The organism is Achromobacter sp. RW408 (assembly GCF_003184165.1).
Taxonomy (GTDB): domain Bacteria; phylum Pseudomonadota; class Gammaproteobacteria; order Burkholderiales; family Burkholderiaceae_B; genus Achromobacter; species Achromobacter xylosoxidans.
In genome coordinates this window covers 415,818-473,218 of record NZ_QHHO01000046.1, presented here as the reverse complement: position 1 = coordinate 473,218, position 57,401 = coordinate 415,818, and the positions used below count along the sequence as shown (strand labels likewise).

48 protein-coding genes, 2 tRNA genes, 3 rRNA genes and 2 other RNA genes (1 of these 55 only partly in view) are annotated in these 57,401 nt (G+C 64.4%); 15 read left to right on the top strand and 40 right to left on the bottom strand.

The genetic code is table 11. The features are described from left to right. Positions 1-190, top strand: the final stretch of a protein-coding gene (locus DK459_RS12290; protein ID WP_006388788.1) for a flagellar hook-length control protein FliK. It extends 218 nt beyond the left edge of the window; the window shows 190 of its 408 coding nt (coding positions 219-408); its start codon lies off the left edge, out of view; it ends in the stop codon at positions 188-190. A gap of 199 nt (positions 191-389) precedes the next feature. On the opposite strand, the gene lpxC is transcribed toward DK459_RS12290, so the two are convergent. The 16 genes from lpxC to rnpB all read right to left on the bottom strand — a co-directional run bounded on the left by lpxC (position 390) and on the right by rnpB (position 19,441). Next, positions 390-1,313, bottom strand: coding sequence for a UDP-3-O-acyl-N-acetylglucosamine deacetylase (lpxC, locus tag DK459_RS12285; RefSeq protein ID WP_006388787.1), 924 nt, complete (start codon positions 1,311-1,313; stop codon positions 390-392). Positions 1,314-1,552: 239 nt separating this feature from the next. After that, positions 1,553-2,737, bottom strand: a complete 1,185-nt coding sequence (gene ftsZ, locus DK459_RS12280) for a cell division protein FtsZ (RefSeq protein ID WP_006388786.1) — start codon at positions 2,735-2,737, stop codon at positions 1,553-1,555. Positions 2,738-2,927: 190 nt separating this feature from the next. Then, positions 2,928-4,154, bottom strand: coding sequence for a cell division protein FtsA (gene ftsA / locus DK459_RS12275; protein WP_006217473.1), 1,227 nt, complete (start codon positions 4,152-4,154; stop codon positions 2,928-2,930). A gap of 4 nt (positions 4,155-4,158) precedes the next feature. After that, a complete protein-coding gene (locus DK459_RS12270; RefSeq protein ID WP_047992646.1) occupies positions 4,159-4,983 on the bottom strand; it encodes a cell division protein FtsQ/DivIB in 825 nt (274 codons plus the stop codon). 12 nt (positions 4,984-4,995) lie between these two features. Beyond that, positions 4,996-5,946, bottom strand: a complete 951-nt coding sequence (locus DK459_RS12265; protein ID WP_024067750.1) for a D-alanine--D-alanine ligase — start codon at positions 5,944-5,946, stop codon at positions 4,996-4,998. Beyond that, positions 5,943-7,349: a UDP-N-acetylmuramate--L-alanine ligase gene (gene murC, locus DK459_RS12260; protein WP_054499955.1), complete on the bottom strand. Its 1,407-nt coding sequence runs from the start codon at positions 7,347-7,349 to the stop codon at positions 5,943-5,945. Before murC ends, DK459_RS12265 begins: the two co-directional genes overlap by 4 nt. Beyond that, on the bottom strand, positions 7,346-8,425 hold the full coding sequence (murG, locus tag DK459_RS12255) for an undecaprenyldiphospho-muramoylpentapeptide beta-N-acetylglucosaminyltransferase (protein ID WP_006388782.1): 1,080 nt from the start codon (positions 8,423-8,425) through the stop codon (positions 7,346-7,348). The genes murC and murG overlap by 4 nt, the downstream gene beginning before the upstream one ends. Next, positions 8,422-9,615 (bottom strand): putative lipid II flippase FtsW, encoded by a 1,194-nt coding sequence (ftsW, locus tag DK459_RS12250; RefSeq protein WP_006388781.1) that lies wholly within the window; start codon positions 9,613-9,615, stop codon positions 8,422-8,424. Before ftsW ends, murG begins: the two co-directional genes overlap by 4 nt. After that, entirely contained in the window at positions 9,612-11,147 is a 1,536-nt protein-coding gene (gene murD / locus DK459_RS12245) for a UDP-N-acetylmuramoyl-L-alanine--D-glutamate ligase (protein WP_110134779.1), read from the bottom strand. The genes ftsW and murD overlap by 4 nt, the downstream gene beginning before the upstream one ends. Beyond that, on the bottom strand, positions 11,144-12,313 hold the full coding sequence (gene mraY / locus DK459_RS12240; protein WP_006388779.1) for a phospho-N-acetylmuramoyl-pentapeptide-transferase: 1,170 nt from the start codon (positions 12,311-12,313) through the stop codon (positions 11,144-11,146). Before mraY ends, murD begins: the two co-directional genes overlap by 4 nt. Next, entirely contained in the window at positions 12,303-15,167 is a 2,865-nt protein-coding gene (gene murF, locus DK459_RS12235) for a bifunctional UDP-N-acetylmuramoyl-L-alanyl-D-glutamate--2,6-diaminopimelate ligase MurE/UDP-N-acetylmuramoyl-tripeptide--D-alanyl-D-alanine ligase MurF (RefSeq protein ID WP_006388778.1), read from the bottom strand. The genes mraY and murF overlap by 11 nt, the downstream gene beginning before the upstream one ends. Next, a complete protein-coding gene (locus tag DK459_RS12230; protein WP_006388777.1) occupies positions 15,164-16,891 on the bottom strand; it encodes a penicillin-binding protein 2 in 1,728 nt (575 codons plus the stop codon). Before DK459_RS12230 ends, murF begins: the two co-directional genes overlap by 4 nt. Then, complete coding sequence (gene ftsL / locus DK459_RS12225) at positions 16,888-17,178, bottom strand: cell division protein FtsL (protein ID WP_006388776.1); 291 nt, start codon at positions 17,176-17,178, stop codon at positions 16,888-16,890. Before ftsL ends, DK459_RS12230 begins: the two co-directional genes overlap by 4 nt. Beyond that, positions 17,178-18,275 (bottom strand): 16S rRNA (cytosine(1402)-N(4))-methyltransferase RsmH, encoded by a 1,098-nt coding sequence (gene rsmH / locus DK459_RS12220; protein ID WP_006388775.1) that lies wholly within the window; start codon positions 18,273-18,275, stop codon positions 17,178-17,180. The genes ftsL and rsmH overlap by 1 nt, the downstream gene beginning before the upstream one ends. A gap of 7 nt (positions 18,276-18,282) precedes the next feature. Continuing rightward, positions 18,283-18,711 carry a division/cell wall cluster transcriptional repressor MraZ gene (mraZ, locus tag DK459_RS12215; protein ID WP_006392946.1) on the bottom strand — a complete coding sequence of 143 codons (429 nt, stop codon included), beginning with the start codon at positions 18,709-18,711 and terminating at the stop codon, positions 18,283-18,285. A gap of 324 nt (positions 18,712-19,035) precedes the next feature. Further along, an RNA gene (rnpB, locus tag DK459_RS12210) (RNase P RNA component class A) lies at positions 19,036-19,441 on the bottom strand. Between the two features lie 108 nt (positions 19,442-19,549). On the opposite strand from rnpB, the gene DK459_RS12205 reads away from it, so the two are divergent. Beyond that, positions 19,550-21,385: an ATP-binding cassette domain-containing protein gene (locus tag DK459_RS12205; protein ID WP_070542348.1), complete on the top strand. Its 1,836-nt coding sequence runs from the start codon at positions 19,550-19,552 to the stop codon at positions 21,383-21,385. A gap of 47 nt (positions 21,386-21,432) precedes the next feature. Here DK459_RS12205 and pyrC read toward each other — a convergent pair whose 3' ends face one another. Beyond that, positions 21,433-22,497 carry a dihydroorotase gene (gene pyrC, locus DK459_RS12200; protein ID WP_054499958.1) on the bottom strand — a complete coding sequence of 355 codons (1,065 nt, stop codon included), beginning with the start codon at positions 22,495-22,497 and terminating at the stop codon, positions 21,433-21,435. 11 nt (positions 22,498-22,508) lie between these two features. Further along, complete coding sequence (locus tag DK459_RS12195) at positions 22,509-23,702, bottom strand: M20 aminoacylase family protein (RefSeq protein ID WP_006388770.1); 1,194 nt, start codon at positions 23,700-23,702, stop codon at positions 22,509-22,511. 147 nt (positions 23,703-23,849) lie between these two features. Here DK459_RS12195 and DK459_RS12190 point away from each other — a divergent pair, with 147 nt between their 5' ends. Next, positions 23,850-24,128, top strand: a complete 279-nt coding sequence (locus DK459_RS12190) for an SWIB/MDM2 domain-containing protein (protein WP_006217453.1) — start codon at positions 23,850-23,852, stop codon at positions 24,126-24,128. Between the two features lie 313 nt (positions 24,129-24,441). On the opposite strand, the gene gcvA is transcribed toward DK459_RS12190, so the two are convergent. Then, a complete protein-coding gene (gene gcvA, locus DK459_RS12185) occupies positions 24,442-25,347 on the bottom strand; it encodes a transcriptional regulator GcvA (RefSeq protein WP_006388769.1) in 906 nt (301 codons plus the stop codon). 179 nt (positions 25,348-25,526) lie between these two features. On the opposite strand from gcvA, the gene DK459_RS12180 reads away from it, so the two are divergent. After that, positions 25,527-26,084 (top strand): LysE family translocator, encoded by a 558-nt coding sequence (locus DK459_RS12180; protein WP_232254242.1) that lies wholly within the window; start codon positions 25,527-25,529, stop codon positions 26,082-26,084. A gap of 124 nt (positions 26,085-26,208) precedes the next feature. On the opposite strand, the gene DK459_RS12175 is transcribed toward DK459_RS12180, so the two are convergent. The 7 genes from DK459_RS12175 to DK459_RS12145 form a co-directional block, all read right to left on the bottom strand. Next, a complete protein-coding gene (locus DK459_RS12175; RefSeq protein ID WP_006388767.1) occupies positions 26,209-26,574 on the bottom strand; it encodes a membrane protein in 366 nt (121 codons plus the stop codon). A gap of 341 nt (positions 26,575-26,915) precedes the next feature. Beyond that, positions 26,916-27,028, bottom strand: a 5S ribosomal RNA gene (gene rrf / locus DK459_RS12170). Positions 27,029-27,227: 199 nt separating this feature from the next. Beyond that, positions 27,228-30,108 (bottom strand): 23S ribosomal RNA (locus DK459_RS12165). Between the two features lie 296 nt (positions 30,109-30,404). Beyond that, positions 30,405-30,480, bottom strand: a tRNA-Ala gene (locus DK459_RS12160). A gap of 30 nt (positions 30,481-30,510) precedes the next feature. Continuing rightward, positions 30,511-30,587: transfer RNA gene (locus DK459_RS12155), tRNA-Ile, on the bottom strand. Between the two features lie 130 nt (positions 30,588-30,717). Further along, a 16S ribosomal RNA gene (locus DK459_RS12150) occupies positions 30,718-32,248 on the bottom strand. Together the 16S, 23S and 5S rRNA genes with 2 tRNA genes alongside form the textbook arrangement of a ribosomal RNA operon. A gap of 1,314 nt (positions 32,249-33,562) precedes the next feature. After that, complete coding sequence (locus DK459_RS12145) at positions 33,563-34,039, bottom strand: Lrp/AsnC family transcriptional regulator (protein WP_199234283.1); 477 nt, start codon at positions 34,037-34,039, stop codon at positions 33,563-33,565. A gap of 156 nt (positions 34,040-34,195) precedes the next feature. Between DK459_RS12145 and hppD the strand changes: the two genes are divergently transcribed. Beyond that, positions 34,196-35,308, top strand: a complete 1,113-nt coding sequence (hppD, locus tag DK459_RS12140; protein WP_020925147.1) for a 4-hydroxyphenylpyruvate dioxygenase — start codon at positions 34,196-34,198, stop codon at positions 35,306-35,308. Positions 35,309-35,391: 83 nt separating this feature from the next. Here hppD and msrA read toward each other — a convergent pair whose 3' ends face one another. The 3 genes from msrA to ilvD are packed head-to-tail and all read right to left on the bottom strand — an operon-like array spanning position 35,392 to position 37,989. Further along, complete coding sequence (gene msrA / locus DK459_RS12135) at positions 35,392-35,946, bottom strand: peptide-methionine (S)-S-oxide reductase MsrA (protein ID WP_006388762.1); 555 nt, start codon at positions 35,944-35,946, stop codon at positions 35,392-35,394. Between the two features lie 38 nt (positions 35,947-35,984). Next, positions 35,985-36,320 (bottom strand): c-type cytochrome, encoded by a 336-nt coding sequence (locus DK459_RS12130; protein ID WP_006388761.1) that lies wholly within the window; start codon positions 36,318-36,320, stop codon positions 35,985-35,987. Further along, positions 36,304-37,989, bottom strand: a complete 1,686-nt coding sequence (ilvD, locus tag DK459_RS12125) for a dihydroxy-acid dehydratase (protein WP_006388760.1) — start codon at positions 37,987-37,989, stop codon at positions 36,304-36,306. The genes DK459_RS12130 and ilvD overlap by 17 nt, the downstream gene beginning before the upstream one ends. A gap of 180 nt (positions 37,990-38,169) precedes the next feature. Between ilvD and lgt the strand changes: the two genes are divergently transcribed. Next, the gene (lgt, locus tag DK459_RS12120; RefSeq protein ID WP_026382451.1) at positions 38,170-38,958 is read left to right on the top strand and encodes a prolipoprotein diacylglyceryl transferase; all 789 of its coding nucleotides are present in this window, start codon (positions 38,170-38,172) and stop codon (positions 38,956-38,958) included. Here lgt and DK459_RS12115 read toward each other — a convergent pair. The 4 genes from DK459_RS12115 to DK459_RS12100 form a co-directional block, all read right to left on the bottom strand. After that, positions 38,933-39,703 (bottom strand): SIMPL domain-containing protein, encoded by a 771-nt coding sequence (locus DK459_RS12115; RefSeq protein WP_006388758.1) that lies wholly within the window; start codon positions 39,701-39,703, stop codon positions 38,933-38,935. The genes lgt and DK459_RS12115 overlap by 26 nt on opposite strands. Before the next feature lie 74 nt (positions 39,704-39,777). After that, positions 39,778-39,962, bottom strand: a non-coding RNA gene (gene ssrS, locus DK459_RS12110) — 6S RNA. Positions 39,963-40,005: 43 nt separating this feature from the next. Beyond that, entirely contained in the window at positions 40,006-40,317 is a 312-nt protein-coding gene (locus DK459_RS12105) for a cell division protein ZapA (protein WP_006388757.1), read from the bottom strand. Then, positions 40,317-40,763, bottom strand: coding sequence for a hypothetical protein (locus DK459_RS12100; protein WP_162730778.1), 447 nt, complete (start codon positions 40,761-40,763; stop codon positions 40,317-40,319). The genes DK459_RS12105 and DK459_RS12100 overlap by 1 nt, the downstream gene beginning before the upstream one ends. A 484-nt stretch (positions 40,764-41,247) precedes the next feature. Here DK459_RS12100 and DK459_RS12095 point away from each other — a divergent pair, with 484 nt between their 5' ends. The 4 genes from DK459_RS12095 to DK459_RS12080 all read left to right on the top strand — a co-directional run bounded on the left by DK459_RS12095 (position 41,248) and on the right by DK459_RS12080 (position 46,003). Next, on the top strand, positions 41,248-41,712 hold the full coding sequence (locus tag DK459_RS12095) for a tripartite tricarboxylate transporter TctB family protein (RefSeq protein ID WP_006388755.1): 465 nt from the start codon (positions 41,248-41,250) through the stop codon (positions 41,710-41,712). Positions 41,713-41,725: 13 nt separating this feature from the next. Continuing rightward, entirely contained in the window at positions 41,726-43,231 is a 1,506-nt protein-coding gene (locus DK459_RS12090; protein WP_006388754.1) for a tripartite tricarboxylate transporter permease, read from the top strand. A 209-nt stretch (positions 43,232-43,440) separates the two neighbouring features. Further along, positions 43,441-45,045 carry a gamma-glutamyltransferase family protein gene (locus DK459_RS12085; protein WP_006388753.1) on the top strand — a complete coding sequence of 535 codons (1,605 nt, stop codon included), beginning with the start codon at positions 43,441-43,443 and terminating at the stop codon, positions 45,043-45,045. 52 nt (positions 45,046-45,097) lie between these two features. Then, a complete protein-coding gene (locus DK459_RS12080; protein ID WP_006388752.1) occupies positions 45,098-46,003 on the top strand; it encodes an NAD(P)-dependent oxidoreductase in 906 nt (301 codons plus the stop codon). 52 nt (positions 46,004-46,055) lie between these two features. Here the strand turns inward: DK459_RS12080 and DK459_RS12075 are convergent, their stop codons facing one another. After that, a complete protein-coding gene (locus tag DK459_RS12075) occupies positions 46,056-46,688 on the bottom strand; it encodes an FMN-dependent NADH-azoreductase (protein ID WP_006388751.1) in 633 nt (210 codons plus the stop codon). Positions 46,689-46,812: 124 nt separating this feature from the next. On the opposite strand from DK459_RS12075, the gene DK459_RS12070 reads away from it, so the two are divergent. Continuing rightward, positions 46,813-47,754 carry a LysR family transcriptional regulator gene (locus tag DK459_RS12070; protein WP_006388750.1) on the top strand — a complete coding sequence of 314 codons (942 nt, stop codon included), beginning with the start codon at positions 46,813-46,815 and terminating at the stop codon, positions 47,752-47,754. On the opposite strand, the gene DK459_RS12065 is transcribed toward DK459_RS12070, so the two are convergent. The 6 genes from DK459_RS12065 to DK459_RS12040 all read right to left on the bottom strand — a co-directional run bounded on the left by DK459_RS12065 (position 47,748) and on the right by DK459_RS12040 (position 53,790). Further along, entirely contained in the window at positions 47,748-48,677 is a 930-nt protein-coding gene (locus DK459_RS12065; protein ID WP_110134776.1) for a glyoxylate/hydroxypyruvate reductase A, read from the bottom strand. The two genes, DK459_RS12070 and DK459_RS12065, sit on opposite strands and share 7 nt — an antisense overlap. Positions 48,678-48,788: 111 nt before the next feature. Further along, a complete protein-coding gene (locus DK459_RS12060; protein ID WP_024067742.1) occupies positions 48,789-50,312 on the bottom strand; it encodes a tripartite tricarboxylate transporter permease in 1,524 nt (507 codons plus the stop codon). Positions 50,313-50,318: 6 nt separating this feature from the next. Continuing rightward, entirely contained in the window at positions 50,319-50,798 is a 480-nt protein-coding gene (locus tag DK459_RS12055) for a tripartite tricarboxylate transporter TctB family protein (protein ID WP_006388747.1), read from the bottom strand. Between the two features lie 212 nt (positions 50,799-51,010). Continuing rightward, positions 51,011-52,543, bottom strand: a complete 1,533-nt coding sequence (locus DK459_RS12050; RefSeq protein WP_026382455.1) for a sensor histidine kinase — start codon at positions 52,541-52,543, stop codon at positions 51,011-51,013. A gap of 7 nt (positions 52,544-52,550) precedes the next feature. Beyond that, the gene (locus tag DK459_RS12045; protein WP_020925157.1) at positions 52,551-53,237 is read right to left on the bottom strand and encodes a response regulator; all 687 of its coding nucleotides are present in this window, start codon (positions 53,235-53,237) and stop codon (positions 52,551-52,553) included. Further along, positions 53,218-53,790, bottom strand: a complete 573-nt coding sequence (locus DK459_RS12040; protein ID WP_006217428.1) for an RNA pyrophosphohydrolase — start codon at positions 53,788-53,790, stop codon at positions 53,218-53,220. The genes DK459_RS12045 and DK459_RS12040 overlap by 20 nt, the downstream gene beginning before the upstream one ends. Positions 53,791-53,855: 65 nt before the next feature. Between DK459_RS12040 and DK459_RS12035 the strand changes: the two genes are divergently transcribed. From DK459_RS12035 to DK459_RS12020, 4 genes are read left to right on the top strand one after another with little or no spacing between them, the layout of a single operon-like run. Further along, a complete protein-coding gene (locus DK459_RS12035; protein WP_006388744.1) occupies positions 53,856-55,586 on the top strand; it encodes a proline--tRNA ligase in 1,731 nt (576 codons plus the stop codon). Positions 55,587-55,643: 57 nt separating this feature from the next. After that, entirely contained in the window at positions 55,644-56,066 is a 423-nt protein-coding gene (ybgC, locus tag DK459_RS12030; protein WP_006388743.1) for a tol-pal system-associated acyl-CoA thioesterase, read from the top strand. A 2-nt stretch (positions 56,067-56,068) separates the two neighbouring features. Next, complete coding sequence (gene tolQ / locus DK459_RS12025; protein ID WP_006388742.1) at positions 56,069-56,749, top strand: protein TolQ; 681 nt, start codon at positions 56,069-56,071, stop codon at positions 56,747-56,749. Next, entirely contained in the window at positions 56,749-57,207 is a 459-nt protein-coding gene (locus DK459_RS12020; RefSeq protein WP_006388741.1) for an ExbD/TolR family protein, read from the top strand. The genes tolQ and DK459_RS12020 overlap by 1 nt, the downstream gene beginning before the upstream one ends. The last annotated feature ends 194 nt before the right edge of the window (positions 57,208-57,401 follow it).

Here is a 57,401-nt window from a genome sequence, read left to right as displayed (position 1 = left end):
TAACGAAATTGCCGTGAAGGTACAAGCCGGCCTGCCCAAGCCCGGCGCCCGCAAGCCGCTGCCTCCCAAAGAGGCGCAACCGCTGGGAGACGCGGCGCTGGGCGCCTTTGAAACCCTGCATGACAACCTGCGTCCCGGCCCGCTGGCCGACGCGGTCGCCAGGCTATTGAAGCACCACAAGAGTAGCTGAGATAGCCGGGCTTGTCCGGATGCCAGTCTTTCGGATGGCCGCAATGGCCGGATGGCGCGACAGGATGAGCCCGCGGCCTGCGCCCGCAGGGTGTGGGCGCGACGGTCGGATGGCAACCATCGGCGCCATCCAAATGAAAATGGCCGGTAGTCAGCCGGGGACGGCCCCCGGCGCACCGACCATCAGCGGCAAGCCGGCCTCAGGCCAGCTGCCATTCGTGCCGGAACGCCTGGGGCGCCTCGGCCTGCGATTCGTAGCTCACCAGTTCCCAGGCGTCGCGCTGCGCCAGCAGCGCGCGCGCCAGCTGGTTGTTCAGGCCGTGGCCCGACTTGCAGGCCACGTAGCGCGCCACCAGGGGCTTGCCCAGCAGATACAGGTCGCCGATGGCGTCCAGGATCTTGTGCTTGACGAATTCATCGTCGTAGCGCAGCCCATCGCTGTTCAGCACCCGGTACTCGTCCATCACGATGGCGTTGTCCAGGCTGCCGCCGCGGGCCAGGCCCATCGAGCGCAGCGCCTCGACTTCGTTGACGAAGCCGAAGGTGCGGGCGCGCGCGATCTCGCGCACGTACGAATGGGTGGCGAAGTCGATTTCGGCGAAATTGGCGGTTGAGTCGATGGCGGGGTGGCGGAAGTCGATCGAGAACGCCAGCGCGTACCCTTCATGGGGTTCGAGCCGGGCCCACTTCTCGTTGCGGCCTTCGCCCTCGCGCACTTCCACCGTTTTCAACACACGGATGAACTGCTTCGGCGCGTTCTGCTCGACGATACCCGCCGAGCGCAACAGGTACACGAAGGTTGCCGCACTGCCGTCCATGATGGGGACTTCTTCGGCAGTGAGGTCGATATGCAGGTTGTCGATGCCCAGGCCGGCCAGCGCCGACATGAGATGTTCCACCGTGGACACGCGCACGTTGCCCTGCTGCAGCACCGAGGCCATGCGCGTATCGCCCACGCCAGTGGCCTGCGCGGGCAGGTCGACGACTTCGGGCAGATCGACGCGGTGGAACACGATGCCCGTATTGGGCGCCGCCGGACGCAGAGTGAGCTCGACCCGCCGTCCGGAGTGGACGCCGACGCCTGTCGTGCGGACGAGATTCTGAATGCTGCGCTGTCGGAACATGAGACTAAGGTATTTTGAGCCAGGAAGCCGGCAAGATGACAAGAGATTGCCGGCGTAACTGACGTATTGTAACTCTGTCCGGTTCTCAACGCCATCAAAGCGTCAGGACCGACCGATAAAACCGTCCCCGATTCACATCATACAAACGAAAAACGGACCGCTCCGCCTCCGGCCTGCCCGCGGGGACAGGCAGGCCGGAGATGAGGGAGTGCATAGGAGCCTGAAACCAGGCTCCAGGTTCAATCCGCCTGCTTGCGCAGGAATGCCGGGATGTCGAAATGATCCATGCCCGAGCTTTCCAGCGCGCGCACCTGGGCCGACGCCTGGCTGCGCGGGTTGCGCATGACAGACGGCATGTCCAGATTGCGGTAGTCGCCCTGACCGGCGGCCGGCATCGTGCCCATGGGCAGGTTGTCGGTGCCGGTGCGCAGCGCCTCGGCGGTGTTCTGCACCAGTTGCGGACGCGCCTGCGCACGGCCCAGGCCGGTCGCAACCACGGTCACGCGCAGGTTTTCACCCATCGATTCGTCGTAGGCGGTGCCGAAGATCACGGTGGCGTCGTCCGAAGCGTAGCTGCGGATCGTTTCCATGATTTCGCGCGTTTCGCGCATCTTCAGCGAGCGGCTGGCGGTGATGTTGACCAGCACGCCGCGCGCGCCGTTCAGGTCCACGCCTTCCAGCAGCGGGCAGGCGATGGCGTGCTCGGCGGCGACGCGGGCGCGGTCAGCGCCCGAAGCCGATGCCGTGCCCATCATGGCCTGGCCCTGCTCGCCCATGATCGTCTTGACGTCTTCGAAGTCGACGTTGACGTTGCCTTCGACGTTGATGATTTCGGCGATACCCGCGCAGGCGTTGTGCAGGATGTCGTCGGCCGAACGGAAGCAGTCTTCCTGCGTCGCGTCCTCGTCCATCAGTTCATACAGGTTCTCGTTGAGCACCACGATGAGCGAATGCACGTGCTTGGCCAGTTCGGCGATGCCGTCCTCGGCCATCTTCAGGCGCTTGTTGCCTTCGAACGTGAAGGGCTTGGTGACCACGCCCACCGTCAGAATGCCCAGCTCCTTGGCGACTTCGGCCACGACCGGGCCTGCGCCCGTGCCGGTGCCGCCGCCCATGCCCGCGGTGATGAAGACCATGTGCGCGCCGTTCAGGGCGGCACGGATCTCTTCACGCGCGGTTTCGGCCGACGCGCGGCCTTGCTCGGGCTTGGCGCCCGCGCCCAGGCCGGTGCGGCCCAGGCGGATCTGCACCGGGGCGTTGGTCGCCGCCAGTGCCTGCGCATCGGTGTTGGCGCAGATGAAGTCCACGCCGTGCACGCCGCTGCGAATCATGTGCGCGACGGCATTGCCGCCCGCACCGCCCACACCAACGACCTTGATTACGGTCCCTTTGGTGTTGTTCTCAAGCATCTCAAAGTTCATCATGATGACTCCCTCACAAGTCCGATTTTGCAAATCACAAAAATTCCCCAACAACCTATATTTTGTGAATCGCCTCAAAGCCGAAGCCGACTGCTTTGGTCCGCAACGGGTTTGAGACGCCTCCCCTTTCTGGCCCGGCCCGCCCTACCGCCGCGGATCGTGCCAAGGAGCAGGCCCCAACCTGCCCCCCTCTTCAATTCATGAACCATTCCTTCATGCGCGCCAGCAGGCTCTTGAAATTGCCGGTCTGCGCGGCCACCTTGCGGCCACGCACGCGCTGCATGCGCGCTTCCTGCAGCAAGCCCATCACCGTCGAGAAGCGCGGATTGCGCATCACGTCGGCCAGGCTGCCTTCGTATTCGGGCACCGCCACGCGCACCGGCTTGAGGAACACGTCCTCGGCCAGTTCGATCATGCCGGGCAATTGCGCCGAGCCGCCGGTCAGCACCACGCCGGAAGCCAGCAGGTCCTCGTAGCCGGAGTCGCGCACCACCTGCTGCACCAGCGTGAACAGTTCTTCAACGCGCGGCTCGATCACGGCGCCCAGCGCCTGGCGCTTGACCTGGCGCGGGCCGCGGTCGCCCAGGCCCGGCACTTCCACGGACTCGTCCGGGCTCGCCAGCACCTGCTTGGCCACGCCGTAGCGCAGCTTGATTTCCTCGGCATCGGGCGTCGGCGTGCGCAGCATGGCCGCGATGTCGTTGGTGATCTGGTCGCCGGCGATCGGCAGCACGGCGGTGTGGCGGATCGCGCCGCCGGTGAAGATCGCCACGTCGGTGGTGCCGCCGCCGATATCCACCAGGACGACGCCCAGTTCCTTTTCGTCGGCGGTCAGCACGGCCAGGCTGGAGGCCAGCGGCTGCAGGATCAGGTCCTGCACTTCCAGGCCGCAGCGGCGCACGCACTTGACGATGTTCTGCGCGGCGCTGACGGCGCCGGTCACGATGTGCACGCGCACTTCCAGGCGCAGGCCGCTCATGCCGATCGGCTCGCGGATGTCTTCCTGGCCGTCGACGATGAACTCCTGCGTCAGCACGTGCAGCACCTGCTGGTCGGTCGGGATGTTCACCGCCTTGGCGGTCTCGATGACGCGGGCGACGTCGGTGGCGGTGACTTCCTTGTCCTTGACGGCGACCATGCCGCTGGAATTGAAGCTGCGGATATGGCTGCCGGCGATGCCGGTGTAGACGTCTCGGATCTTGCAATCTGCCATCAGCTCGGCTTCTTCAAGCGCGCGCTGAATCGAATTCACAGTGGTCTCGATATTGACGACCACGCCCTTGCGCATGCCGCGCGACTCGTGCTGGCCCAGGCCGAGCACTTCGAATCGCCCTTCGGGCAGGATTTCAGCCACCACAGCCACCACCTTGCTGGTGCCGATATCGAGGGCGACGATGAGGTCCTTGATGTCACGGGTCATGGCGTTAGCGTTTCTTGGGAGGTTTCGGTGTGGATTTGGGTTTGTTTGCCGACGCGGGCAACGGGGCCAGCGCCAGGGCGAAACCATTGGGATAGCGCAGGTCGGCCTGCGTGATGGTGCGCCCTTCCAGGCGCCCCGACACGGCGGGCCAGGCCTGCACAAAACGTTGAATGCGCGCCGCGAAAGGCAGCGCGCCGGGCAGGCCGTGCGGGTCCGGCGCATCGGCGCCCGGATCGCGGCCCAGGTCCAGCAGCATGCCGTTGGACAGCACCACGCGCCAGGCGTAGCGCGGACTCAGCTCCAGCTGCTTGACGTGCATATCGAGCGGCGCGAACCAGCGCGCCAGCTCGGCGTAGCGTTGCACCACCAGCGACTCGGTGCCCTCGGGCCCGGAGAACTGCGGCAGCACCGTCTCGTCGTCCACTTCGCCCGTGTTGGCCGTGAACGCCTCGCCCCAGGTGTTGATCATCTGGTTCTCGTTCCACAGCGCCAGCGGCTGCTGCTCCTCGATGCGCACGCGCAGCACATTGGGCCAGATCCGCCGCACCGTGGCGTGGCGCACCCATGGCACCGACTCGAAGATCTCGCGCGCGTCGTCCAGGTCCACCGTGAAGAAGTTGCCCTTGAAGCGCCCCGCGATCGCCGCGCGCACCGCGCCCGGCGAGACATAGTGCAGCTCGGTGTCCGGCGTGGACTCCAGCTCGATGGCCGACAGCGTGAAGTACGGACGCTGCGCCACCCACACCACGCCCGCCAGGAGCATGGCGCAGACCGCCAGCACGGCAAGCGTGTTGGCGATCAGGTTGGTAGTGCGAGCGTCGTTCCACACAGAATGTCCGGGTCAAGTATTGCGAGCGGCGCTGTGCAACTTGCACGAGGCGTCGGCCAGGATCGTCACGCACAGCTCGGCATAGCTCATGCCGGTGGCGCGGGCCGCCATCGGCACCAGCGAATGGCTGGTCATGCCGGGCGAGGTATTCATTTCAAGCAGCCAGGGGCGGTTGTCGGCGTCCAGCATGAAGTCGGCGCGACCCCAGCCTTCACAACCCAGCGCGCGATAGGCGCGCACCGCGATGTCGGCGACCTCCTCGGCAACGGCAGGCGGCAGCGCCGCCGGGCAGAAGTACTGCGTGTCGTCGGAGAAGTACTTGTGTTCGTAGTCGTAGTTGCCGCCGGGCGCGGCGATCTCGATCACCGGCAGCGCGCGCGCGCTCTTGCCGCCGCCCAGGATCGCCACGGTCAGCTCGCGGCCCTGGATGAACTGCTCGGCCAGCACCTCGGCGTCGAACTTGGCAGCCAGGGCATAGGCTTCCTTCATGTCGGAATAGCCCACCACCTTGGTGATGCCCACGGTCGAACCTTCGTGCGGCGGCTTGATGATCAGCGGCAGGCTCAGGCGGTCCGGCACTAGGCGCAGTTCGGTGTCGGCATCCAGCAACTCGAATTCCGGCGTGGGCAGGCCATGCTGCAGCCACACGCGCTTGGTCATGGTCTTGTCCATGGCCAGGGCCGAGGCCAGCGGGCCGCTGCCGGTATAGGGGATGCCCAGCAGTTCCAGCGCGCCCTGGATCGAGCCGTCCTCGCCGAAGCGGCCATGCAGCGCGATGAACACGCGCTCGAAGCCCTCGGCGGCCAATTCAGCCAGGCTGCGTTCACCGGTGTCGAACAGGTGCGCGTCGACGCCGGCGCTCAGCAGCGCCTGGTGCACGCCGGCCCCGGACATCAGCGACACCTCGCGTTCGGCGGAACGGCCGCCGTACAACACACCTACTTTGCCGAATTTCGCGCTCATGCCAATTCTCCAACTTGGGCCGGGACCTTGCTGATCGAGCCCGCCCCCATGACGATCACCACGTCGCGATCGCGCACGAAATCGACCACCGCCTGCGGCAGGTCGGCCACGTCCTCGACGAACACCGGCTCGACCTTGCCGGCCACGCGCAGGGCGCGCGACAGGGCGCGGCCGTCGGCGGCCACCAGCGGCGGCTCGCCGGCGGCATAGACCTCGGTCAGCAGCACCGCGTCGGCCGTGCCCAGCACGCGCACGAAATCCTCGAAGCAGTCGCGGGTACGCGTGTAGCGGTGCGGCTGGAACGCCAGCACAATGCGGCGGTCGGGCCAGGCGCCGCGGGCCGCGGCCAGCGTGGCGGCCATTTCCACCGGATGGTGGCCGTAGTCGTCGATCACCGTGAAGGTGCCGCCGCCATGCGCGGCCGGCACCGGGAATTCGCCCGTCTGCGTAAAGCGGCGGCCCACGCCCTTGAACGACGCCAGCGCGTCGCGAATGGCTTCATCGGACACGCCCAGCTCGGTCGCCACGGCGATCGCCGCCAGCGCGTTGCGCACGTTGTGCAGGCCCGGCAGGTTCAGCTCCACCTGCAGCGGCGGCAGCAGCGTGTCGCGGTGGCTGCGCTGCACGTTGAAGCGCATGCGCGTGCCGTCCGCCTGCACTTCGTAGCCGCGCACCATCGCGTCTTCGTTCAGGCCATACGAGGTAATGGGGCGCGACACGAACGGCATGATCTCGCGCACGTTGGCGTCATCGGTGCACAGCACCGCGCTGCCGTAGAACGGCAGGCGCTGGGTGAATTCGATGAACGCGCTCTTGAGGCGGGCCACGTCGTGGCCATAGGTGTCCATGTGATCCGCGTCGATGTTGGTCACGATGGCCATCACCGGCAGCAGGTTCAGGAACGAGGCGTCGGATTCGTCGGCCTCGACCACGATGTAGTCGCCCTGTCCCAGCCGCGCATTGGCGCCGGCGGAATTCAGGCGCCCGCCGATCACGAAGGTCGGGTCCAGGTCGCCGGCGGCCAGGATGCTGGCCACCAGGCTGGTGGTGGTGGTCTTGCCGTGCGTGCCCGCCACCGCGATGCCGCGCTTCAGGCGCATCAGCTCGGCCAGCATGATGGCGCGCGGCACCACCGGAATGCGCGCGGCGCGGGCCCCGATGACCTCGGGGTTGTCGCCCGCCACCGCGGTCGACGTGACGATGGCGTCGGCGCCGGTGACATTGCTGGCGACGTGACCGATGGCGATGTTCACGCCCAGCGCGGCCAGGCGGCGCGTCACGGCCGACTCGTTCAGGTCGGAGCCGCTGACGGTGTAGCCCAGGTTGAGCAACACCTCGGCAATGCCGCTCATGCCGGAGCCGCCGATGCCTACGAAATGGATATGTTGGATTCTGTGTTTCATGATGAACGCCCCGCTGCTTGTTCACAGACGTCGGCGATATGCGCCGCCGCTTGCGGGTGCGCATGCGCGCGGGCCCGTTCTGCGACGGCTTGCAGTTCTTGTCGATTGCGCTGGCCCAGCCAGTCCGCCAGCCACTCGGGGCTCAAGGCGCTCTGCGGCTGCAGCCAGGCGGCCTGCGCGTCGCTCAGGAAGCGCGCGTTGGCGGTCTGGTGATCGTCGATGGCATGGGGGAACGGCACGAACAGCGCCGCCACGCCCGCCGCGGCCACTTCGGACACCGTCATGGCGCCCGCGCGGCAGATCAGCAGGTCGGCGTCGCCCATGGCGCCGGCCATGTCGTCGATGAAGGCGCGGCAGTCGGCCGCCACGCCCGCCTGGGCGTAGGCCTGCTGCAGCGCCGGCAGATGTTGTTCGCCGGCCTGGTGCACCACCACCGGACGACGCTCCTGCGGCAGCCGCGCCAGCGCCTGCGGCACGGCGGTGTTCAGCGCCTGGGCGCCCAGGCTGCCGCCCACCACCAACAGCCGCAGCGGGCCGCCGCGGCCGGCGTAGCGCTGCGCCGGATCGGGCAAGGCGCACAGGTCGGCGCGCACGGGGTTACCCATGGCCTCGCCCTTGGGCAGCACGCCGGGAAAACCACTCAAGACGCGACGGGCCATGCGCGCCAGCCACTTGTTGGCGGTGCCGGCCACTGCGTTCTGTTCGTGCACCACCAGCGGCGTGCCGCGTAGCGCCGCGATGACGCCGCCGGGGAAGGCGACATAGCCGCCCATGCCCAGCACCACGTCCGGCCGCACCGCCGACAACCGCGACCAGGCCTGCGCAAAGGCGCGCACCAGCAGGAACGGCAGCTTCAGCAATGCAGCCGCGCCCTTGCCGCGCACGCCGGCGAAACGCAGCGGCACCAGCTCGATGCCGCGCGGCGGCACCAGCTTGCCTTCCATCTTGTCGGGATTGCCCAGCCACAGCACGCGCCAGCCGCGCTGGCGCAGCACATCGGCCACGGCCAGGCCGGGCATGATGTGCCCGCCGGTGCCGCCGGCCATGATGAGGATGGTGCGCGACGACGCGGTCATACCCGTCCCCCGCGCATCATGATGCGGTTTTCCACATCCACCCGTATCAGCATGGCCAGGGCGCACAGGTTCATCACCACGCCCGAACCGCCATAGCTCATCAGCGGCAACGTCAGGCCCTTGGTCGGCAGCAGCCCCAGGCACACGCCCATGTTGATGAAAGCCTGCACGCCGAACCACATCGCCACGCCATGCGCCACCAGGCCCGCGAAAGTGCGTTCCATGGCGATGGCCTGGCGGCCGATGTCGAAGCCGCGGTAGACGATGATGGCGAACAGCGAGATCACCAGCATCACGCCGGCGAAGCCGAGTTCCTCGCCCACCACCGCCATCAGGAAGTCGGTATGGGCTTCCGGCAGGTAGTGCAATTTCTCGACGCTGGCGCCCAGGCCCACGCCCAGCCACTCCCCGCGCCCCAGGGCGATGAGCGAATGCGACAGCTGGTAGGCACTGCCGTAGGCGTTGTCTTCGTTCCAGGGATCCAGATAGGCGAACAGGCGCGCGCGGCGCCACGGCGACAGCCAGATCAGCATCAGGAAAGTGCCCACCAGCACCGCCAGCAGGCTGCTGAAATACTTGCCGTTGATACCACCCAGGAACAGGATGCCGATGGCGATCGCCACGATCACCATGAATGCGCCCAGGTCGGGCTCGAGCAGCAGCAGCATGCCGACGCCGGCCAGCGCGAACGCCATGGGCAGGAAGCCGCGGGCGAAGGCCTGCATGTGTTCCTGCTTGCGCACGGTGTAGTCGGCGGCATAGAGCAGCGCGGCCAGCTTCATCAGTTCCGACGGCTGGAAATTCAGCGGGCCCAGCGGGATCCAGCGATGCGCGCCGTTGACCTCGCGGCCGATGCCCGGAATCAGCACGGCCACCAGCAGCACCATCGCCACCACGAACAGCGGCACCGCCAGGCGCTGCCAGACACGGATCGGCACCGCCAGCACAACCGCGGCCGCCACCAGGCCGGCGCTGATGAACAGGCCGTGGCGGATCACGAAGTAGTAGCGGCCATAGGAGGCATAGCGCGGACCGTCGGCCAGCGCGATCGATGCCGAATACACCATCAGCAGGCCGAGCAGCAGCAAGGTCGACGCCGCAATCGCGAGCGGCATGTCGAAATTGCGCATGCGGGTACGGCCGGGCCGTACGGCATTGACGCTGGCGGTGAGATCGGCGATCAGGCTCATGCCACCTCTCCCCGGTCGCGGGCCAGGTCTTCGACCTCTTCCACGAACACTTGCCCGCGGTGCGGGTAATTGCGGAACATGTCCAGGCTGGCGCAGGCGGGCGAGAGCAGCACCACGTCGCCGGCCTGGGCCAGTTCGGCGGCGCGGCGCACGGCGTCGCGCAGCGATTCCACGGCGATGCAGTCGACGCCGGTGGCGGCCAGCACGCGGCCGATCTCGGGGCCATCCTGGCCGATCAGCAGCACGGCGCGCGCATGGCGCGACACGACGGGGATCAGCGGCGAAAAATCCTGGCCCTTGCCCTGGCCGCCGGCGATAAGCACCACCGGCTGGCCCATGCCTTCGAGCGCGGCCACGGTGGCGCCGACGTTGGTGCCCTTGCTGTCGTTGATGTAGTCCACGCCGCCGATACTGCGCACGAAGGCGGCGCGATGCGGCTCGCCCGCGTATTCGCGCAGGGCGCGCAGCATGGGGCCCCAACCGAGGTCGAGGCAGCGCGCCAGCTGCAATGCGGCCAGCGCGTTCAAGGCATTGTGGATGCCGCGGATGCGCAAGGCATCGACCGGCATCAGGCGGCTCATGCGGCCCTTGGCGCGGGTCGACTCCGGCGCGTCCTTCTTGCGGCGCACCGGCGCCACCGGTTCGTCGAAATCGAGCGGCTCGGCCGCCACCAGCCAGGCCACGCCCTGGCCCAATTCCAGCCCCATGTCGCCGACCAGCTCAGGCACCTCGCGGCCAAAGCTGCGCACCGGCATGGCGTCCAGCGACGGCACCATGTCGACGGTGTACGGATCGTCGCGGTTGACGATGGCGATGCGCGTCATCTTCAGCAGGCGCGCCTTGGTCCGCGCGTAGGCGTCCATGCCGCCGTGCCAGTCCAGGTGATCCTGCGTCACATTGAGCACGACGGCCGCGTCGGCCATCAGCGTGTGCGTGGTCTCGAGCTGGAAGCTCGACAGTTCCAGCACCCACACCTGCGGCAGGTCGTCGGCATCCAGCGCCTGCATCAAGGCGGTCAGCGCGGCCGGGCTGATGTTGCCGGCGGCCAGCACCGACAGGCCGCTGGCCGCCACCAGGTCGCGCGTCAGCGCGGTGACGGTGGTCTTGCCATTGGTGCCGGTCACGGCCAGCACGCGCGGGCGGTACTCGCGGGTCTCGGCCAGTTCGGCCAGCGCCCGCGCAAACAACTCGATCTCGCCGATGACCTCGATGCCGCGGGCCTTGGCCTCGCGCAGCAGGTCGCCGGCCGGCGCTCCGTCCGGCGCGAGCCCCGGGCTGACGACGACCTGGCTCACGCCGTCCAGCAACGCGACATCGAAAGACGTATCGCAACCCAGGCGGTATTCGACCTCGGCCTGCGCCAGCGCGTCACGCAACGCGGACAGCCCACCCGGCTCCGCGCGCGTGTCGGCCACGCGCAGGCGGGCGCCCTGGCGGGCGCTCCAGCGTGCGGCGGCCACGCCCGACTCGCCCAATCCGAGGATCAGGACGAGCGGCGCATCGGCGCGGGAGGTGGTTTCCATCGTGTTCATCGCAACTTCAGGGTAGAGAGGCCAATCAGCACCAGCATCATGCTGATGATCCAGAAACGCACGACCACCTGGGTTTCCTTCCAGCCGCCAACTTCGAAGTGATGATGCAGCGGAGCCATGCGGAATATGCGTCTACCTGTTCCATAACGTCGCTTGGTGTACTTGAACCACGTCACCTGGATCATCACCGACAGGGTCTCGACCACGAACACGCCGCCCATGATGAACAGCACGATCTCCTGGCGCACGATGACCGCGATGGTGCCCAGCGCGCCACCCAGCGCCAGCGCGCCGACGTCACCCATGAAGACCTGCGCCGGATACGCGTTGAACCACAAAAATGCCAGCCCCGCGCCGCCGATCGCCGCGCACAGCACCATCAATTCCGATGCCCCGGGGATGTACGGGAACAGCAGGTACTTCGAATAGTCGACACGGCCGACCACGTAGGCAAAGATGCCGAGCGCGCTGCCGACCATCACGGTGGGCATGATCGCCAGGCCATCCAGGCCGTCGGTCAGGTTGACGGCGTTGCTGGTGCCGACGATCACGGCCCACGTCAACGCCACGAAACCAAGCACGCCCAGCGGGTAGCTGACGGTCTTGAAGAACGGCACGATCAGGTCGGCGCGCGTCGGCAGCGACATCGTGAAGCCGCTGCCCACCCAGGCCTTGAACAGCGGCCACAGCTCGGTGTTGGCGGGCGCCGACACGGCGAACGCCAGATAGACCGCGGCCACCAGGCCGATGGACGCCTGCCAGAAGAACTTCTGGCGCGCCGGCATGCCTTCCGGATCGCGATAGACCACCTTGCGGTAATCGTCCATCCAGCCGATCCAGCCAAAGCCGAACGTCACCAGCAGCACCACCCACACGAAGCGGTTGGTCCAGTCGGCCCACAGCAGCGTGCTGATGGCGATGGAAATCAGGATCAGCACACCGCCCATGGTCGGGGTGCCGGTCTTGACCAGGTGGCTTTCCGGGCCATACGAACGCACGGCCTGGCCGATCTTCATCTCGGTCAGCTTGCGGATCACGCGCGGGCCGGCCACCAGGCCGATCAGCAGCGCGGTGGCGCACGCCAGCACCGCGCGCAGCGTGATGTACTCGAACACGCCCAAGGCGCGCACATCATCGGAAAGCAGGCGGGCGATCTCAAGCAGCATGGTTGTCCCCCTGCCCCTTGGACGCCTGTCCGTCATTCGAAATAAAAGCCGTCACTACCCGCTCCATGCGCATAAAGCGCGATCCCTTTATCAATACGCAGGACGCGCGCAGGCCGCGCAATGCGGCAACGACTTCGTCTACCGATGCGCAGGCGTGCGCGCCCGTGCCGAACGCGGCCGCGGCCGCCCGGCTGGCATCGCCTAGCGTGATGAGCGCGTCGAGGCCAAGCTCGCGCGCGTAATTGCCCACCTCTTCATGCATGGCGGGGCCGTTGTCCCCGACCTCGCCCATGTCGCCCAGTACCAGGACGCGGGTTCCGGCGATACGCGCCAGCACGTCGATGGCCGCGCGAACCGAGTCGGGGTTGGCATTGTAGGTGTCATCGATGAGCAACGTTCCGTCACTCAATTTCTTGTATTGCATGCGGCCCGCCACGGGGCTGAAACCGGCCAGCGCCCGTACCGCCACGTCCAACGGCGCCCCCGCGGCGATGGCACTGGCGATCGCCGCCAGCGCATTGCGCAGGTTGTGCACGCCGGGCACCGGCAGCGTCAGGTCGGCGCTGCCCACCGGCGTCACCACGCGGCAGCGCGTCGAATCGACGTCCGCCAGGATCTGCTCGGCGTAGACATCCAGGCCGGGCTGCAGGCCGAAACGCAGCGCGCGGCGCGGCGCGGCCAGCCTGTCCCAGATGGCCGCGTAAGGCTCGTCGCCCGGATAGACCGCCACGCCGTCCGCCGGCAGCGCCGCGATGGCGGCGCCATTTTCCAGCGCCACCGCTTCCACGGTATGCATGAACTCCTGGTGCTCGCGCTGGGCATTGGTCACCAGCGCCACGCTCGGCGCCGCGATGGCCGCCAATTGGGCGATCTCGCCCGGATGATTCATGCCCAGCTCGAAAACGGCGGCGCGATGTTCCGGGCGCAGGCGCAGCACGGTCAACGGCACGCCGATGTCGTTGTTCAGGTTGCCGGCCGTGGCCAGGCGGCCGGCCTCGCCGCGCCAGCCGGCCAACATGGCCGAGATCATTTCCTTGGTGGTGGTCTTGCCGTTGCTGCCCGTCACCGCCACCACCGGCAGCTTGAAACGGGCGCGCCAGGCCGCGCCGATGCGCATCAGCGCCACGCGCGTATCGCCCAGCACCAGCTGCGGCAGGCTCGATTCCGGCACCGCGTGCGCCACCACCGCGGCGCAAGCGCCGCGCTCTGCGGCCTGGTCCAGATAGTTGTGCGCGTCGAAGTTCTCGCCCACCAGCGCCACGAACAACTCGCCGGCGCCAATGCGTCGCGTATCCGTGGAAACGCCCTTGACCAGCGGCAGCAGCAGCGCCAGGCGCGCCCACTCGCGATCGTCGAAGGGCAGCTTCTCGCCGGCGATTTCCTGATAGGTCTCGTGGCCCTTGCCTGCCAGCAGCACCACGTCCTCGGGCGCGCTGGCCCAGATGGCCTGCATGATGGCGCGGGCGCGGTCGACCTGCACTTCGACCGCCACCGACGCCGGAATGCCGGCCAGGATCTGCGCCACGATGGCGTCGGGCGACTCGCTGCGCGGGTTGTCGCTGGACACCACCACGTGATCCGCCAATTCGGCGGCGATGCGGCCCATCTCCGGGCGCTTGCCGGCATCGCGATCACCGCCGCAACCGAACACGCACACCAGGCGGCCCGCCCGCGCCTGGGCCACGGGGCGCAATGCCATCAGCGCGCGCGCCAGCGAATCGGGGGTATGGGAGTAGTCCACCACCACCAGCGCGCCCCGGCCCGCATGGGCCTGCGTGCTGGCGGCAACCGGCTCCACGGTCTGCAGGCGGCCGTCGACCGGATCGGTCGCGGCCAGTTCGCGCGCGATCTGCGCGAACGGCAGGCCCAGCTTGTACAGCACGCCCGCCACCAGCAACAGGTTGGAGACGTTGTGCGCCCCCAGCAGGCGCGTCACGATCTGGGCCTCGCCATGCGGCGACACCAGCGTGAAGATCTGGCCTTGCGCGGTGGCCTGCAAGTCGCGCGCGCGCATCGCCGCGGGAATCGCGGGATCCGCGCTCAGGCTGTAGCCCATCACCGACAGGTCCGCCGGCAGCGAAGCGATCAGGCGGCGCCCGGCTTCGTCATCGGCATTGACCACCGCAGCGCTCAGGCCGGGCCAGCGGAACAGGCTGGCCTTGGCCGCCTCGTAGCGTTCCATGGTGCCGTGATAGTCGAGGTGATCGCGGGTCAGGTTGGTGTAGGCAGCCAGCGCCACCCGCACGCCGTCCATGCGACCCTGTTCGATGCCGATCGACGATGCCTCCATCGCCACCGCCTTGGCGCCGGCATCGCGCATGGCGGCCAGCAGGCGATGCACGGTCAGCACATCCGGAGTCGTGAGATGGCCGCCCAGCGTCTGCCCGTCGGGCAGCACGGCGCCCAGGGTGCCGATGGTGCCGCAGGGCTTGTCGTTGCGGCCCAGTGCGTGGGCGATCCATTGCACCGACGAGGTCTTGCCGTTGGTGCCGGTCACGGCCACCACGGCCAGCGTGGACGACGGCCGGCCGTACCAGGTGTCGCCCAGCTCGCCCAGCAGGGCGCGCAGGCCGGTCACCGGCAGCATCGGCGTATCGCCGGCGGCGGCCGCGGCCTCGATGGCCGCGGTCGCGGGCGCTTCGAACAGCACCGCGCTGGCGCCCAGCGCCAGCGCCTTCTCTATATATAGACGGCCGTCGCTGGACAAGCCCGGGCAGGCGACGAACACGTCGCCCGGCTCGATCTCGCGCGAGTCCAGCTTCAGGTGCGCGGTCAACGACACGCGCGAATGCAACCACGCCACGGCTTGTTCGACCGTGGCGGCGGGGGATGAGAGGAAGCCCTTGGCGCTCATCTGCCTGGCTCCTTGATACCAGCAACAATTGTCGATTCGAAGGGCGCGTCCGGCCGCACCCCCATCAACCGCAGACTCCCACCGACGATATGGGAGAACACGGGCGCGGCGATCGCGCCGCCGTAATAACCGCCGACCGTGGGCTCGTCGATCGAGACGGCCACCACGATCTTGGGGTCGGACACCGGCGCAAAGCCGACGTACGAGCTGCGATAGCGCTGCATGCTGTACTTGCCGTCGACGATCTTGCGCGCGGTGCCGCTCTTGCCGGCCACGCGGTAGCCCTGGACCTGGGCGGCCTTGGTGCCTTCCGGGCCGGCAGCCGCTTCCAGCATGCCGCGCACCAGCGCGGTGGTCTTGGGCGTGTAGATCTTGACGCTGGTCGGATCGCTGTCGCGCTTGACCAGGGTCAGCGACACCATGTCGCCGTTGCGGGCGAACACCGTGTAGGCGCGCGCCACCTGCAGCAGCGACACCGACAGGCCGTAGCCGTAGGCCATGGTGGCCTTCTCGATCAGGCGCCAGCGATCCCACGGACGCAGGCGGCCGGGCGCCGCGCCGGGAAATCCCACCTGGGGCGCCTGGCCCAGGCCCAGTTCTGTGAAGCGATCCCACATTTCACGGGATTCCAGCTTCTCGGAGATCATCGTCATGCCGATGTTGCTGGACTTGCGCAGCACGCCGGCCACGTCCAGCGTGCCATTGCGGCTGACGTCGCTGATGGTGCTGCCCTGGTAGGTGAAGCGGCCATTGCCGGTCTCGAACAGGGTCGAGGTGGTGATGCGGCCCAGGTCCAGCGCCAGCGCGGCGGTGAACGGCTTCATGATCGAGCCGGGCTCGAACGTGTCGGTGATGGCCTGGTTGCGCAGGTTGGCGCCGTGAAAGGTCTCGCGCTTGTTCGGATCGAAGGTCGGCACGTTGGCCAGCGCCAGGATCTCGCCGGTATGCACGTCGACGACCACGGCGGTGGCGCCCTTGGCCTGATGCTTGTCCATGGCGTCCTTCAGTTCCTTGAACACCAGGTACTGAAGACGCGTATCGATCGACAGGCGCAGGTCGCGGCCGTCCACCGGCAGCGTCACGGCCTGCACGTCCTCGATGACGCGGCCCAACCGGTCCTTGATGACGCGGCGGCTGCCCGGCCGGCCCGACAGCTGCTGGTTGAAGGTCAGCTCGACGCCTTCCTGTCCCTGGTCCTCGACGCTGTTGAAACCCACCACGTGGGCCATCACGTCGCCGTCCGGGTAATAGCGGCGGGTCTCGGGCTGCTGGTGCACGCCCGGCAGGCCGAGCTGCTTGATCTTGTCGGCCACGTCCATCGCCACCTGACGCTTCAGGTAGACGAAATTCTTGTCTTCTTCCACCCGGCGGCGCAGGTCTGCCACCGGGGTTTCCAACAGTTTGGCCAACGTATCCAGCTGGGCGGGCGTGGCCTGCTTGAGGTCTTCCGGGATCGCCCAGATGGCTCGCGCCGGCACGCTGGAAGCCAGCACGGCGCCGTTGCGATCCATGATCTTGCCGCGCGTCGCGGCCAGCGTCAGCGTGCGCTCGTAGCGGCGCTCGCCCTGCTGCTGCAGGAATTCCGTGGACAGCCCTTGCAGGAACAGCGCGCGGCCGGCCAGCACGGTGAATCCGCCGAACAGCAGGATCAGCACCAGGCGCGCGCGCCAGGTCGGCAGCTGCCCGCGCAGCACCGGATTGTCGAAGAACGGAACGCGCTTCATTGGGCACCTCCGCTGGCCGGGACCGGCGCCTGATTCAGATACAGCGTGCGGTCAGGCACGATGGGAATCATCTTCAGGTTGTCGCGGGCGATCACGTCGACCCGGGCATTGCGCGCCAGTTCGGCGCGTTCCAGCTGCAACCGCCGCCAGTTGGTTTCCAGATCGCGCTCCTGCGCCTGATCGCGGCCCAGCTCCACGAAAAGCTGGCGCGACTGATACCGGCTGGTGACCAGGGAAATGGCCGACAGCATCAGCAAAGCCGCAACGATCAGGTTGACGCGACCCATCAGCGGCGCCCTCCCTTGCCGCCGCGGCGCGGCGGCGGAGCCAGGTCGCTGCCGGGCAGCGAACCGATTTTCACGAAGGCCATGCCGCCCTCGGCGGACAAGGGCGTGGCGGTGCGTTCGGCAACGCGCAGCACCGCCGAGCGGGCGCGCGCATTGGCCGCAACCTCTTCGTCCTCGGCCAGCACGCGTCCCAGGGAACGCAATACGGGTTGGGGCATTTCGCTTTCGCGCAGGGGCAGGCGCGCATGCGCGGCAGCCGGACGAGCCGCCGCCGCGATGCACTGCTTGACCATGCGGTCTTCAAGCGAATGAAAGCTGATCACCGCCAACCTCCCCCCCGGGGCGAGCAGGTCTAGAGCTGACGCGAGGGTGCGCGCGAGCTCTTCGAGTTCCCGATTGATGTAAATCCGTAGAGCTTGAAAGGTGCGTGTGGCCGGATGCTGCCCCTTTTCGCGCGTGCGGACGGCGCTGGCGACGCACTCGGCAAGCTCGAGCGTGGTGCGCAGCGGCCTTGTTGCGCGGCGAGCAGCAATCGCCTTTGCAACCTGAAAAGCAAACCGTTCTTCGCCATAATCCGCTATGACCTCCCGCATCTCATCCACACTGGCTTGCGCCAGCCAATCCGCCACCGTGGGTCCACGAGTGGTGTCCATCCGCATGTCGAGCGGGCCATCCCGCATGAACGAGAAACCGCGCTCGGCATCATCGATCTGAGGCGACGACACGCCCAGATCCAGCATCACGCCATCGACCTTGTCGATGCCGAGCTGCCGCAACTCTTCGGCCATGGTGGCAAAGCCGCCATGCACCACCGTCACCCGGGAATCCGCCGCCGCCAACGCATTGGCCACCGCGATCGCCTCGGGATCCTTGTCGAACACCACCAGGCGGGCCGTCGGTCCCAGGCGGCCGAGCAGCTCGCGGCTGTGGCCGCCGCGACCGAAGGTGCCGTCGACGAAGACACCCCGTTCCGCTCGCGTAGCCGCAGCCGGCTCGTCGCCGGGCTGCGACCGTGCCGCGCCCTTGCCGCCGAAATCGGCCAGCAACAGCGCGTCCACCGTCGGCTCCAGCAGGACGGGCCGATGTTCGAATTCCATAACTCTTTCAGAACGAAAACTGATTCAACACATCCGGCATACCCTTGGCCAGGTCCTCAGCCTCGCGGCTCGCCAGGGTAGCGGCATCCCACAGCTCGAAATGAGCGCCCAGACCGAGCAGCATCACATCGCGCGTCATACCGGAAGCGTTGCGCAGTTCAGGCGCGATCAGGACGCGGCCGGAGCCGTCCAGTTCCACGTCCTGAGCGTTGCCCAGCAACAGCCGCTGCAACGCGCGCGCCGTCATGGGAAAGGCGGCAATCTGCTCGCGCTTCTTTTCCCACTCGGGCCGCGGGTACACCAGCAGGCAGCCGTCTGGATGGCGGGTCAGGGTCAGGCGGCCTTCGGCCTGCGCCATCAGCGCGTCACGATGCCGGGTCGGAATCGAGATCCGTCCCTTGGCATCCAGCGTGAGCGCGCTGCTTCCCTGAAACACCACTTTTACCCCACTTAATTGCACAATTTCCTACTATTTCCCACTCTACGGTATGGCAATGGGGCGGTCAAGCGCGCGGTTGCAATTTTTTCAATCACAACAAGGACTTAGAGCAACTTGTAAATACGCAAAAAGAAAAACCTCCCAATAAATCAGGAGGTTGCATCACTATCTAAAAGTGCTTCTTAAGAAGTGGCGGCTAACAATGCCTTTGCATTGTTTTACCCAGCCCGCTTGCCGAAGACTGGCGGGCGTTGCGCGCCAGGTGGCGGATGTCGGGGCGAAAAAAAAGCCCCCGTGGCGCCGCGCGCCGGTTGAAATCCGATGCAGGACGGATCTATAGGCCGGATTCTGTACACCAGGTTTCCCTGGCGGACGATCATTCCTCTGCGCGGATCATTGCTGAGCCGCTGTAGCCACCTACCCGCATGCTCGGACGGAGCCGCCCTTCGCGGCCCGAAAGCCGCACGCATGCCTATTTGATGTTGCTCCGGGTAGAGGTTGCCGCGTTTCACCCTGCGATGCCGCCGACCGTTGCCGGCCGGCGCGATACGGAGATGGCCGTATCTGTGCGCGACTGGCGCGCCCGCCCCGCAGACTCGTCTCTGTGGCCCTATTCCTCGGCCGCGCCCGAAAACGCGGCCGGACGGCCGTTAGCCGCTACCCTGCCCTGTGGAGTCCGGACCTTCCTCGATGGACTTGCATCCACCGCGATCGCCCGATCCGCCCTGCGGTGCGTATTCTAGTACAGCTCTCCGCTCCGTCCCCGAACACCATCCCGGGTTCCTGCGACAATACGGCCTGATCCGCTTATCCGCCGCAAGAACGACCTCACTACATGGCCCTCGCAACGCTCATCACCCTGACCGACATCCAGCTGGCCTATGGCCACCATCCGCTGCTGGACCACGCCGACTTCGCCATCCAGGCCGGCGAGCGCATCGGCCTCATCGGCCGCAACGGCGCCGGCAAGTCCTCGCTGCTGCGGCTGCTGGATGGCCGCACCGTTCCCGACGACGGCGACATCGCCCGCAGTTCGGGGCTGCGCGTGGCCACGGTCGAACAGGAGCCGGCGCTGGACGAAAACGCCACTGTCTTCGACGTGGTCTGCAACGTCGAAGGCGACCACGAAGACTGGCAACGCCCGTCGCGCGTACGCGCCATGCTGGAAAAGCTCGGCCTGCCCGCGGACGCCCAGATCGCCGGCCTGTCGGGCGGTACGCGCAAGCGCGTCGCGCTGGCCCGCGCCCTGGTCGAGGAGCCCGACCTGCTGCTGCTCGACGAGCCCACCAACCACCTCGACTTCGACGGCATTGCCTGGCTCGAAGAAATGCTGCGCGCCTGGAAGGGCGCCGCGGTCATCATCACCCACGACCGCCGCTTCCTTGATTCGGTGGCCACTCGCATCGTCGAACTCGACCGCGGCCGGCTGCTCAGCTTCCCCGGCAACTTCTCGCAGTGGCAGGAGCGCAAGGCCCAGTGGCTGGAATCCGAGCGCCTCGAACAGGCGCGCTTCGACAAGCTGCTGGCCCAGGAAGAAGTCTGGATCCGCAAGGGCGTGGAAGCCCGCCGCACCCGCAACGAAGGCCGCGTGCGGCGCCTGGAACGCCTGCGGGTGGAACGCGCCGAGCGCCGCGAACGCGTCGGCGACGTATCGCTGGCCTTGGCCGAAGGCCAGCGCTCCGGCAAGCTGGTGGCCGAACTGGAGCACGTCGGCAAACGCTTCGGCGACAAGATCGTGGTGGACGACTACTCCACCACCATCCTGCGCGGCGACCGCATCGGCATCATCGGCCCCAACGGCGCCGGCAAGACCACGCTGCTCAAGCTGATCCTGGGCGAAATGCAGCCCGACAGCGGCAAGACCCGCACCGGCACCAACGTGTCGGTGGCCTATTTCGACCAGATGCGCGCCCAGCTCGATGAGAACGCAACGCTGGTCGACATCATCAGCCCGGGCAGCGAATGGGTCGAGATCGGCGGCACCCGCAAGCACGTCATGAGCTACCTGGGCGACTTCCTGTTCTCGCCCGCCCGCGCCGGCTCTCCGGTGCGCAGCCTGTCAGGCGGCGAACGCGCCCGCCTGCTGCTGGCCCGCCTGTTCGCGCGTCCCGCCAACGTGCTGGTGCTGGACGAGCCCACCAACGACCTCGATATCGAAACGCTGGAACTGCTCGAGGAACTGCTGCAGGAATATTCGGGCACCGTCCTGCTGGTCAGCCACGATCGCGCATTCCTGAACAACGTCGTCACCCAGACCATCGCCTACGAAGGCAACGGCCACTGGCGCGACTATGTCGGCGGATACGACGAATGGGTTGCCCAGCGCCCCGCCCCGGCGCCCGCCTCCAGCGCGGACGACGATGCCGCCAAGGCGGCGCGCGCGGCGGACGAAGCCGCGGCCCGCGCCAAGGCCGCCAAGCCGAAACCGGCGCGCGCGGCGAAGATGAATTCGTGGGAATTGCGCGAACTCGAAGGCCTGCCCGATGCCATCGCCGCACTTGAGGCGCAGCAGGCCGAACTGGCCGGCAAACTGGCGGACGGCAGCCTGTACCGCGATGCGCCCGCCGAAGTCGAACGCATCAACGCCGAGCTGTCCAAGCTGGAAAGCGAACTCGAGGAAAGATTCGCGCGCTGGGAATTGCTCGAGGCGCGCCGCGAAGGCGCCCTCTGAGATGACTCGGCCGCCCTCTTATATATAGAGGGCGGCGGCCGGCGCGATCAGATGGCCGCGCGCCAGGTCAGCGTCTCGCCCGCCGCCAAGGGCACCAGCGCGGTATTGCCGAACGGCAGCTCTTCGGGAATCTGGAAGCTTTCGCGCACCAGCGTCAGGGTTCCGGTATTGCGCGGCAGGCCGTAGAAATCCGGACCATGGAAGCTGGCGAAACCCTCCAGCTTGTCGAGCTTGCCGACGGCGTCGAACGCGGTGGCGTAAAGTTCCATCGCGTGCAGCGCGGTATAGCAGCCCGCACAGCCGCATGCATGCTCCTTCAGGCCGCGCGCATGCGGCGCGCTGTCCGTGCCCAGGAAGAAGCGCGGACTGCCGCTGGTCGCCGCTTCCACCAGCGCCAGCCGATGGGTTTCGCGCTTGAGGATCGGCAGGCAATACCAATGAGGCCGCACGCCGCCCTGGAAAATCGCGTTGCGGTTGTACAGCATGTGCTGCGGCGTGATCGTGGCCGCGATCGGGCCTTCGGCATCGCGCACGTACTCGGCGCCTTCCTTGGTGGTGATGTGTTCGAACACCACCTTCAGGGCCGGGAACGCACGGCGCAGCGGCTTCATCACGCGCTCGACGAAGATCGCTTCGCGGTCGAACACATCGATCGACGGGTCGGTCACTTCGCCATGGACCAGCAGCGGCATGCCGCATTTTTCCAGCGCTTCCAGGGCCTTGGCGCACTTGCCCAGCAGGTCGGTCACGCCGGCGTCGGAGTTGGTGGTGGCGCCGGCCGGATACAGCTTGACCGCATAGACCTGGCCCGATTCGTGCGCACGAAAGATTTCTTCGGCCGAGGTATTGTCCGTCAGGTACAGCGTCATCAGCGGCGTGAAGGCGTCGACCTTGCCACCGGCCTTGGCCAGCGCCGTCAGGATGCGGCCGCGGTAGGCCAGCGCCTGCTCGGTGGTGGTCACCGGCGGCTTCAGGTTGGGCATGATGATGGCGCGCGCGAATTGCCGCGCCGTATCCGCCACCACCGCTTCCAGCGCCGCGCCGTCGCGCAGGTGCAGGTGCCAGTCGTCGGGGCGGGTAATCGTCAGTTGGGTCGTGTTTTGCGTAGACATATGGAAGCTTCTTAATCTGCCAGCGGCATGCCCCGTTCGGCCAGCGCGCAGAACATCGCGCTCCCCAGGGGAATGACGGCATCGTTGAAATCGAAATGCGAGTTGTGCAGTACGCAGCCGGACTCGGCTCCGCCCTGGCCCAGCCGGAAGTAGGCGCCAGGCTTGCTTTGCAGCATGAAGGAAAAATCCTCCGATCCCATCGAAGGCACCAGATCGCGCACCACGTTTTCCTTGCCGATCATCTCGGTCGCGATATCCGCGACCAGATTGGCATGCTGCGGCGTATTCAGCGTGGCGGGATAGATGCGTTCGTAGGTGAGTTCGGCGGTGCCGCCGAACGCGCCGGCGATGGCCGTGACCAACTCGCGCATGCGTGTCTCGACCATCTCCTGCACCGACTTGCGGAAAGTGCGTACCGTGCCCACCAGGCGGGCCTCGCGCGGGATCACGCTCATCGCGCCCGGGTGCCCGGCCTGCAGCGATCCGATGGACACCACCGCGGAATCCAGCGGATTGACGTTGCGCGACACGATCGTCTGCAATGCCGTGATGACCTGGCCGGCGATGGTGACCGGGTCAATGGTCTGATAAGGATGCGCGCCGTGTCCGCCGCGACCGGTGATCAGGATCTCGAACCGGTCGGCCGCCGCCATCATGGGGCCTGGATTGATGCCGATGGTGCCGGGCCGCAGGCCCGGCCAATTGTGCAACGCATAGATCGCGTCACAGGGGAAGGTATCGAATAACCCGTCCTCCATCATGGCTTTCGCCCCGCCTCGCCCTTCCTCGGCCGGCTGGAAGATGAGCACGGCTGTCCCATCGAAATTGCGGGTCTGCGCCAGGTACTTGGCCGCGCCGATCAGGACCGCCGTGTGGCCGTCATGACCACAGCCATGCATCAGACCCGGCTTGGTCGACTTGTGGCCGAACTCGTTGTCTTCGGTCATCGGCAAGGCATCCATGTCGGCACGCAGGCCGATCATGCGCCCGCTATCACAGCGTCTGCCGCGGATCACGCCTACCACGCCGGTCTTGCCAATGCCCCGGTGCACCTCGATTCCCAGCGCTTCCAGCGCTCCCGCGACGATCCCGGAGGTCCGGACTTCTTCGAAGCCCAATTCAGGATGGGCATGCAAGTCGCGCCTCAGCGCCGTCAATTCGTCATGAAACAGGCGAATTGATTCCAAAGGAGAACGTGCGTACATAGGAGGTTACAGAATGACGTGGGAAGGGGGACGGTTGGGATATTTTAGTTGCTACAGAGGATAAATGCCTTTGTCTTTACGGGAGAGACACGTTATGCTCCGGCCGCAGGACAATTTTTCCAACAGCCAGAGAAGGAGCGCCGCATTATGGCCACAACCTCCAAACCCGCGACCGCGCGCAAGCCGAACGCTGCATTCATGAAGCCCCTGACTCCCAGCGCCGAACTGGCTGCTGTGATCGGTTCGGAAGCCGTGCCGCGCACCGAGGTCACCAAGAAGATCTGGGAATACATCAAGAAGCACAACCTGCAAGATGCGAGCAACAAGCGCAACATCAACGCCGATGCCAAGCTGCGCCCGATCTTCGGCAAGGATCAGGTCACGATGTTCGAACTGACCAAGCTGGTCAACGCACATCTGAAGTAAGCAGGCAAAGGGCGTACCCCGTACGTCCCTGCCTCGATACTGTCGCGACGCCCTGGCTTGAACGCCGGGCGGAACCGACTTCCTGTGGCACCTCCACGCCACAGCCAGGCAAGCATCCCCGCTTTGCCGCGCCAGTGCCATACACGCAATGGGTACATGGCCAAACTCCCCAACTTTTCCGCCCACCACGCATCATCATGCGTAATTGCAGCGCGCGAGCCGTGTCATCAGTGCGCCATTGCACACCCGCAATGACTTCGCCACGCTCCGCAAGCAATCGCACGAATTGCCGCAAAGCCGCGCCACGCCTGGCTCATGCAACTTTCCCTGGATGTGGCGGCAAACGCGCTTGCTGCGCCTCTTGCAGCAACCAGTTCCGGAATGCCATGGCTTGCGGCCGTTGCAAGGCCGCGCGCGGATAGACCAGCCAGTAGCTGTAGTCATTGGCCAGCACCGTGTCGAACAACTGGACCAGGCGGCCCGCGCGCAGATCGTCGGCAGCCAGCAGCAGGCGTCCCAGCGCCACGCCTGCGCCATCGGCGGCGGCCTGCAACACCAGCGCGGCATCGCTGAATTGCACTCCCTGCTCCAGATCGAGCGACACGCCAGCCAGTTCGCACCATAGACGCCAGGCTGCACGCGGTTCGTCATGCAGCAGCATGACCTTCGCAAGATCGGCCGGTTCGGTCAAAGCAGGCGGTCCTTGCGCCAGGTCCGGATGACATACCGGACTGAGATATTCCCGTGCGACCAAATCGGCTTTCAAACCTGGCCAGCGCCCCAGGCCGGACCGTATCCCCAGATCGAATTCATCGTTGCCCTCCCACAATCGCGTCGCACTGGAAACACGGAATTCAATCTCGGGGTGACGTTCGCGAAACGCCGGCAACCGCGGCAGCAACCAGCGCGACGCAAAAGATGGCAACACCGTGATCCGCAAAGGCCCGTCACGGCGCTCCCGCACCCGCTCGGTCGCCGCCGCCATCCGATCAAACGCGAGCGATAGCTCATCCAGGTAGGTCTCGCCCTTGCGGGTCAGTGCCAATACATGGCCACGCCTTTCGAACAGCGGCCTGCCCAGCCATTGTTCGAGCTGTCGGACCTGGTGGCTGATGGCGGCCTGGGTCACGCAGAGTTCCATTGCCGCGCGCGTGAAACTCAGGTGCCGCGCAGCGGCTTCAAAAGCGCGTAACGCACCCAACGGAGGCAGGCGTCGCATGGTCGATTAGCTGGAGTTATCGAAGGCATGAGAATAGATCGTTTGGCCACGCCGGATAAGCCTCTTCTAATAACGGCTCCGCCGGCAATCGAATCCCCGCGTGCCGGCTCATACACGAAAAAGGAGCGGCAATGGCGGGTTGGGAAACATGGGCGGCATTCCTGGGTTACGCGGTACCCATGATCATCAGCCCGGGACCCGGCAATACCTTGCTGGCCACTGCGGGAGGCCGCCACGGCGTCGGCGGCTCGGTGCCATTCTGGGCTGGTTTCGAGGCAGCCAACCTGGCGTTGTGCCTGATTTACGGCCTGGGCCTGGGTGGCGCCCTGCATGAGCATCCGGAGATACACGCGGCCCTGAAATGGGCCGGCATCGTCTACCTTCTCTACCTGGCGTGGGGGTTCTTCCGCGCCTCCGCCAAACCGTCCAGCCAGGCAGCCGGCGGCAAGCGGCTCGGCTTCATCGACGGCTTCATCTGCGTGATCTTCAACCCGAAGATCCATTCGATGATCGCGGTCATGTTCGCGCAGTTCCTGGCGCCCGACGCCAACCTGTCATCGCAGGTCGGCCAGCTCAGCGCCGCTTTCGTCGTACTGGGCCTGTTCTGCCATTTCCCGTGGATCTACGGCGGCAAGGTGATACTTGGACGCTTTGAATCGCCCCGCGCATTACGGATTCAGGCTGCGGTGTTTGGCACCTCCATGCTGCTGGTGGCGCTGTATGTCGTCTTGAACTGAGCCAGGCGTTCCTGCCGGGACGGCGGGCGACATGCCCTGGCTTGCGCAAACATGATTCCCCGGGCTCGCTGTAAATGAAAAGGCCGACGGTGACGTCGGCCTTTCTAACGGAAATCGCCCGGGATCAGGCGTAGCTGGTCGGCGCGGTACCTTCCAGCAGGGCCAGCCAACCCTTGATCAGGCGATACAGGCCCCAGACCACCGTCGCGACCACGCCGATCCATCCAATATAGATGACCAGGGCCAGGCCGCTGATGGCGAGCCACAACAGCGCCCACCAGAAAGTGCGCAGCAGCCAGTCGAAATGGGCGGCGTAGACGGTGCCGGCGGCATCCGAGCGCTTCAGATACATCAGCACGACGGCCGCCAGCGTGGCAATGCCCAGGAAACCACTGGTCAGAAAGCCCAGGGCAAACAAGCCATAGGCCACATGGGTCAGCGTGCGCAGGTCTAATGCCGTACCGGGCGCGGGGGTCTGGGTATCACTCACGATTACGCTCCAACAATTGACTCGGTCAATCTTACCGCACAAAGCCAGCCGGCCCACGAGCGTTGTTATTTAGGCACATTCAATGCTGGCGCGGCTTGCAGGCTTGCTCGAGGAGATTTTGGCTGTCCATTTTCAGCGCCGGGAAGATCACCGGAACGTCGATTGCGCGAGCTGTCGGGCCGCCTTGAAGGGAGCATCGCCGAGGTGAAACCGGCTCCGCAAGTCATCGACCCAACAAACAAGAACCCCCATGCGGCGCCAGCCGCACGGGGGTTCTTGTTTCACACGCCACAAAAACAAAACCCCACAGGCGCGAGCCTGTGGGGTTTTGAGCAATAAAAGCCTGACGATGACCTACTTTCACAGACGTCCGTCCACTATCATCGGCGCAAAGGCGTTTCACTGTCCTGTTCGGGATGGGAAGGAGTGGTACCACCTTGCTATGGTCGTCAGGCGTAACGGGTTGAGAGATTGTCTTTGGGGACAACCGCTCCAATCTTGGAAGAAGCGCAACGTGTGGGGATCAGAGAGTGTCTCGATGATCCCGCACAGTGGGTGTAATTGGTGTTGGCTGGCTGCTGACGGGGCAGCCAGATTTTGTATTGAACGACACTTGGAACGCTATACCACCAGGTCATAACCATCAGTGTTATAGGATCAAGCCTCACGAGCAATTAGTATCGGTTAGCTTAACGCATTACTGCGCTTCCACACCCGACCTATCAACGTCCTGGTCTCGAACGACTCTTCAGGGGGATCAAGTCCCCGGGATACCTAATCTTCAGACGAGTTTCCCGCTTAGATGCCTTCAGCGGTTATCTCTTCCGTACTTAGCTACCCGGCAATGCCATTGGCATGACAACCGGTACACCAGAGGTACGTCCACTCCGGTCCTCTCGTACTAGGAGCAGGCTCCGTCAAGTATCCAACGCCCACGGCAGATAGGGACCAAACTGTCTCACGACGTTTTAAACCCAGCTCACGTACCTCTTTAAATGGCGAACAGCCATACCCTTGGGACCGGCTACAGCCCCAGGATGAGATGAGCCGACATCGAGGTGCCAAACACCGCCGTCGATATGAACTCTTGGGCGGTATCAGCCTGTTATCCCCAGAGTACCTTTTATCCGTTGAGCGATGGCCCTTCCATTCAGAACCACCGGATCACTATGTCCTGCTTTCGCACCTGTTCGACTTGTCAGTCTCACAGTCAAGCACGCTTATGCCATTGCACTATCAGCACGATTTCCGACCGTACCTAGCGTACCTTCGAACTCCTCCGTTACACTTTGGGAGGAGACCGCCCCAGTCAAACTGCCCACCATGCACTGTCCCCGATCCGGATAACGGACCAAGGTTAGAACCGCAAACAAACCAGGGTGGTATTTCAAGGATGGCTCCACGTGATCTAGCGACCACGCTTCAAAGCCTCCCACCTATCCTACACAGGCCGGTTCACAGTCCAATGCAAAGCTACAGTAAAGGTTCATGGGGTCTTTCCGTCTAGCCGCGGGTAGATTGCATCATCACAAACACTTCAACTTCGCTGAGTCTCAGGAGGAGACAGTGTGGCCATCGTTACGCCATTCGTGCAGGTCGGAACTTACCCGACAAGGAATTTCGCTACCTTAGGACCGTTATAGTTACGGCCGCCGTTTACCGGGGCTTCGATCAAGAGCTTGCACCCCATCACTTAACCTTCCGGCACCGGGCAGGCGTCACACCCTATACGTCGACTTTCGTCTTTGCAGAGTGCTGTGTTTTTAATAAACAGTCGCAGCCACCGATTCTCTGCGACCCCATCATGCTAAGCGCGCAGGCGCTTCACACTACCGGGGTATACCTTCTCCCGAAGTTACGGTATCAATTTGCCGAGTTCCTTCTCCTGAGTTCTCTCAAGCGCCTTGGAATATTCATCCCGTCCACCTGTGTCGGTTTGCGGTACGGTCTCGTACAGCTGAAGCTTAGAGGCTTTTCTTGGAACCACTTCCAATCACTTCGCAAGCAATGCTCGCTCGTGCCGTACCCTTGATTTACGCGCCCGGATTTGCCTAAGCGCCATCTTCGATACGTCAACAGGGACATCCAACACCCTGATGATCTTCCGCGATCCGTCCCCCCATCGCACTGTACGACGGTGCTGGAATATTAACCAGCTTCCCATCAGCTACGCATCTCTGCCTCGCCTTAGGGGCCGACTCACCCTGCGCCGATGAACGTTGCGCAGGAAACCTTGGACTTACGGCGAGGGGGCTTTTCACCCCCTTTATCGCTACTCATGTCAGCATTCGCACTTCTGATACCTCCAGCAGCCTTTACAAGCCACCTTCGCAGGCTTACAGAACGCTCTCCTACCGCGTGCACAAAGTGCACACCCGCAGCTTCGGTTTATCGCTTAGCCCCGTTACATCTTCCGCGCAGGACGACTCGATCAGTGAGCTATTACGCTTTCTTTAAAGGATGGCTGCTTCTAAGCCAACCTCCTGACTGTCTATGCCTTCCCACTTCGTTTCCCACTTAGCGATAATTTGGGACCTTAGCTGGCGGTCTGGGTTGTTTCCCTCTTGAGTCCGGACGTTAGCACCCGGTGCTCTGTCTCCCAAGCTGTACTTGCGGGTATTCGGAGTTTGCCATAGTTTGGTAAGTCGCCATGACCCCCTAGCTATAACAGTGCTCTACCCCCCGCAGTAATACTTGAGGCACTACCTAAATAGTTTTCGGAGAGAACCAGCTATTTCCAGATTTGTTTAGCCTTTCACCCCTATCCACAGCTCATCCCCTAATTTTTCAACATTAGTGGGTTCGGTCCTCCAGCACGTGTTACCGTGCCTTCAACCTGGCCATGGATAGATCATCTGGTTTCGGGTCTACACCCAGCGACTGAATCGCCCTATTCGGACTCGCTTTCGCTACGGCTTCCCTATTCGGTTAACCTTGCCACTGAATGTAAGTCGCTGACCCATTATACAAAAGGTACGCAGTCACCCCACAAGGAGGCTCCTACTGTTTGTATGCATACGGTTTCAGGATCTATTTCACTCCCCTTCCGGGGTTCTTTTCGCCTTTCCCTCACGGTACTGGTTCACTATCGGTCGATCACGAGTATTTAGCCTTGGAGGATGGTCCCCCCATCTTCAAACAGGATTTCACGTGTCCCGCCCTACTTTTCTCACGCTTAGTTCCACACACAAAATTTCGTCTACAGGGCTATCACCTGCTACGGCCGGACTTTCCATTCCGTTCGACTATCTTGCATGCTAAAACGTGAAGGCTCTTCCGATTTCGCTCGCCACTACTTTCGGAATCTCGGTTGATTTCTTTTCCTCGAGCTACTGAGATGTTTCAGTTCACCCGGTTCGCTTCCACTGACCTATGTATTCAGTCAGGGATACTCCTTACGGAGTGGGTTTCCCCATTCGGATATCTGCGGATCAAAGCTTGTTTGCCAGCTCCCCGCAGCTTTTCGCAGGCTACTACGTCCTTCATCGCCTGTGATCGCCAAGGCATCCACCATATGCACTTAGTCGCTTGATCCTATAACGCTGTAGGCTATAGGACCTGAGTATTAGCGTTTGTGCCGTTCATAAGTTTCAAAGCAGTCTGAGGTTATTCACCCCAGTCTTGAGAACTTGGAACAAAATTAATGCAATCACAACCCGTACCCATCTTCATCAGCAAGCTGATTACTTGATGAGCACATTTCGTTGTGCTTCTTCCAGATTGTTAAAGAACGAATATAGCTGTTGAGTAAAACCCAACTCATAAGACCGGGCAGATACTATCCGCACGACACTATGAGTTAGCCTCTACATCCCACCAGGCACAGGTCTTGGTGGAGGTGAACGGGATCGAACCGATGACATCCTGCTTGCAAAGCAGGCGCTCTCCCAGCTGAGCTACACCCCCATATTCACGGCATCTCTACCTGCGAATACTTGGTGGGTCTGGTTGGATTCGAACCAACGACCCCCGCCTTATCAAGACGGTGCTCTAACCGACTGAGCTACAGACCCAAAACCTTCCCGGATCAGTAGTCAGAAGTCATGGACACAGGGAGGAGTCCCTCTACCCAAGCCCACAACCGATCCCAGCTATATCAAACAACCGATAAGAGTGGACGCTTAACACGAGCACTAAGCTCTGAAAGGAGGTGATCCAGCCGCACCTTCCGATACGGCTACCTTGTTACGACTTCACCCCAGTCATGAATCCTACCGTGGTAATCGCCCCCCTTGCGGTTAGGCTAACTACTTCTGGTAAAACCCACTCCCATGGTGTGACGGGCGGTGTGTACAAGACCCGGGAACGTATTCACCGCGACATGCTGATCCGCGATTACTAGCGATTCCGACTTCACGCAGTCGAGTTGCAGACTGCGATCCGGACTACGATCGGGTTTCTGGGATTGGCTCCCCCTCGCGGGTTGGCGACCCTCTGTCCCGACCATTGTATGACGTGTGAAGCCCTACCCATAAGGGCCATGAGGACTTGACGTCATCCCCACCTTCCTCCGGTTTGTCACCGGCAGTCTCATTAGAGTGCCCTTTCGTAGCAACTAATGACAAGGGTTGCGCTCGTTGCGGGACTTAACCCAACATCTCACGACACGAGCTGACGACAGCCATGCAGCACCTGTGTTCCGGTTCTCTTGCGAGCACTGCCAAATCTCTTCGGCATTCCAGACATGTCAAGGGTAGGTAAGGTTTTTCGCGTTGCATCGAATTAATCCACATCATCCACCGCTTGTGCGGGTCCCCGTCAATTCCTTTGAGTTTTAATCTTGCGACCGTACTCCCCAGGCGGTCAACTTCACGCGTTAGCTGCGCTACCAAGGCCCGAAGGCCCCAACAGCTAGTTGACATCGTTTAGGGCGTGGACTACCAGGGTATCTAATCCTGTTTGCTCCCCACGCTTTCGTGCATGAGCGTCAGTGTTATCCCAGGAGGCTGCCTTCGCCATCGGTGTTCCTCCGCATATCTACGCATTTCACTGCTACACGCGGAATTCCACCTCCCTCTGACACACTCTAGCCCGGTAGTTAAAAATGCAGTTCCAAAGTTAAGCTCTGGGATTTCACATCTTTCTTTCCGAACCGCCTGCGCACGCTTTACGCCCAGTAATTCCGATTAACGCTTGCACCCTACGTATTACCGCGGCTGCTGGCACGTAGTTAGCCGGTGCTTATTCTGCAGGTACCGTCAGTTTCGCGGGGTATTAACCCGCGACGTTTCTTTCCTGCCAAAAGTGCTTTACAACCCGAAGGCCTTCATCGCACACGCGGGATGGCTGGATCAGGGTTTCCCCCATTGTCCAAAATTCCCCACTGCTGCCTCCCGTAGGAGTCTGGGCCGTGTCTCAGTCCCAGTGTGGCTGGTCGTCCTCTCAAACCAGCTACGGATCGTCGCCTTGGTGAGCCGTTACCCCACCAACTAGCTAATCCGATATCGGCCGCTCCAATAGTGCAAGGTCTTGCGATCCCCTGCTTTCCCCCGTAGGGCGTATGCGGTATTAGCTACGCTTTCGCGTAGTTATCCCCCGCTACTGGGCACGTTCCGATACATTACTCACCCGTTCGCCACTCGCCACCAGACCGAAGTCCGTGCTGCCGTTCGACTTGCATGTGTAAGGCATCCCGCTAGCGTTCAATCTGAGCCAGGATCAAACTCTTCAGTTTAATCTCTGTATTTGTTTCGTATTTCTTAGTTCCGAAGAACCGAGTCATACGTCGCTACTCAAAGGAAGTGAGGTATGTGCTTAGACTTGACATCTAAGGTACTTCACTTCTAGTGAGCACTTGATTTCATTGTGCTTGTGAAAGGGTTTAAAACCCAGTCACTGCGCACCCGCATCAAGCGCCCACACTTATCGGTTGTTTAATTGTTAAAGAGCGGTACTGCCAAATTCTGTACTACCAAACTACTTACTGCATCTTCTGCTTTCTTCGGCGATTTCGCTTTCGCGTCGATCGCTGTGTCAGCAGCAGAGAAACGAGATTATGAAGAAGTTTTTATCGTTTGTCAAGTCAGCGTCGCTTGCTTCACTTCGCTGCCTTGCCTACGACCTCTTCAGGTCTCACCAGGCTCGCGCCCGGCTTTCTCTCTTTAGCAGCTATCGAAATATCAGGGTTAACCCTAATTTTTCGGTAACTGCCAAGCCTGAAACTATAACACAACTTTTGCAGATTATGCAACCGGCTTTTGCCTAACTTGCATCCTATCTTGCAACCCGCCGTTTCGTGAATCGCTTCACTTCGCAGCAGCCCCGAATCGCTTCGGAGGTTGGTTACCGCTCCAGCCGGCTTGCAACGCTGACCAGACCACCCTATCGGGTAAACCCTGATTCGCCGTCACCAGCCAAGCCCAAGACTATAGCACAATTTTTGCAGATCGTGCAACTGGCTTCTGCCTGATTCGCACCATCCTATGCAAAATTCGCTGACCGCCGGTTCGAGAGAATCATCGCTGACTCACCGCCTTGCTGCCCTGCGGCAGACCCGCTTGCCGTAGCCCTTCGGATCCGTTGCACTTGCCTGGCCCCGCCGCTCAACAAAACTGCTTGAACTGCGAAGGAGCGAGACTATAGCACAGAATTTCGGCCTGTCACGCCGGCATGACAACCATTTTGCAGAAAGATGATGTTTTTCGGGGACGCACCCCGCATTTGCCACGGGAAAGTCATCCGTTCTGCGCCATTCGCTCTATATAGAGTACCTATCCATATGGCTGCTCCCTCTGGATTGCCCCTTGGCTGAAGGCTCCCACAGCGCGACGAGATGGACATACGTCCCTATATAGATAGTAGATAGGCGTTCCCGTTTTCGGCCCCACTTATGTTTCAGTGGAAATCCACCGAGCCCCCCCCCCCTCTTCCTGATGACACCCTATATATACAGAGCATCACGGACGGGAAGCCTCCAGCCGACCGCGGCGCTCTCCGATCTCTATATAGACACCTATATGGAAGACCAGGCAGGGGCTCATCCCGCTCGCTACAGCCGCAGCTCCGTCGTTTCCTTGATCTGCTGGAGCGCGAAGAATGACCGCATGTCGACCACGGCAGGATGGCGCATGAGGGTGTCCATGGCGAACTTGGAGAAATGCGCCAGGTCCGCGACCTGGATACGCAGCAGGTAGTCCATGTCGCCGGACATGGCATAGCACTCGACCACCTCGGGCCAGAGCTGGACGTCGCGGGCGAAGTCGCTCATGGGCGCGTGGCTGGAACCGCTGTGCTTGTTCAGGCGAATGTTGACGTAGGCCAGCAGGCCCAGCCCGACCTTGTCGGCGTCGATCAGCGCCACGTACTTCTTGATGAAACCCTTCTCTTCCAGCCGCCGCACCCGGCGCAGGCAGGGACTGGGCGACAGCGATACGCGGTCCGCCAGCTCCTGGTTGCTGAGGCGGGCGTCCCGTTGCAATTCGGCCAGGATCCTTATATCTGTCCTATCCAGCTCCATGTCAGACATTTTCAGCCCCATATTTTTTATCGTGGGCAATATTATTGCTCAACCTTGCCACTTTCGCGACATGTTTGCAATTGTCTGCCTGCCTTTCCTCCCTACAATCTTCATCCTAGACTTGAACGACAAGTCGCCTCTACAACGACTCAAGGGAGCAGACTCATGAGCAGCGCTTTCCAACCCTGGGACAACCCGATGGGCACCGCCGGGTTCGAATTCATCGAATATGCCGCGCCGGACCCCGCCGCGCTGCGCAAGGTGTTCGAACTGCTGGGCTTCAAGGCAATCGCCAGGCACCGCCACAAGGACGTGACGCTGTACCGCCAGGGCGGCGTGAATTTCCTGATCAACGCCGAACCCGATTCCTTCGCCCAACGTTTCGCCCGCCTGCACGGCCCGTCGATCTGTGCGATCGGTTTCCGTGTCCAGGACGCGGCCGCCGCGTACAAGCGCGCGCTGGAGCTGGGCGCCTGGGGCTTCGACTCACACAGCGGCCCGATGGAACTGAACATTCCCGCCATCAAGGGCATCGGCGATTCGCTGATCTACCTGGTGGACCGCTGGAACGGCAAGGAAGGCCACGGCGGCATCGGCGACATCAGCATCTATGACGTCGACTTCGTGCCGGTGGATCCGCAGAACGCGCAGGCCGACCTGAACCACCGCGGCGCCGGGCTGACGCTGGTCGACCACCTGACGCACAACGTGCACAAGGGCCGCATGGCCGAGTGGTCGGAGTTCTACGAGCGCCTGTTCAACTTCCGCGAAGTGCGTTACTTCGACATCGAAGGCAAGGTGACCGGCGTGAAGTCCAAGGCGATGACCTCGCCCTGCGGCAACATCCGCATTCCGATCAACGAGGAAGGCACCGAGGAGAAGGGCCAGATCCAGGAATACCTGGACCTGTACCGTGGCGAAGGCATCCAGCACATCGCCATGGCTACCGAGGACATCTACGGCACCATCGAGGCGCTGCGCGCCAACGGCGTGGTATTCCTGGATACGCCGGAAACCTACTACGAACTGCTGGACCGCCGCCTGCCCAACCATGGCGAAGACGTGCCGCGCCTGCAGAAGAACCGTATCCTGCTGGACGGCGCCCCCGATGGCGGCCTGCTGCTGCAGATCTTCACCGAGAACCAGATCGGCCCGATCTTCTTCGAGATCATCCAGCGCAAGGGCAACGACGGTTTCGGCGAAGGCAATTTCAAGGCGCTGTTCGAATCCATCGAACTGGACCAGATGCGCCGCGGCGTGGTGAAGGCCGTCGACTGACCGCTTCCCCCTCCAGCGCCGGTACCCATGTGCCCGGCGCTGGCCTTGAAACCTCGCCTTGCGCGAGGTTTTTTTCGTCCCGCCTATTTCTTCAGGCGATCCTGGAACTGCTTGCGGAACTTGGCGACCTTGGGCGCGATCACGAACTGGCAATAGCCCTGCTCGGGATGCAGCGCGAAATAATCGCGGTGATAGTCTTCGGCCGGCCAGAATCGCGCGGGCGCCAGGAGCTTGGTCACGATGGGCGCGTCGTAGACCTTCTGCGCCTCGACCTCGGCGATCACGGCCTCGGCCTGCTCGCGCTGGGTTTCGTTCTGCCAGAAGATGGCCGATTCATACTGCGGGCCGATGTCGTTGCCCTGGCGGCCCGGAGTGGTCGGGTCGTGGGTGGCGAAGAACACGCGCAGCAGGTCGCTGTAGGACAGTTCGACGGGATCGAACTCGACACGCGCAACCTCGATATGCCCGGTGTCCTTGCCGCAGACCTGCTCGTAGCTGGGATTGTCGACGTGTCCGCCGCTGTAGCCGGGCAGCACGCTCTTGACGCCGCGCAGGTCGGTGAAGACCGCCTCGACGCACCAGAAACAGCCGCCGCCGAGAACGGCGACCTCATTGCCTGGGGAGGGTAGTTCTGCCATGACGATTCCTTTGCTGAAACTATCCAGAAACGATACGACTACTTCTTGGCCGGCGCCAGTGACAGGATCCATTCGGCCAGCAGGCGGGCGTCTTCCGGGCTGACATGGGTTTGCGCCGGCATGGGCACGGCGCCCCAGGCGCCACGGCCACCGCTGCGGATCTTGCCGGCCAGGTAATCCACCATGGCGTCGCCCTGCCCGGCGTAGCGTTCGGCCACGCTGGCCAGCGGCGGCCCGACGCGCTTGACGTCGACCTGGTGACAGGCCATGCAGGCCTTGCTCTTGGCCAGATCCAGGCCGGTGGTTTGCCCTTGGGCCGCGCCGGCGACCAGCAGGCCGGCGGCGACCGCCAACAGACTACGTATCAAATGCATCGGTTACTGCCCCACGGCTCGCGGTGCTGGCGAGCTTGCCGAACTTGGCAAGCACACCGCGTGTATAACGCGGCTTGGGCTGGACCCAGGCCTGGCGACGAGCCGCCATCTCTTCGTCGCTGATATTGAGCTGCAACAGCAGCTTGTGGGCATCGATGGTAACCGAATCGCCCTCGCGGATCAGCGCGATCGGGCCGCCGACGAAGGCCTCGGGCGCCACGTGGCCCACCACCATGCCCCACGTGCCTCCCGAAAAGCGGCCGTCGGTGATGAGGCCGACGGTTTCTCCCAGGCCCTGCCCCACCAGCGCGGAAGTCGGCGCCAGCATTTCACGCATGCCGGGTCCGCCCTTCGGCCCTTCGTAGCGGATCACCACCACGTCGCCATCGCGGATCTGGCGCGCCATGATGGCGGCCATGGCGTCGTCTTCGGAGTCGAAGACCCGCGCCGGGCCCGTGATCACCGGATTCTTCAGGCCGGTGATCTTGGCCACGCAGCCTTCCGGCGACAGATTGCCCTTGAGAATGGCCAGATGGCCCTGGGGGTAGAGGGCGCGGTCCAGCGGCATGATCACGTCCTGGTCGGCGCGCGGCGTATCAGGCACGTCGGCCAACGATTGCGCCACGGTCTGGCCGGTGATGGTGATGCAATCGCCATGCAGCAGGCCCGCGTTGAGCAACAGCTTCATGACCTGCGGAATGCCGCCGGCCCGGTGCAGGTCGGTCGCCACGTATTTGCCGGAAGGCTTGAGATCGCACAGCACCGGCACGCGCTGGCGGATGCGTTCGAAATCGTCGATGGTCCAGGGCACTTCGGCGGCGTGGGCGATGGCCAGGAAATGCAGCACGGCGTTGGTCGAACCGCCCGTCGCCATGATGACCGACACCGCGTTCTCGATGGATTCGCGCGTGATGATGTCGCGCGGCCGCAGGCCGCGCCTGACCGCATCCACGAGCACCCGGGCCGATTCCGCGGCCGAGGCGACTTTCTCGTCGTCTTCGTTGGCCATCGTGCTGGAATAGGGCAGGCTCATGCCCATGGCCTCGAAGGCCGAACTCATGGTGTTGGCGGTATACATGCCGCCACAGGAACCCGAGCCGGGAATGGCGCATTTTTCGATCTGCTTGAAATCGGCCTCGTCCATGCGGCCCATGGTGTATTCGCCGACGGCCTCGAACACCGACACGATGGTCAGGTCCTTGCCCTGGTAATGGCCCGGCTTGATGGTGCCGCCATAGACGTAGATGCCCGGCACATTGGTGCGCGCCAGCGCGATCATGCCGCCCGGCATGTTCTTGTCGCAGCCGCCGATGACCACCACGCCGTCCATCCACTGGCCCTGCGCCGCGGTCTCGATACAGTCGGCGATGACCTCGCGCGACACCAGGGAGTACTTCATGCCCTCGGTGCCCATGGACATGCCGTCGGAAATGGTGGGCGTGCCAAACACCTGCGGATTGGCCCTGGCGCCCCGGATGGCCTCGATGGCGGCATCGGCCAGGCGCTGCAGGCCGCTGTTGCACGGCGTGATGGTCGAATGGCCGTTGGCCACGCCGATCATGGGGTTCTCGAAGTCGGCTTCCTGGTAGCCGAGCGCGTAATACATGGCGCGATTGGGCGCGCGGGCGACGCCGTGGGTGATGTGGCGGGAACGTTCGTTGTGCGACATGGTCTGTTGTCTCCTGTCGGCCGTCAGGGCGCGGACATGGCGATCGCGCCCGGGAGGGTGCCAGCTCGCTCGCGGGCGAGTCTCGGGATACATCGGCATTCGAGGGCAACCGCCTGGCATGTCGATCTACCGCAGGGCTCGCCGGTTATTATCATTCAACTTCATTGTGTCGGGCGGAACATGCTGCAATATCCAAAATTCGACCCCGTTGCCCTGCAGATCGGGCCGCTGTCCATCCATTGGTACGGGCTGATGTACCTGGTGGGCTTTGCGCTGGTCTATCTGCTGGGCCGGCGCCGCATCACCCGCGGCCACACCACGTCCCTGAACGTGCGCGACCTGGAAGACCTGATCTTCTATAGCGTGCTGGGGGTGGTGCTGGGCGGGCGGCTGGGCTACGTGCTGTTCTACAAGCCGAATTACTACCTGGCCCATCCGCTGGAAGTGGCCTACCTGTGGGAAGGCGGCATGTCGTTCCACGGCGGGCTGATCGGCGTGATCGTGGTGATGCTGCTGTTCGCGCGCAAGAAAGGCCTGCCCTTCTTCGCCGTCAGCGACTTCATCGCGCCGCTGATTCCCCTGGGGCTGGGCTTCGGCCGCCTGGGCAATTTCATCAACGGCGAACTGTGGGGCCGCCCGACCGACGTGCCGTGGGCGATGGTGTTCCCGAGCAGCGGCGACGGCATCGCGCGCCACCCGTCCCAGTTGTATGAACTGGGGCTGGAAGGCATCGTGCTGTTCGCGCTGATGTGGTGGTTCTCTAGCAAGCCGCGCCCGCTGGGGCAGGTGAGCGCGGTCTTCCTGATGGGTTACGGAACGTTCCGTTTCCTGGTGGAGTTCACCCGCGAGCCGGACAACTTCCTGGGCCTGCTCGCGGGCGGACTGAGCATGGGACAGTGGCTGTCCCTGCCGATGGTCGCCCTGGGCGCCATCATGTTCGCGCTTACTGCAAAACGATCGTCCCGTTGACGGCGACGCTGACCGTGACGTCTCCCGCTTCCAGGGGGACGTCCGCGCTGAAGCCCGCGCCACCCGAGGCGTCCTTGGCCATGGCGCCCATCATGCGCGGCATCGGCGTGACGCCGCCGGAGCCGCCCAGTTCGAGCTTGCTCAGGCGGTAGCCCGAAAAGCCGAAGGCGTTGGCGGCAGCCAGCGCGCGATCCTTGAAGGCCTGCGCGGCTTCCTTGAGCAGCTTGCGTTCCTCGGCCTCGCGCACGGCGCGCGACAGCGAGAAGCTGATGTTGGAAATGGCGGTCTTGTCGGACAGCTTGGACGCAAGCGCGGCGGCGGCCGCGAAATCCTTGGATTCGAGGATGATCTCGCCCTGGCCGCGCCAGGTGGTGCTGGTCTTGCCTTTGCTGCTGCTGGTGGAATTGGGCCAGACGTTGAAGCTGCCCGTGCGCACCTCGACACCCTTGGTGTCACGCGCGCGCTTGGCCACGTCGTCCAGCATCTCCGTCAGCTTCTTGCCGGCGGTGGGCTGGTCGGCGGCCTCGGTCTCGGCCGACAGCGAGATGCGCACCGTGTCCTGCTTGACCTCGGACGACGCGGTGGCTTGCAGGGTCAGCTCCGGCGACCGGTTGGCCGTGGCTTCCGCCGTGGAGGGAGCCGGCGCCTGGGCCTGCGCGAAGACGGGCTGCGCCATGGACAAAGCGGCCACGGCTGCGCACGCCGCGCCAAGTTTGGTCAGCGAAAAAACGGGGGATTTCGACATGGACTGGTCCTATGAGGGAGGACGATGGGGAGGCGCCCGACGCGGACCTGCGCTCGTGGCAGGCCCGCTGGGATAGATGCCCCGCCTGTGCCGTCAAGGCCGGCATCTCGAACCCTGAGGTTCAAGGTGGTCGCGTTCCGAAGAGCGTCGGGTTCGTCTACGAGAGACAATCGCTCCAGCTCTGCACTCCCGCAACCAATATGCCATAAGACATAGGTTCAGAGAATGTATGGCCAGGTCACGGACACGGCAGGGACAAACTGAAAATACTGAAAAACCTTGGTGAAAACCGCGTATGAACGTCAGAGCAGCTTTTCTTGCCCTGACAGGGCGTCGTCCAGGACTGCGTTCATGTCCTCGATTCTACGCTTGAAGTCGCCGACCGCCAAACCACCCAGCGGACCATCCGGCGCTTTCATGGCGAGCAGCTCGCCAGCCACCTGCAGCGCGGCCATCACGGCGATGCGCTCGTTGCTGGAGACCTTGCCGGTGCCCTGGATGCGCAGCATGAGCTGGTCGACGTGGCGCACCGCGGCCAGCAGCGTGGGCTTTTCCTCGGCCGAGCACGCCAGCGAGTAGTCGCGCCCGAGTATCGTTACATCTACGCGTTCCATCAGTGTTGCTCTCCGGACGGCGCACCCGGCAGACGGGCCAGGACGGCGTCGATGCGCTCGCGGGCGGCGGCGGCCGCCACGCGCAGGCGCTGTAGTTCGGTGTCGCTGCGTTGCAGGTTGCCCTGCAGTTCGGTTTCCCGGGCGGAGAAACGCGTCTCGAGCGACTGGCGCTCGGCGGTTTCGCGTGCGAGCTGTTCGCGCAAGGCGGCTTCGGCCTGTTGCGCCTGCTCAAGCATCGCGGTGACGGCGCCGTCGTTGTCCTGCAATTTGGCCTGCAGCGCGGCGATGTCGGCATCACGCTCGGCGGCGCGTTGCTTGAGCACACGCTGCTCGGTTTCGGAGTCGTTCAGGCGCGCGCGCAGCGCGTCACGCTCGGCGTGGAGTTGCCGGGTGCGTTGCACCAGTTGCCCGATACGGGCGGCGAGTTGGTCTAGGTCTTGCAGCATGGGCGCTATCGTAAACCATCCAGTGGGGAATCGGGCCTCTTCACGCAAGGTGAGAAACACGGCAATATTCAGTAGGAAATGCGGCGGTCATGCCGGCGGCGGGCAACATAACCGATCGAGCCCGACTAGAAAAGTCCCCCGCGCGGCAGGAACGCGACGATCACACCACGACCGCTTTCGCATTTCTTTCTATCAACTTTCACTTAGCTTTCAAAAAACCCTCAATTGGCCCGTCCCGTTACAACTGGGGATCGGGAGTTCCCCAATTTTAGGGAAAACCCCAGGCTTTCACCTAGCTTACAGGGTTTGCATCGCCGCGGGCGTCCATTACCATTCGCCCTTTCAAGAAGCCTCGCCGACGCTTTCAGAAGAACCCAAGGGCACCCCAGACGTGCCTTTTTTGTGCCTGTCACTCGCCTTTCGGGCGGCGTGGCGGACCACAAGCCCTTTTTATCTACATGCTGTAAACAGGAGCCAACCAATCATGCAGCTACGCAATCGACAGGACTTCTGGTCGGGGGTGATGTTCATCGCCCTTGGACTGGGATTCGCCTGGCAAGCCAGCAGCTACCAAATGGGTACTGCCGCCCGGATGGGCCCCGGGTATTTTCCTTTCTGGCTGGGCATTGTTCTCGCATTGCTGGGTGCCATCGTGCTGCTTGGCTCGCTGTCCAAGAAGGCCCATGAAACCCACGTCGACAAGTTCGACTGGCGCATCGTGTTCCTGGTGGTGGGGTCCGTGGTTTTCTATGGCCTGGTCCTGAAACTGCTGGGTATCTATATCTCGGTGTTCCTGCTGGTGGTGCTCAGCAGCCTGGCCAGCCACGAGTTCAGCCTCAAGGTCGCCGTCGCCAACGGCATCTTCCTGGTGGTGTTCTCGTATCTGGCGTTCGTCAAGGGGCTGGGGCTGATTTTCCCGCTGTGGCCGTCGTTTCTGGGCATGAATTAAGGAGCAAGCGGCCATGGAATTGATTGATCACCTGATGTTGGGTTTCTCGGTGGCGTTCACGCCCGAGAACCTGCTGTACGCCCTGCTGGGCTGCATTCTGGGCACGCTGATCGGCGTGCTGCCGGGTATCGGCCCGGTCCCGACCATCGCGATGCTGCTGCCGATCACGTACGTGCTGCCCCCGGTGGCCGGCCTGATCATGCTGGCGGGTATCTATTACGGCGCCCAGTACGGCGGCTCGACCACGGCCATTCTGGTGGCGCTGCCCGGTGAGACGTCCGCGGTGGTGACCGTGCTCGACGGTCACCAGATGGCGCGCAATGGCCGTGCCGGCGCCGCCCTGGCGATCGCCGCGCTGGGCTCGTTCTTCGCGGGCTGCGTGGCCACGCTGCTGCTGGCCGCCTTCGCACCCCCGCTGGCTGAAGTCGCGTTCAAGTTCGGCCCCGCCGAGTACTTCTCGCTGATGTGCCTGGGCCTGGTCGGCGCCGTGGTGCTGGCCTCGGGCTCGCTGCCCAAGGCGATCGCGATGATCATCCTGGGCCTGTTGCTGGGCATGGTCGGCACCGACGTCAACTCGGGCGTGGCCCGCTTCGACTTCGGCATCCCCGAACTGCAGGACGGCATCGACTTCGCCATCGTGGCCATGGGCGTGTTCGGCTTCGCCGAAATCATGACCAACCTGGAGCAGAAGGAAAACCGCGTCGACATCACCGACAAGATCGGTACCCTGTACCCGAACAAGCAGGAGTTCAAGGAATCCGCTCCCGCCGTGCTGCGCGGCACGGCCCTGGGTTCGGCCCTGGGCATCCTGCCGGGTGGCGGCGCGGTGCTGTCGTCGTTCGCGTCGTACACGCTGGAAAAGAAGATCTCGAAGAATCCGGAACGCTTCGGCAAGGGCCACCCGGCCGGCCTGGCGGGCCCGGAATCGGCCAACAACGCGGCCGCGCAGACCTCGTTCATCCCGCTGCTGACCCTGGGCATCCCGGGCAACGCCGTGATGGCGCTGATGGTCGGCGCGATGACGATCCACAACATCCAGCCCGGCCCGCAAGTGATGACGAGCCACCCCGAGCTGTTCTGGGGCCTGATCGCCTCGATGTGGATCGGCAACCTGATGCTGGTGGTGCTGAACCTGCCGCTGATCGGCCTGTGGGTCAAGCTGCTCAAGGTGCCCTACCGCATCCTGTTCCCGGCGATCCTGGTGTTCTGCACGATCGGGGTGTATTCGTTGAACTACAACACGTTCGACATCTTCACCACCGCCATCTTCGGCATCATCGGCTACGTCTGGTCGAAGCTGAAGTGCGAAGGCGCCCCGCTGCTGCTGGGCCTGGTGCTCGGCCCCATGATGGAAGAGAACTTCCGCCGTGCCCTGCTGCTGTCGCGCGGCGACTTCAGCACCTTCGTGACGCGCCCCCTGTCGGCCTCGCTGCTGGCCGTGGCGCTGTTCCTGGTAGTGCTGGTGGCCCTGCCGGCGATCCGCAAGAAGCGCGAAGAGACCTTCGTCGAAGAAGATTGAGGACAATGCCGCCGCGCGCGGCGGCATCGCGTCCCCTACCGACCCCCGGCTTGCCGGGGGTTTTTCTTTGCGCGCGCGGCTTGGCGGGCCGGCGCCGGCGCCGGCGCGAGCCAGCATACGAAACAAAGCACTACAACCCAATACAAGGTGTGCGCGCAAACACCGGCATCTACGTTAAGCTACGGGTTTACCCCACGCGATGATTCGACATGAATTTCGACTGGAACAACCCCTATCCCACGACGCGCACGCCGGTCTTCGCCCGCAATATCGTCGCCACCTCGCAGCCATTGGCGGCGCAGGCGGGGCTACGCGTATTGGCCAGCGGCGGCAACGCGGTGGACGCGGCCATCGCCGCGGCGGCGACGCTGACGCTGACCGAGCCGGTCAGCAACGGCCTGGGATCGGATTGCTTCGCCATCGTCTGGGACGGCTCGAAACTGCACGGCCTGAACGCATCGGGTCCCGCGCCCATGGCCTGGAACCCGGATTATTTCCGCCGCAGGCATCAGGGCGCGATACCGACCCGAGGCTGGGACAGCGTCACGGTGCCGGGCTGCGTCGCGGGCTGGGCGGCGCTGCATGAAAAACTGGGCCGGCTGTCGTTCGCCGACGTCCTCGCGCCCGCCATCGATTACGCCGAGCGCGGCTTCGCCGTCAGTCCGATGGTGCATCGGAAATGGGCGGCGCAGGCCGACGTGCTGCAACCGCAGCCTGGCTTTTCGGAACACTTCCTGCCGCGTGGACGGGCTCCGCTGATCGGCGAGCACTTCATCCTGAAAGGCGCCGCGGCAACGCTCAAGCGCATCGCCGCAAGCGGCGGCCGTGATTTCTACGAGGGCGAAACCGCCCACAAGCTGGTGGCCCACGCACAGGCCCATGAGGCCGCCATGACGCTGGCCGACCTGCGCGATTTCGCGCCGGAATGGGTGACGCCGATCAGCCAGTCGTACCGCGGCCACACCCTGCACCAGATTCCGCCGAACGGCCAGGGCATCGCCGCCCTGATCGCGCTGGGCATCCTGCAGAACTTCGACCTGGCCGCACGGCCCATCGACCATCCCGACACGCAGCACCTGCTGCTCGAGGCCATGAAGCTGGCCTTTGCCGACGTCTATGCCCACGTCGCCGACGCCCGCCACATGCGCCTGGCGCCCGAGCAGATGCTGCGCGCCGACTACCTGGCCGAACGCGCCCGGCTGATCGATCCCAACGTCGCCCAGGCATTCGCCTGCGGCCACGCCCCGCAGGGCGGCACGGTCTACCTGACCGCGGCCGACCGCAGCGGCATGATGGTCAGCTTCATCCAATCGAACTACATGGGCTTCGGTTCGGGCGTGGTGGTGCCGGGCACCGGCGTCAGCCTGCAGAACCGCGGCCACTGCTTCAGCAACCAGGCCGATCATCCCAATGCGGTGGCCGGCGGCAAGCGCCCGTTCCACACCATCATTCCCGGTTTCCTGATGCGCGACGGCGCGCCGGTGATGAGCTTTGGCGTGATGGGCGGCAACATGCAACCGCAGGGCCAGGTGCAGACGCTGGTGCGCATGCTCGACTACGGCCAGCAACCCCAGGCGGCCTGCGACGCCCCGCGCTGGAAGTGGAACCAGGGGCTGGCGGTCGACGTGGAGACCTCGATGCCCGCCGCCGTGGCGCAGGGCCTGCGCGCGCGCGGCCACGTGCTTGAAGGCATCGACGACCCGTACATGGATTTCGGCTCCGGCCAGTTCATCTGGCGCCTGGGCGATCCCGCCGTCGACGGCTACGTCAGCGCCAGCGACAGCCGTCGCGATGGACTCGCCGCCGGCTATTGATTGCGTTAAGGTTACTGCCTCAGGTTTTCCTTTCCACAGCGGAGTCCCCTGCATGGCATCGATCGGTACCAAGAGCTACGACGCGGTCGTGGCCCAGAAAGTCGCATTCCTCGGCCTGGGCGTGATGGGCCTGCCCATGGCCGGCCACCTGGCCCGCGCCGGGCACGACGTCACCGTCTACAACCGCACGTCTTCCAAGGCCCAGGCCTGGGCCGCTGAATTCGGCGGCCGCAGCGCCATGACGCCGCGCGAGGCGGTCGCGGGCGCGCAGATCGTGTTCGCCTGCGTCGGCAACGACGATGACCTGCGCAGCGTCACCCTGGGACCCGACGGCGCCTTCGCCGGCATGGCCCCGGGCGCGGTGTTCGTCGACCACACCACCGCCTCGGCGGACGTGGCGCGCGAACTTTACGCGCAAGCCAAGGATCTTGGCCTGAACTTCATCGACGCCCCCGTGTCAGGCGGCCAGGCCGGCGCGGTCAACGGCGTTCTCACCATCATGTGCGGCGGAGAACAGGCCGTGTTCGACGCCATCAAGCCGGTGGCTCAGGCCTTTGGCCGCGCCGTGACGCGCGTGGGTCCGCCCGGAGCCGGCCAACTGGCCAAGATGGTCAACCAGATCTGTATCGCCGGCATCGTGCAGGGCCTGTCCGAGGCCGTGGCGTTCGGCCAGGCCGCCGACCTGGACATGAAGCTGGTGCTGGACGTGATCAGTAAGGGCGCGGCGCAGAGCTGGCAGATGGAAAACCGCGGCGGCACCATGGTCGACGACAAGTTCGACTTCGGCTTCGCGGTGGACTGGATGCGCAAGGATCTCGGCCTGGTGCTGGCCGAGGCCCGCCACAATGGCGCGCGCCTGCCGCTGACGGCGCTGGTGGACCAGTTCTACGGCGACGTGCAGAAAATGGGCGGCGGCCGCTGGGATACTTCCAGCCTGATCAAGCGCCTGCGGGATTGAACGCCCGCCGACATGAAAAAAGCGGACCAGCCGGGTCCGCTTTTTCGTTGCGTCAGGCGGCCTGCCGCGAGACTTGCGACGGCGCCAGGTCGAGCGCGTCGATGCGCTGGCGCGCCAGTGCCACGCCTTCGAGCGCCGCGACTTCGCCCATCGCCATGCCTTCGGCGGCGATGAACGTGACTTCATCCATGCCCAGGAAGCCCAGCATCTGCCGCAGGTACGGCGTCATGGTATCGGCGGGCGTGCCTTCCGCCTTGCCGCCGCGCGCGGTCAGCACGAACACCTGCTTACCCTTCACCAGGCCCTCGGCCACGCCTTCCGGCGTATAACGGAACGTGACGCCGGCACGGGCCACGTGGTCCAGGTAGCTCTTGAATTGGGCGGGCAGGTTGAAGTTGTAGACCGGCACCGCGAACACGATGCGATCGGCCTGCAGCAGTTCCGCAACCAGCGCGTCGCTGCGTTCGACGATGCGTTGCTGCTCCAGCGTACGCGCATCGGCGGGCGTGAACAGGGCGCCGGCGGTCGCGCCGTCGAAGTACGGCAAGGGCTCGGCGCCGATGTCGCGGGTGGTGATGACGGCAGCGGGATTGGCCTGCTTGATGCGGGCCACCATGTGATCGGCCAGCTCCTTGCTGTGCGAGCGGTTGCCGAGAATCGAGGAAAGGATGACGAGGGTCTTCATGACGTGATCTCCAGTGCGGACCGCGAAGGGCGCGGGTCCTGAATGCATGGCGTCACTGTAGACCGCTTAATTGATCACATAAACCCGGGTATGATGAACTATTCGTTCCAGGTATAGAACAATCATGCAAGATCTAAACGACCTCTACTATTTTTCCCAAGTCGTCGAACAAGGCGGTTTCAGCGCGGCGGCGCGAGCCCTGGACATTCCCAAATCACGCCTGTCGCGCCGCATCTCGCACCTGGAGGAAAGCCTGGGCGTGCGGCTCCTGCAACGCACCACCCGCCGCCTGCGCCTGACGGCCGCCGGCGAACGCTATCTGCATTACTGCCGTGAAATGGCCGCCTCGGCGCGCGCGGCCGACGACGCCATGCGCCAGTTGCAGTCAGAACCCACCGGCCCGGTGGTGGTCAGCTGCCCGGTCTCTATCGCGCAGGACGTGCTGGCGCCGCTATTGCCGGAATTCCTGGACGCCTGGCCGGCCATTTCGGTGCAGTTGCTGGTGACCAATCGCCGCGTGGACCTGATCCGCGAAGGGGTGGACCTGGCACTGCGGGTGCGCACCAAGCTCGATACCGACGCGGAACTGGTGGTGCGGCACCTGGGCACGGCGCGCGGCACGCTGGTGGCCAGCCCGGGCTACCTGCAGCGCCACGGCGCGCCCGACACGCCCCAGGACCTGGCCTCGCACACCACCCTGAGCTTCAGCGATCCGCAGAACGAGGTGCGCTGGCCGCTGCGCAACGACAAGGGCGAAGAGGTGCACATCGAACTCAAGCCGCAGCTCTCGTGCAACGACTTCATCGTGCTGGTGGAAGCCGCCGTGCGCGGCCGCGGCATCGCGTTGCTGCCCTCGATCGCGACCCAGGAAGAACTGCGCCGCGGCCAACTGGTGCCGGTGCTGCCGCAGTGGCAATCGCCCGAAGGCATCGTGCACTGCATCTATCCGTCGCGGCGCGGCATGATGCCGGCGGTGCGCACGCTGCTGGATTTCCTGTCGCAGCGCCTGCCCCCCACCTATCAGCGGCTGGAGAAGCAAGGCGCCACGGCGCCCGCCGCTCAGTAGCCGCGCTCGCGCTCGACCACGCCGGTGATGGGTTCGCCGCGCATCAGCCGGGCGACCTTGGCGGCGATCTGCTCGATGCTTTCGTCGCGCAGCGTGCGGGCGGCGATGTGCGGCGTGACATGCACGCGCGGATCGCGCCAGAACGGATGATCCTTGGGCAACGGTTCGGTGTGGAACACGTCGAGCGTGGCGCCGGCGATTTCGCCCTCTTCCAGCATCTGCACCAGGTCTTCCTCGACCAGGTGTTCACCACGGCCGACGTTGACCAGGTGCGCCTCGGGCAGCAGTTGGCCGAGCGTGTCGCGGTTGAGGATGCCACGGGTGTCGGGCGTGAGCGGCAGCACGTTCACCAGGAAGCGGGTGCGCGCCAGGAAGGCCGGCAAGGCGTCCTGCCCGGAGAAGGACTCCACGCCGGGAATCTCGCGCGGCGTGCGCGACCAGCCCGCCACCGGATAACCGAACTCGGCCAGCGTCTGCGCCACGCGCGCGCCGACCTGGCCCAGGCCCAGAACGCCCACCGGCCAATCGGCCTGGCGCGTGCCTTCGCGGGTATCCCAGTGCTGGCGCGCCTGCGATTCGTCGAAGGCCTGGAAATCGCGCGACACGCGCAGCAGCGCGTAAAGCGCGTACTCGGCCATCTGCACCGACATGCCGGCGTCCTCCAGCCGCACGATGCGCACATGCGGCGGAATCTCCTTCATCTTGAGCAAAGCGTCCACGCCCGCTCCCAGGTTGAACAGCGTCTCGATGCCGGTCTCGTGCTGGAACAGCTCGACCGGCGGCTTCCATACCAGGGCGACCTCGGCGCCGGATGGCGGGCCGTCGGGATTCCAGACGGAAATGCGACAGCCGGGCATGGCGGCTTGCAGGCGCGGGACCCAGACGTCGGGGTCGTGCAGGGGGCAGGCGAAGAGGATATGCATGGCGTAGATCCGGACGGGCTCGGGAAATCGCAAGCATGGGGGAAGACGGCGCACAAATCAAACGGCCCGGCGTGAAGGCCGGGCCGTTTGCGCTGCGGACAATGCCGGGTGTCAGGCCGCTTGCGGCACCTGCGGCTTGTTCTTGCCGCGGCTGCGGCGCGCGAAGGCCCACAACTGCAGCAGGATCAGCAAGGCGCTGGCGGCAATGAACCAGGCGCTGATCGGGCGTTGCACGAACACCGCCAAGTCACCGCGCGACAATAGCAAGGCGCGGCGGAAGTTTTCTTCGACCATGGGGCCCAGCACAAAGCCGAGCAGGATGGGCGCGACCGAGAATTCCAGCGTCATGAGGATGGCGCCGATCACACCGAAGGCCAGCACTTCCCAGATCTGGAAGAGGCTGTTCTGGGTACTGAACACGCCCACCGCGATGAAGAACAGCGCCGACGGGAACAGGTAGCGGTATGGCACCTGCAGCAGCTTGACCCAGACGCCGATCAGCGGCACATTGAGCACCATCAGCAGCACGTTGCCGACCCAGAAGCTGGCGATCAGGCCCCAGAAGATGTCCGGATGCTCGGTGATCAGCTGCGGGCCGGGCTGGATGCCCTGGATCAGCAGCGCGCCCAGGATCAGCGCCATCACCGCGTCGCCGGGGATGCCCAGGCTCATCGTGGGGATGAAGTCGACCTGCGTCTTGGAGTGCGACGAGGCTTCGGGCGAGGCCACGCCCGCGATCATGCCGGTGCCGAACTGCTCGGGCGTCTTGGAGATCTTGCGTTCCAGCGCGTAGGCCACGAAGGTGGTGATGGTGGGACCGGTGCCGGGCATGGCGCCAAACAGCGTGCCCACCGCGGTGCCGCGCACCATCGGCCAGAAGGCCGTCTTCATTTCCTGCTTGCTGGGACGCATGTCGCGCAGGCGCAGCTTGGCGCCGCTGCCGATGATGGTCATGCGGTTGACGCTCATCAGGAAGTCGGCAACGCCGAACAGGCCCATCGAGATCGCCACCAGTTCCAGGCCATCGGACAGGTCCAGCAGGCCGAACGAGAAGCGGATGGTGCCGGTGTTCACGTCGGTGCCGACCACGCCGCACATCAGGCCGAACAGCGTCATGGCCACGCCCTTGAGCGGCGAGCCGCGCGACATCGTGGCGCCGGCCAGCAGGCCCAGCAGCATGATCGAGAAGATCTCGGTCGGGCCGAACTTGAAGGCCACCTCGACCAGCAGCGGCGAGGCGAAGATCATGACGATGATGCCGACCGAGGCCGCGAAGAACGAGCAGATCATCGTGATGCCGAGCGCCGTCCCTCCCTTGCCCTGTTTGGTCAGTGGATACCCGTCAAGACACGTCACCGCGTGCGGCGGATGCGAAGGCAGGTTGAGCAGGATCGCGCCGATGGCGCCGCCGTACTGCGAGCCGTAGAAGATGCCGGCCAGCATCAGGATGGCGGGCACCGGCTGCATCACGTAGGTCAGCGGCAGCAGGATCGAGATGGCCGACAGCGCGCCCATGCCGGGCAGCACGCCGATGAGGTTGCCCACCAGCACGCCGAAGAACGACCACATCAGGTTATGGAGCTGGAACGCGACGCCGAAGCCGTACCAGAGATCGGTCAAAGCTTGAGAAATCATGGCGTATCAACCCCAGCGAAACAGCGGCAGCTGCAGTTGCAGCGCCCACCAGAAAACCACCACCGCGATCACGGACATGCCGATCGACAGCACGAATGCCTGCTTGACCGTGTTCTTGCGGTCGCCCAGGGCGGAGATGAACACGATGGCGAACGTGGCGGGCAGCAGGCCGCCGTAGTGGCCCAACAGCAGGAACGCCAGCGTCCCGAGCAGGATGCAGACGCTGCCGCGCAGGTCCGGCAGGCCGTGCGCGTGGCCATCGCCCGGCGCGGGCGGCGTGGATTCGCCGGAGCGCGCCGAGATCGCGATCAGGATCCCCGTCAGCGCCAGCAGGCCGCCCAGTGCCGCGGGGAAGAACCCCGGCCCCATGTGACTGAGCGTTCCGATGTGATAGTCCGTACCACCGTAGATCGCCCCCAACCCGACAAGGACCATCAGCGCGCCGCCGTAGTAGTCCTTTCTATTAATTGTTTTTTGCACTTCCATCCTCCTGGAGCAGGGCCGTGCGGGCCCTCGGGATGGCGCCAAGAGCGTGCGCCATCCGGCTCTTTACAACAAGCCGGCTGGCAGATTACGGAAGGAAGCTGCTAATCCGCTTTCTATGCGCTGTCGCGATCCTGAATCCGGGGGTTATCCCTGATGGAGAAAGATGCGTCGCGCCACGCGGCTCGGGGCGATGGAATGAAAGCTTGGCGGAATTATTGTTCGCCGGTGAACTCGACGTCGGCGGGACGCGGATACTGCGAGACGGTCGTCGCCAACGGCAGCCACAGCACGGAGGCCAGGCCGACCCCGCCCTGCGCGTTGGGCTCGCCGTCGCGCAATTCGATGTCGCCATCGTTGCGGCGGGCATAGGCCCGGGCGATGGCCAGTCCCAGGCCCGAGCCGGAGGATGCCACCGGTTTGTCGGTCCCGACACGCTCGAAGCGGGCGAAGGCGCGGGCTCGCAGGAGCGGCTGCAGGCCGGGGCCGTTATCGGACACGGCCACCTCGGCGCGGTTTTCGACCCGGCTGACCGATACCGTGATGCGCGCCCCGACGGGCGCGTAATGGATGGCGTTGTGGACCAGGTTGGACAAGGCCTCATGCAATTCGGCTTCGCTGCCGGACACGGGCGCGCCGATTTCCTGGCCCTGCGCGTTGACGGCCTGCACCCAGCCCAGATCCTGTTGCTTTTCGTGCGCCAGCGGCAGGTACTGCAACACCACCTCGCGCGAGACGGCGTTCATGTCGAGCAGTTGGCGCGGCAACTGGTCCGCCTGGTTGGCATGCGCCAGCGACAGCAATTGCTCGGTCAGGCGGCGGGTGCGGCCCAGTTGGTCGACGATGGCGCGCAAGCCTTCCTGGGCCCGCGCCGGATCGCGTTCGCGCAAGGCGTATTGCGCCTGCGTCAGCATGATGGCCAACGGCGTGCGCAATTGGTGCGAGGCGTCGGCCAGGAAATGCGACTGCTCTTCCAGCACGCGGCGGTAACGGGCGATGTGGTGATTGACGGCGTCGACCAGCGGCGCAACTTCGCTGGGCACGCGAGAGGCATCGAGCGGGGTCAGGTCGTCGGGCCTGCGGTTGCGGATGTCGGCGCGCAGGCGGCGCAGCGGTTTCAAGGCCCAGGACACCCCCCACCAGACCAGCAGCACCACGAGCGCCAGCATGCGCGCGTCGCGCAGGATTTCCTGGCGCCGGGCGCTGTTCTCGGCCTCGATGCGCTTGCCCGTGCTTTCGGCCACCAGCACCAACACCTGGCGATGCACGCCCTGGTAATACAGGTCGCGCACCAGCGATACCACCCGCACCGGGTCGTTGCGGTAGACCCCGTCGTAGAACACCGGCGGCCCGTTGGAGCGCGGCCAGCTTGGCGGGCGCGGCAGTTCGGGCATGCCCAGCAGCGTCTTGCCCTGCTCCAGAGGCACCGGCGCGCCGTCCGGCAAGGGCGGATCGATCTGTTCGATGCGGAAATACTTGCGCAGCCCGGCGCGCGATTCCAGCATGACCTGGGCGTACAGTGGCGTCGCCACCTGGAGCGAGCCGTCGGGCGTGAATTCCAGGCTGCTTTCGAGGACCCGGGCAGGCTCGACCAGCGCGCTGTCGTAGGCCTCGTTGGTGATCTCGGACAGGGTGCGGTAGTCGTTCAGGCTGTCGATGACCAGCAGCGCCACCACGCCGGGCAGCAACAGGATGATCAGCAGCGCGCGGATGCCGACCCGCGGCAACCCAGGGATCCGGAGGCTCACGAGGGCGTCAGGAGTCGGCGGCTTCGCTGGCGACGCTTTCCAGCATGTAGCCGAGCCCGCGCACCGTGACGATGCGCACGTCGCTGCCGGCCAGCTTCTTGCGCAGGCGGTGCAGCACCACCTCGATGGCGTCCGGATTGGCCTCGCTGTCGTGGGTGAAGACCTTGCCGAACAGTTGCGACTTGTCCACCGGGTAGCCGCTGCGCGTCAGCAGCGCCGCCAGGGCGGCATGCTCGCGCGGGGTCAGGAACAGCAGGGAGCCGTCGAGCGTGAAGGCGCGGCTTTCACTGTCGTACGACAGCGATCCGCACTGCAGGCGCGGATGCTGGCGGCCGCGGCTGCGGCGCACCAGTGCGGTCAGGCGGGCTTCCAGTTCTTCCAGGGCGAACGGCTTGGTCAGGAAATCGTCAGCGCCCAGGTTCAGGCCGCGGACCCGGTCCTGCAGGGCGCCCTGGGCGGTCAGCAGCAGCACCGGGGTGCGGTCATCGCGGTTGCGCATCTCACGCAGCACCACCAGGCCGTGCTTGTCGGGCAGGCGCAGGTCCATGACGATGGCGTCGTACTCGGTGCCCGCCATGAAGGCCTCGGCCGTGCGGGCGTCGGCCGCGTGGTCCGGCACGAAGCCACTTTGCGCGAGCGCGCGCATCAGCCAGGACGCCATGTCCCGTTCATCTTCAACCAACAATATGCGCATGACCGTCCGTTCCTTCGGGCAAGTTCTCCGCCGCCCGCTGCCCATGCACGCGCTGACGCAGGTAGCGGGTTTCGTGATGACGCCGAAAGAGGATTGCCGACAACTCGTTCAACGCCTGGGTATAGACGTCCCGCTTGAACTCGATCACGGCATCCAGCGGCACCCAGTACTGGCTCCAGCGCCAGGCGTCGAATTCCGGATGCTGCGTCGCGCGCAGGCATACGTCGCTGTCACGTCCCACCAGGCGCAACAAGAACCAAATCTGCTTTTGTCCTTTATAGTGGCCACGCCACTCACGCCGGACGAAGTGATCGGGCACGTTATAACGTAACCAATCGCGTGTACGCCCCAAAATACGGACATGCTCGGGCTTCAGGCCCACCTCTTCATGGAGCTCGCGATACATGGCCTGCACCGGGCTTTCGCCGTACTTGATGCCGCCCTGCGGGAACTGCCAGGCATGTTCCCTGATACGCTTGCCCCAAAAGACCTCGTTTCTGCTATTGACGAGAATGATGCCGACATTGGGGCGGTAGCCTTCGCGGTCAAGCATGGGCCACCCCCACCGAATTCAATACAATTACAGTCGATTATACGTATCTGCTGCCACCTTTAAACATGCGCGCATCCAACTACCATATCAACACCCTGAAAGAAGCCCCTTCCGAAGCCGAAGTCGCCAGCCACCAGCTGATGACCCGGGCCGGCATGATCCGCAAGCTCGCGGGCGGGATCTACACCTACATGCCGCTGGGCCTGAAGATCATCCGCAAGGTCGAGGCCATTGTCCGCGAGGAAATGAACGCCTCGGGCGCGATCGAACTGCTGATGCCGGTAGTCCAGCCGGCCGAACTCTGGATGGAATCGGGCCGCTGGGAGCAGTACGGCGCCGAGCTGCTGCGCATCAAGGACCGGCACCAGCGCGATTTCGTGCTGCAGCCGACCTCGGAAGAGGTGATCACCGACATCGCCCGCAACGAGATCCACAGCTATCGCCAGCTGCCGCTGAATTTCTATCACATCCAGACCAAGTTCCGGGACGAGCGCCGCCCCCGCTTCGGCCTGATGCGCGGCCGTGAATTCACCATGAAGGACGCCTACTCCTTCGACCGCGACGAAGCCGGCGCCCAGAAGAGCTACGACAACATGTACGCCGCGTACATGCGCATCTTTGGCCGCCTGGGCCTGGAGTTCCGCGCCGTCGCGGCCGACACCGGCTCCATCGGCGGCACCCGCAGCCATGAATTCCAGGTGATCGCCGACACCGGCGAAGACCTGCTGGTCTACAACGCCGATTCCGACTACGCCGCCAACATCGAGCTGGCCGAGGCGCCCGGCCTGTACGCCGAGCGCGGCGCGCCCACCCAGCCCATGGCCGACGTGGCCACCCCGGGCGCCGCCAAGTGCGAAGACGTGGCCCGCCTGCTGGACCTGCCGCTGGAGCGCACGGTGAAGTCCATCGTCCTGGCCACCGATGGCGACAAGGGCAAGGTCGAGATCTGGCTGCTGCTGCTGCGCGGCGACCACGAACTGAACGAGATCAAGGCCAGCAAGCTGCCCGGCCTGGCCGGCTTCCGTTTCGCCACCGAAAGCGAAATCGTCGAGCATTTCGGCTGCAAGCCCGGCTACCTGGGCCCGGTGCGCACCGCGCGCCCGGTGCACGTCATCGCCGACCGCACCGTGGCCAACATGGCCGATTTCGTCTGCGGCGCCAACCGCGAAGACTTCCACATCCAGGGAGTGAACTGGGGCCGTGACCTGCCCGAACCCGAGCAGGTGGCCGACTTGCGCAACGTGGTCGCCGGCGACCCCTCGCCGGACGGCAAGGGCACGCTGTCGATCCAGCGCGGCATCGAGGTCGGACACGTTTTCTATCTGGGTAAAAAGTACTCCGAAGCCCTCAAGGCCACCTTCCTGGACGAAACCGGCAAGCCGGCCGTGCTGGAAATGGGCTGCTACGGCATCGGCATCACCCGTATCGTCGGCGCCGCCATCGAGCAGAACCACGACGACCGCGGCATCATCTGGCCGCGCGCCATCGCGCCGTTCGAAGTCGTCATCTGCCCGGTGGGCTGGGGCAAAAGCGAAACCGTGCGTAACACCTCCCTGAAGCTGTACGAATCGCTGCTGGCGCGCGGCGTGGACGTCATCCTGGACGACCGCGACGCCCGCCCCGGCGTCATGTTTGCCGAATGGGAATTGATCGGCGCGCCGCTCCGTGTAACAGTTGGAGAACGCGGATTGAACGACGGTGTGGTGGAATTGCAGGCCCGTCGGGAAACCGAAGCGGCCAAGATTCCGGTAGAGTCCGCGCTTGAAACCGTGCTGACGAAACTCGACACGCTGTAAACCTTAAAGTAACTACGGACTTTTCGCGTCCCGACCCGCATCATCGAATCTCCCATCGTGACCGATCCGAAGTCCACCGAATCCCTCCTGCAGGTCCGTGTCTACTACGAAGACACGGACGCGGGCGGGGTGGTTTTCTACGCCAACTATTTGAAATTCCTGGAGCGCGCCCGCACCGAATGGCTGCGCGACCTGGGAGTCAATCAATCCGACCTGGCCGTCGGCGAGCAGCGCCTGTTCGTTGTCCGCGCCCTGGACATGTCTTATCGCAAACCGGCCAAGCTGGACGATTTGCTTACGATACGCAGCCGGGTCACACGACTGGGCCGCGCTTCGATACACTTCGCGCAGCGCGCAGAACGGGACGGGGAACTGCTTGCCGAAGGCAATATCCAAGTCTGCTGCGTCGATGCCGTCAACATGCGGCCGGTGGAACTACCGGCCGACGTCCGCGCCAAACTGGAATCAATTCAGGAATAACCATGCAAGCCACCAACGACATGTCGTTGCTTTCGTTGATTTCGCACGCCAGCGTGCCGGTCCAGCTGATCATGCTGATGCTCCTGGGCATCTCGATCATGTCCTGGACGTACATCTTCGCCAAGCGGCTGGCCATCAAGCGCGCCCACGCCCAGACCCGCCGTTTCGAAGACGATTTCTGGTCGGGCGGCGACCTGTCGATGCTGCAGCAGGCGGTGGCCTCGCGCCGCGACGAGCAAGGCGCGCTGGCCCGCATCTTCGATGCCGGCATGACCGAGTTCCTGAAGGCCCGCCGCGGCAACGCCAGCAATGACGCCACCGCCGTGCTCGACGGCCCGCGCCGCGCCATGCGCGCCGCCTACCAGCGCGAAATGGACGCGCTGGAATCCCACTTGAACTTCCTGGCCTCGGCCGGCTCGGTTTCGCCCTACATCGGCCTGCTCGGCACGGTCTGGGGCATCATGCACGCCTTCATCGGTCTGTCGAACATGCAACAGGCCACGCTGGCCTCGGTGGCCCCGGGTATCGCCGAAGCGCTGATCGCCACCGCCATCGGCCTGTTCGCCGCCATCCCCGCGGTGGTCGCGTACAACCGCTTCACCAACGACATCGATCGCATCTCGATCCGTTTCGACAGCTTCGTCGATGAATTCCTGAACATTCTGCAACGGCAGGTGCGCTAATGCCCTCGGTAAGCTCGCGCGGCAGGTCCGGCCGCCGCATGAAGGCCGACATCAACGTGGTGCCCTACATCGACGTGATGCTGGTGCTGCTGGTCATCTTCATGGTGACCGCACCGCTGATCACGCCGGGCCTGATCCAGCTGCCCTCGGTGGGCGCCGCGTCCGACGTTCCCGTCAAGCCGCTGGAAGTCCAGATTTCGGAAGACGGCAAGATCGCGCTGCGCATGCGCGAACCCGGCGCCACCATGCAGGACATTGCCCGTCCCGAACTGGTGGCGCAGGTGCGTTCGCGCATCACGGCGGAAACGCCGGTGGTGATCGCGGCCGACGGCAAGGTGCCCTACGAGACGGTCGTGAAGGTCATGGACGAACTGCGTACCAATGGCATCACCCGCCTGGGCCTGCTGGTGGACCAGTCCGCCGGCGGCAACCAGCCCGCCCCCGCGAAAAAACGCTAACGCGACGTCCTCCGCCGGCGCCGCCGGCCTGCAACGCTCATGACGCCACCCATCATTCGACACCACAGCGGCCCCCCGGCCACGCCGCCCAACAACGACAACCGGATCGCGCTGGTCCTGGCGTTGCTGGTGCACGCGCTGCTGCTGGCCGTGTTGATCTTCAACCTGAACTGGCGCACTGAAAACCCGGGACC

Bases quoted from the DNA above. Each gene is read 5' to 3' on its own strand.
- lpxC (WP_006388787.1), bottom strand. From the start codon at position 1,313: ATGTTCCGACAGCGCAGCATTCAGAATCTCGTCCGCACGACAGGCGTC.
- ftsZ (WP_006388786.1), bottom strand. From the start codon at position 2,737: ATGATGAACTTTGAGATGCTTGAGAACAACACCAAAGGGACCGTAATC.
- ftsA (WP_006217473.1), bottom strand. From the start codon at position 4,154: ATGACCCGTGACATCAAGGACCTCATCGTCGCCCTCGATATCGGCACC.
- DK459_RS12265 (WP_024067750.1), bottom strand. From the start codon at position 5,946: ATGAGCGCGAAATTCGGCAAAGTAGGTGTGTTGTACGGCGGCCGTTCC.
- murC (WP_054499955.1), bottom strand. From the start codon at position 7,349: ATGAAACACAGAATCCAACATATCCATTTCGTAGGCATCGGCGGCTCC.
- murG (WP_006388782.1), bottom strand. From the start codon at position 8,425: ATGACCGCGTCGTCGCGCACCATCCTCATCATGGCCGGCGGCACCGGC.
- ftsW (WP_006388781.1), bottom strand. From the start codon at position 9,615: ATGAGCCTGATCGCCGATCTCACCGCCAGCGTCAATGCCGTACGGCCC.
- murD (WP_110134779.1), bottom strand. From the start codon at position 11,147: ATGAACACGATGGAAACCACCTCCCGCGCCGATGCGCCGCTCGTCCTG.
- mraY (WP_006388779.1), bottom strand. From the start codon at position 12,313: ATGCTGCTTGAGATCGCCCGCCTGCTTTCCGATGATGTGCGCGCCTTG.
- murF (WP_006388778.1), bottom strand. From the start codon at position 15,167: ATGAGCGCCAAGGGCTTCCTCTCATCCCCCGCCGCCACGGTCGAACAA.
- DK459_RS12230 (WP_006388777.1), bottom strand. From the start codon at position 16,891: ATGAAGCGCGTTCCGTTCTTCGACAATCCGGTGCTGCGCGGGCAGCTG.
- ftsL (WP_006388776.1), bottom strand. From the start codon at position 17,178: ATGGGTCGCGTCAACCTGATCGTTGCGGCTTTGCTGATGCTGTCGGCC.
- rsmH (WP_006388775.1), bottom strand. From the start codon at position 18,275: ATGGAATTCGAACATCGGCCCGTCCTGCTGGAGCCGACGGTGGACGCG.
- DK459_RS12205 (WP_070542348.1), top strand. From the start codon at position 19,550: ATGGCCCTCGCAACGCTCATCACCCTGACCGACATCCAGCTGGCCTAT.
- pyrC (WP_054499958.1), bottom strand. From the start codon at position 22,497: ATGTCTACGCAAAACACGACCCAACTGACGATTACCCGCCCCGACGAC.
- DK459_RS12195 (WP_006388770.1), bottom strand. From the start codon at position 23,702: ATGTACGCACGTTCTCCTTTGGAATCAATTCGCCTGTTTCATGACGAA.
- DK459_RS12190 (WP_006217453.1), top strand. From the start codon at position 23,850: ATGGCCACAACCTCCAAACCCGCGACCGCGCGCAAGCCGAACGCTGCA.
- gcvA (WP_006388769.1), bottom strand. From the start codon at position 25,347: ATGCGACGCCTGCCTCCGTTGGGTGCGTTACGCGCTTTTGAAGCCGCT.
- DK459_RS12180 (WP_232254242.1), top strand. From the start codon at position 25,527: ATGATCATCAGCCCGGGACCCGGCAATACCTTGCTGGCCACTGCGGGA.
- DK459_RS12145 (WP_199234283.1), bottom strand. From the start codon at position 34,039: ATGTCTGACATGGAGCTGGATAGGACAGATATAAGGATCCTGGCCGAA.
- hppD (WP_020925147.1), top strand. From the start codon at position 34,196: ATGAGCAGCGCTTTCCAACCCTGGGACAACCCGATGGGCACCGCCGGG.
- msrA (WP_006388762.1), bottom strand. From the start codon at position 35,946: ATGGCAGAACTACCCTCCCCAGGCAATGAGGTCGCCGTTCTCGGCGGC.
- DK459_RS12130 (WP_006388761.1), bottom strand. From the start codon at position 36,320: ATGCATTTGATACGTAGTCTGTTGGCGGTCGCCGCCGGCCTGCTGGTC.
- ilvD (WP_006388760.1), bottom strand. From the start codon at position 37,989: ATGTCGCACAACGAACGTTCCCGCCACATCACCCACGGCGTCGCCCGC.
- lgt (WP_026382451.1), top strand. From the start codon at position 38,170: ATGCTGCAATATCCAAAATTCGACCCCGTTGCCCTGCAGATCGGGCCG.
- DK459_RS12115 (WP_006388758.1), bottom strand. From the start codon at position 39,703: ATGTCGAAATCCCCCGTTTTTTCGCTGACCAAACTTGGCGCGGCGTGC.
- DK459_RS12105 (WP_006388757.1), bottom strand. From the start codon at position 40,317: ATGGAACGCGTAGATGTAACGATACTCGGGCGCGACTACTCGCTGGCG.
- DK459_RS12100 (WP_162730778.1), bottom strand. From the start codon at position 40,763: ATGCTGCAAGACCTAGACCAACTCGCCGCCCGTATCGGGCAACTGGTG.
- DK459_RS12095 (WP_006388755.1), top strand. From the start codon at position 41,248: ATGCAGCTACGCAATCGACAGGACTTCTGGTCGGGGGTGATGTTCATC.
- DK459_RS12090 (WP_006388754.1), top strand. From the start codon at position 41,726: ATGGAATTGATTGATCACCTGATGTTGGGTTTCTCGGTGGCGTTCACG.
- DK459_RS12085 (WP_006388753.1), top strand. From the start codon at position 43,441: ATGAATTTCGACTGGAACAACCCCTATCCCACGACGCGCACGCCGGTC.
- DK459_RS12080 (WP_006388752.1), top strand. From the start codon at position 45,098: ATGGCATCGATCGGTACCAAGAGCTACGACGCGGTCGTGGCCCAGAAA.
- DK459_RS12075 (WP_006388751.1), bottom strand. From the start codon at position 46,688: ATGAAGACCCTCGTCATCCTTTCCTCGATTCTCGGCAACCGCTCGCAC.
- DK459_RS12070 (WP_006388750.1), top strand. From the start codon at position 46,813: ATGCAAGATCTAAACGACCTCTACTATTTTTCCCAAGTCGTCGAACAA.
- DK459_RS12065 (WP_110134776.1), bottom strand. From the start codon at position 48,677: ATGCATATCCTCTTCGCCTGCCCCCTGCACGACCCCGACGTCTGGGTC.
- DK459_RS12060 (WP_024067742.1), bottom strand. From the start codon at position 50,312: ATGATTTCTCAAGCTTTGACCGATCTCTGGTACGGCTTCGGCGTCGCG.
- DK459_RS12055 (WP_006388747.1), bottom strand. From the start codon at position 50,798: ATGGAAGTGCAAAAAACAATTAATAGAAAGGACTACTACGGCGGCGCG.
- DK459_RS12045 (WP_020925157.1), bottom strand. From the start codon at position 53,237: ATGCGCATATTGTTGGTTGAAGATGAACGGGACATGGCGTCCTGGCTG.
- DK459_RS12040 (WP_006217428.1), bottom strand. From the start codon at position 53,790: ATGCTTGACCGCGAAGGCTACCGCCCCAATGTCGGCATCATTCTCGTC.
- DK459_RS12035 (WP_006388744.1), top strand. From the start codon at position 53,856: ATGCGCGCATCCAACTACCATATCAACACCCTGAAAGAAGCCCCTTCC.
- tolQ (WP_006388742.1), top strand. From the start codon at position 56,069: ATGCAAGCCACCAACGACATGTCGTTGCTTTCGTTGATTTCGCACGCC.
- DK459_RS12020 (WP_006388741.1), top strand. From the start codon at position 56,749: ATGCCCTCGGTAAGCTCGCGCGGCAGGTCCGGCCGCCGCATGAAGGCC.